Origin of the sequence: Spongiimicrobium salis (assembly GCF_043678055.1) — a bacterium.
Lineage (GTDB): Bacteria > Bacteroidota > Bacteroidia > Flavobacteriales > Flavobacteriaceae > Spongiimicrobium > Spongiimicrobium salis.
Map to the genome: position 1 here is coordinate 163,208 of NZ_JBHEQA010000003.1, position 57,671 is coordinate 220,878.

Below are 57,671 nucleotides of genomic sequence, written 5' to 3' on the forward strand. Positions count from 1 at the left end.
AAATAACCAAACCAAACTTACAAAATTATGAAACTCTAGTATTCTAAAGTGTTCCCTCTTATAGTCGAACGTTTTTTGGATTACTTACAAAAAATCTTTTTTAAAACGAAGAAAGTCTGGGAACCACCCCAGACTTTAAATTTTATTCCCGGGAACCACCCCGGAAAAATAACCAAACCAAACTTACAAAATTATGAAACTCTAGTATTCTAAAGTGTTCCCTCTTATAGTCGAACGTTTTTTGATTACTTACAAAAAATCTTTTTTAAACGAAGAAAGTCTGGGAACCACCCCAGACTTTAAAATTTATATTCCGACGAGCAATCGGAATTACAAACATAAAACTCAAATAATCACAGCAATTTTTTATTCGAACTAACTCAATCAAATTAAATAAAGCCTGGTAACCACCCCAGGCTTTAAAATAAAATCAATTAAACCAAACACATAAACTTATTAAAATTTTTCATAGCGATTTATTCCCTAAGTCTAATTTCTCAATCAATTTATTATAAAACAATTCAAAGGAAGAATACCCTACCTGAATTCTAAAAATATTTTCAAAAATGTATAAAAAGAATGCTAAAATTCGATTCAAAAAACAATAAAACACTGATAAACAATTAACTAAAAGATAATTAAAGAACACTTTTTCTTTAAAAAAAATTAATTTTTATGCAAGCTGTTAACGCGTATAAAGAAATGTCATAAGAATATAGTACTCATGATCATAACGCTTTACTGAAGTTTTAAAATAGTAAATTGACCCGCTAGCGGTTTTAAAGACGATAGTAGTTGGGGAATTAAATTTTCGCCATATTCTAAATAAAGTTCAGAAAAATTTTGGTTCCTTTCCTGCAAAGATTGCCCGGGAAAAAGTTCATTTTGTAAATCCGTAATACGAACAACCTGATCCTTTAGTTTCCGCTTTTGTGCTTTAAGCAAGCGTTTTTCTAAATGGTCCAATCCCTTTTTTTGTTTCACCTCTTGTGCTTTTACAGCGCCGAGAAAGGAAGCATCTGTTTGTTCTGCCAATTCATGAAGAGCAGCAAACTGTTCTTCCAATACTTTTTTCTGGGGTGCGAAATCAATATTGATATTGGAAATTTGCCTAATCTTTTTATTGATAAAACTGTTTTGTTTTAAAAAAAGATCGGCAGGAGTGATATGGAGTTTCTCTAATTTTTGAAATTGCTTTTCACTAATCGCCAAGACCGAATTCCGGAGCAATAGCATTGGAAACGGAACTCCCATGAGTTCAAAAGATGCCTTTAATTCCAACCAATAAGCCAATTCTCCACCACCCCCAATATAACATAGGTTGGGCAATATGACTTCTTGATACAAAGGCCTTGCAATTACATTGGGGGAAAAACGTTCCGGATAGCGCTCCAATTCTTCCAACAATGCCTTTTCGGTAAAACGAATGTCCGTACCATTGATATAAAATCCATTTTCGTCGGCAACAATACGCTCCCTGATATCTCCCGTTCCCAAATAGAAATAATTAATTTCCCTGGGGTTTACCTGTATATTGTATTTTTCCGGAAGTGCTGCAATCTTATGTATCGTGTTGGATACCGCCTTAAAAGAGGAATTTTCCAGAATATCTCTTTTGGCATAGGGAATCAACTGTTTTTTCAAAGCATGATCATCTCCATCTACAATCACCAAACCATGGGTTCCAAATAGCGCATTGGCCAAATACCTAGTAGCAGCAGTAAGATTGTCGTGCTCTAAATAGGCTTTGCCAAACCATTCTTTTAAGGTATTCGCGTTAATGCTACCCCCTAATTCTTGCGCAAAAGCTGTATACACGATATCAAGACCCTTAGTATCTAAATGACCAACAGCCCCTGTTGCCTCTTTATTCCATTGAATCTTCTTTCCTGTGTAATTAAAATAATTAATCTCTTCAAAGTCGTGATCCTCGGTGGCCATCCAATATATCGGCACAAAATTATACGCGGGATAAGCTTCTTTTAATTCCTTGGTAAGATTAATGGTAGATATGATTTTATATAAGAAATATAGCGGACCTGTAAATAAATTCAATTGATGCCCTGTAACCACTGTAAAGGTCTTCTCTTCTTTCAAGGAATTGATATGAGCTGCGGTTGCTTTAGAGATGACGGTGTCCTTATATTGCGCTTCTAAGCAGTCATGGAGTACTTTTCTACTTTCTTTGGAAAAAGAAGCCCCCTTTTCTTCTAATTGTTCCTTAAAATTCTCAAGATTCGGATACCTATTATAAAAGGAGCGGAGATGTGTTTTCTCTTCAACATAATCACATATAAGTTTCGAAAAATAACCAGTTTCCTGAAAAGGGATATATTTAATGCTCATGCTTTTTCTAAAAATACGGGTAAAGATAAAACTCTAGTGACTGCCAATTCCTAAAAATACGTTAAGAAGTTGGAAATAGCACGAAATCAATCCATCAAATTCATCTGGTAAAACACCTAAAAGCCGATGCAATATAATGATCTGTAATTTCATGAATTATTGTTAGCTTTGGCACATTCGATTTAAATACCCATTTATGAAAAAAATTCTACTTCCGTTTTTCGTATTGTATTCCTTTTCTTTAGTCGCTCAAAATATAAAATCTCCCTCGGAATTTTTGGGATATGAATTGGGTACTGAATTTACAAGGCATCATCAGGTCGTGGACTACTATGAATATCTCGCCGAAGTAGCATCGGATCGTCTTCATCTTCAAGAATATGGAAAAACCAACGAAAGAAGAACGCTAATGCTGGCCTTTCTAAGTTCAGCTCAGAATATGCAGAACCTGGAAGAAATTCGCAAGGATCATTTTAAAAATACAAAAGGTGAAGGAAGTGCTACTAAAGCCATTGTGTGGTTAAGCTATAATGTACATGGGAATGAAAGTGTAAGTACCGAAGCTTCCATGAGAACCGTTTATGAATTATTGACCAGTAAAAGTAAGTATTTAGACAATACGGTAGTCATTATAGACCCCTGTATTAATCCAGATGGTCGGGATAGGTATGTGAATTGGTACAACCAGTACAAGAACACTCCAAATACTCTAGACCCCAACAGCAAGGAACACCATGAAGGTTGGTGGACGGGACGATCTAACCATTATATGTTTGATCTGAATCGTGATTGGGCCTGGTTGACACAAGTAGAAAGTCAACAACGCCTAAGACAATACAATAAATGGTTACCCCATGTACATGTCGATTTCCATGAACAAGGCGTAGATAACCCCTACTTCTTTGCCCCTGCTGCAGAGCCTTATCATGAGGTGGTAAGTAGTTTTCAACGCGATTTTCAAAACACCATAGGTAAAAACCATGCAAAATATTTTGACCGCAATGGATGGTTGTACTTTACGAAAGAAGTATTTGATCTTTTTTACCCAAGTTATGGAGATACCTACCCCACTTATAACGGGGCTATAGGAATGACCTATGAGCAAGGAGGAAGTGGCCGAGCGGGATTGGCCATTACCACAAGCCTAGGGGATACTTTGACTTTAAACGATCGGTTGTTGCACCATCATACAACGGGACTATCCACTATTGAAGTTGCCTCCAACAATGCCGTAAAACTCAATGAGGAGTTTAAAAAATTTCACGCCACAAAAAATTATAAATACAAGAGTTATGTCCTTAACGGCAACGCCGATCGTATTAGCGCTTTGACTGCATTATTGGATCAGCATGAAATCGAATACGGCAATGCAAAAAATGGAACCGTAAAAGGTTACCGTTATAGTACGGGAAAATATGGAAGTACCAAAACAAGCTCCTCGAGTTTGGTTGTATCTACCAATCAAATCAAAGGAACTTTAGTGAAGGTCTTATTTGAACCCAGTGCCAAATTAAGTGATTCCCTCACCTATGATATCACGGCTTGGTCTTTACCGTATGCGTATGGTTTGGATGCCACGGCCTCCGAAAACTTGGTCAATACTGAAGCTTATACTGCTCCGGCCTCTATAAATTCCTCAAGCTTGAAAGGAGATGCCTATGCCTATATAACAGATTGGAACAGTATGGAAGATGCTCGCTTTCTTTCCGATTTGCTTAAAGAAAAAATAAGGGTGCGCTATGCCCAAAAACCATTCACTTTAGAGGGTAAAAATCATGAAAGAGGGAGTTTGATCATTACGAAAATCGACAATAAAAACCATTCGGACTTTCTAGGCACTTTAACCAAAGTGGTTTCAAAACATCCATTGAAAAAGTTATATCCTACAAATACTGGTTTTGTTGAAAAGGGAAAGGATTTTGGTTCTGGATCTGTAAATGTTATTCCGCAAGTCAAGGTGGCCGTGCTTTCTGCCAACGCTGCCTCTACACTGCGATTTGGGGAAGTCTGGCACTTTTTTGAGAAACAACTACATTATCCGGTGACCATTTTGGACAGTTCTTATTTCTCATGGGTAGATCTATCCAAATATGATGTTCTTATACTGCCGGACGGCCGATACAATCGTTTTTTAGATGCTTCCCGCTTAAAAGAATTAAAAGCCTGGGTTAGAAAAGGAGGAAAACTTATTGCTATGGGAGGGGCTATTAAAGGACTTGATGGCGATAAAGGCTTTGGAATCAAAGAAAAAACACAAGAAAAAAATGCCGCAAAAAATAAAGTATTGCCCCATCAAAATACGCAAAGAGAACGTGTGAAGAATTTTATTACCGGCGCAATCTTTAAAACAAAAGTAGACCATACCCATCCTTTGGCCTTCGGATATAAGGATACTTATTTTAGCTTAAAATTAGGAAGTGACGCCTATGACTATCTGAATCGTGGTACTGTGGCCTTTATTGAAAATACTACAGATCCCATTACAGGTTTTGCCGGTAGTGAAGCTAAAAAGAAAATGAAAAACACTTTAGTATTTGGTGTTGAAGACTACGGCAGTGGTAGTGTTATCTATATGGTGGACAATCCGCTCTTTCGAGGTTTTTGGGAAAATGGAAAGTTATTTTTTGCCAACGCCCTCTTTATGGTGAATTAAGGAGTATACTTGCCTTAAAATGTTGCTACGACGATGTATTTGATGCGAACATCGATTATTTCGGTCGAAACAGGCCGGCATGGTAGCTTCCTTCTATATTTGTAGATGGCCCCTAAATCATGACATTGGTGCAGGAACACTACTCATGTGATGAACACTTTATTTTTGGTCTTGATATTAACGGAAAGTTGAAGCTATGAAAATGTATCTCAAATTGGGTATTGTACTCTGTTTTTTTTCACAAATTGTACACGCCCAAGAAAAACCCATCAAAGTAATTGAAGAAAAGATTCCCAATAGGATCGCCTTATATGCGCTGAATGAAACCGATACCGACTATGATGTTAAAATAGAAATTAAAGGCGTAAATATTAGACAGAGTAAGGCTAAGCCCCGTTTTATCAGAGTCCCGGCTACTTCCAAGGTACATCTCAAAACCATTATCCCAATTCGGGGCAAAAAGCATTCCTATACCTATACCCTTAATGTTAATGATAGCCTCTCTAGACGAGCTCTGAGAAAACCCTTTACTATTGTTAAAGTGCCACCGAGAAAAATAAAACCGAAAAGACCAATTACTTTATATGTAACGGAAAATTGTATGGGCTGTGATAGTATTATTGCACCTCTAACACGGAATAATTATATTTTCATAGCCCATTATCTTAAGGAAAAACCAGAAATACGCAAACAGTTGAGCAGGTCTTTTCCAAACACTCCTTTGGATTCCATTAAAAAGCCCATTGTTAATTTGGGCGGACGTTTGTATACCTGGATAGCCAATTACGAGGAATTGTTAGAGGAACTCAACAAAGAGTAGTCCAGGCCTCCTTTTCCCAATTTTAAATGTGTATTCCTCTTGAAGGAATATACCTTCTATTTTGTACATTGCCGATTGAAAATTCAGGAGATAAATGAAAGCAGGACCATCTACTAGAATCAATAAATATTTAAGTGAAGTAGGTTATTGTTCCCGAAGGGCAGCGGACAAACTCATTGAACAAGGCAGAGTGACCATTAATGGAAAAGTACCGGAAATGGGGACTAAAATTGTAGCCGGAGATGAAGTTTGCGTAGATGGAAAGCGTATTTCCAAAAGTCATGAAAAGTTGGTTTACCTAGCCTTTCACAAACCTGTGGGAATTGTTTGTACTACAGATACCAGAGTGGAAAAGGATAATATTATTGATTTTATCAATTACCCTAAACGAATATTTCCTATTGGCCGCCTGGATAAACCCAGTGAAGGACTTATTTTTTTAACGAATGATGGGGATATCGTCAACAAGATCTTAAGGGCAAGAAACAATCATGAAAAGGAATATATCGTAACCGTCAATAGACCAATTACCCCCTCTTTCATCCAACGTATGGGCAATGGTATTCCTATTCTGGATACTGTTACCCGAAAATGTAAAGTTACTCAACTGGGCAAATATCAATTCAAAATTATACTCACACAGGGGTTAAATCGACAGATTCGAAGAATGTGTGAGTATCTAGAATATAAAGTCACCAAATTAAAACGCGTACGGATCATGAACGTTGCACTGGATATTCCTGTAGGAAAGTGGCGCGACCTTAGTACTGAGGAACTCCAAGAAATCAACCGTTTGGTGGATACTTCTTCCAAAACCCATGATGGCGGCATTTAACTGGACCGAAGACTATAAAATAAGGGATAAGTAGCAATTTATAAACATATTTTTAACGTTTCATTGCTTAAAAAAGCGTTAATTTTGCTAAATTAAGCTATAAAAGAAAATTTAAAATTTATTCAACTACTCATCATGATACAAAAAATCATATCATATCGTAAAAAATTTCTTACTACCGCTCTTGTTCTAGTGACCTTTCTGAGCGCCTCTCCGGAGAGTTTTGCCGCAGTGGCATTCCAGGATATCCAACAAGCGGAAAACAACTTTAATCAGTACGACGGTAAAGTTGTGGATAGTCAATCCAAGAAGGCTTTGGTTTTTGCCTCTATTTCTATTGATGGCACCAATATCAGTACAGTAACCAATACGGAAGGGGATTTTACCTTAAAAGTTCCTAAAAATATTACTACGGGTACGGTGTCCGTATCTTTCTTAGGATACAAGAGCAAATCTATTTCCCTTTCGGATTTAAAGAATAAAAAGAATCGTATTTCATTGGATATTTCCGTAACCGAATTGTCGGAAGTGAATATTTCTATTCCAAGAAGTGCAGAGGCCCTAGTAATGGAAACCTTGGCAAAGAAAGGGGATAACTATTTTGATGATCATACGGTAATGACAGCCTTCTACCGAGAAACGATAAAAAGAAGAAGAAGAAATGTATCGTTATCCGAGGCTGTGGTCAATATCTACAAAACACCTTACACCTCTAAGAGGAGAGATGCGGTAAAACTATACAAAGCAAGAAAGAGTACGGACTATAGCAGATTGGATACCGTTGCCTTAAAATTGCAAGGAGGCCCTTTCAACGCACTGTTTGTAGACATCATTAAATATCCACAATATATTTTTGCCAAAGAAACTATTGGCGACTATTCCTTTACTTTTGACCGTTCCACGCAAATTGATGGAAAACTGATCTATGTAATCAATTTTAAACAAAAGAAAGGTGTTTTCTATCCACTATATCATGGGAAATTATATATTGATGCCGATAAGAAAATATTGACCAGTGCCATTTATTCCTTGAATGTCACAGATAGAGATGAAGCTAGTAAACTCTTCGTACGCAAAAAACCGAGCAATGCCTCTGTTTATCCTACTGAAGTGGCCTATCGTGTGGATTATCGCGAAAAGGATGGCAGATGGTATTACAGTTATAGCAATGTACAATTGGAGTTCAAAATCAATTGGGATAAAAAATTATTCAATTCGGTCTATCGCATGACCTGTGAAATGGCGGTAACAGATTGGGAAAAGAATTTAGATCAAGAGCGCTTGAAATCCAAAGAACGTATAAGGTCCTCTATTATCCTTAGCGATGAAGCCATTGGTTTTGCCGATCCAAATTTTTGGGGAGAGTACAATATCATTGAGCCAGAAAAGTCTATCGAATCTGCCATCAAGAAAATACAGCGTCAGATGCGAAGAGCCAATAGAGCAAGTGGCAATTCAAAACCTTAAGAAAGGTATAGTAATCTCATGTAAATCGGCTGGTCTTCAGCCGATTTTTTTTTGCTTTATGTTTTTTCACTATTCCTCTTGCTCCCTTTAGTGGCATATCCCCCCATTTTCAGGGACAGAAGCTTTCGCTGAAAGCAGGCGTTCCCCATATCTTCAATACTAAGATATTTGTGGTGTACAACTTTTTAGGGTAAAGCGAAACTATTCGAAAATAAATGCTACGAATACCCGTTGTAAATTATATTTTTATGCTATAAATTAAGCCCTTGGATATAGAAACACAAACAAAAAACAATAGATGAAAAATGTATTGCCAAAATTTCAACGACCATTAAAGAGCACTCATGAGCCTATGACCAACGTCGTACATTGGGACAAAGCCATGGATGCCTATGACAATAAAGCGTATAGAACGGCCCTAATAGAGACCATAAATTATATGAATCCAACGCTTTTATCTGGAATAGATACCAGCGGAAATATTTCTATTGTACAGTCCCAGGGATCTGCAGAAATTCAGGTAGACATTTCGGACACCACTTTTTCGGTAAAAGCTCCTTTTTTGAAAGTTACGGATGCGACCAACAAGGTGGCCCTATTTCGGAAAATTACCGAAGTAAACTTTAATCCGTTGACACTGGCCCAAATACATTTAAAAGAAGATACCCTTTGGTTTGGTTATGATACGCCCATTAGCATGTGTCAACCCTATAAGGTATATGATGTTCTGCGTGAAATTTGTGTTTATGCCGATGATTATGATGATGAATTCGTTGAAAAATACAAGGCGGATTTCTTCAAGGAATCCGGGGCTACTCCCTTAACAAATGAAGAAAGTGAGAAAGTTTGGCAACAAATAGACAGCATACGCAATGAATATAAAGCATACAGTGCCTTTTTTAAGGAGAAACGTTGGGATGCCTTTCAATGGGACATTATTGTGATTTCCATTCTTAAAATTGTAAATATGCCTTATGTGCATGGCACCTTAAGAACAGACATTCAGGAATATGTACACAATATGTTCAATGGCAATATTGATTTTAATCACAGGATCGATAAAGGCACCAATTTTATGCAAAAATTATGTGCTAAAAGCAAAGAGGACATCATGAAGGATATTTATCATGCAGAGGCATTTATTTCCCTGAAATGGCGAAGTTCCGTTAAGATTCTTCAAGATGATGCAAAAAATAGAGAAAACACTGTAAATAAGTACCTTAACGATGGAGACAATTTCTCTCTTTGTTATTTTTTACAATATTCGTTCCTATATACGCTCTATAACTATAATGTGGAAGATGTGCACCAAAATGCCATCTACGATGTTCTCGAAGAGGTATCGGGTATGGAGACTCCTGCAGCCGCAAGAAAATTGACCAAAGTATATCATGATTTCTTAAACGGTACCACAAAAACAACAGGCAGTAAAGGAAAAAAGGGACTCTTCGCTAAACTCTTCGGTTAATCTAAAGACAAACATCATGGAAAACATACAGAAATCAGTATTTAAAATTATTACGGCATCGGGCACAGGAAGTGGATTTACCATTAGTGGTCACGATCATATTATCACCAATTATCACGTTATTAAAGGCGAAAAAATAGTTGCCGTTGAAGATTATAAGAAAGACCGATATGTAGCCCAAGTAGTCATGGTAAATCCTACTGTTGATTTGGCATTCTTGCATATTGATGGGTTTAAGAATACTGAAAATCATATTACCGTAGATAGGGATTTGGTAGTAACCAATACCCAAAAAGTCTATATTAACGGTTATCCATTTGGTATGCCCTATACCATAACCGAAGGTATTGTTTCTGCCACTAGTCAACCTATGGGCGGCAGACACTATATTCAGACTGATGCCGCTGTGAACCCTGGAAACTCTGGAGGGCCAATGCTCAATGAAGCTGGTGTTGTGGTTGGGGTAACAACTTCAAAGTTTACGGAAGCCGACAATGTTGGTTTTGGAATAAAACATTCCGATCTGATCAAAGAAATAGCAGACTATAGTTTTACAGATACTATGTATCGCGTAAAATGTAATTCTTGTGACAGTTATATGGAACAAGAAACAGAATTCTGTACCAACTGTGGTAATGATATCGATATTTCGGTGTTTGAAGAGTTTGAAAAATCGCATTTTGCGAATTTTGTAGAAGGTGCTTTGACCGAATTGGGCATGAATCCAGTTTTGGGGAGAGCCGGTAGGGATTTCTGGGAATTCCACCAAGGTAGTGCGTTGATCCGCATATTTGTTTTTAAACGAGACTATCTTGTAGCCACCTCCCCTATGAACAAACTACCCAAACAAAATTTACAAGAATTAATGCAGTATCTGTTGCAAGATAATGTAAACCCTTATTACTTGGGTGTTCATGAAAATAAAATTTTCCTGTCTTATCGTACGCACCTATCCGATATTTTCACAGATCATGCGGATGCTATAAAAGAACACATCAAAAATTTAGCTTTAAAAGCGGATGACTTGGATAATTTTTTCATGGATACTTATGGATGCGAAATGTCCATAGAAGCTAAAGCGGAGTCTTAACAGGCTCCTAGATAGTACAAAAAAAGCGGGACCGAAGTATTCAGTCCTGCTTTTCTTTTCTATGCTGTTTCTTTAATTTGCCACCTCACTAATGAATTTTAAGCGATACAGGCGCAGTTCTTCATCTTCATAATCTCCATCAAATTCCTTAAGCGCCTCTTCTACATCGTCTGTTTCCGCTTCTAAAAAATATTCATGTATTTCTTCTTGTTGGTCTTCATCCAATACTTCATCAATCCAATATCCTAAATTTAGTCGAGTACCACTATAAACGATCTGCTCCATTTCTTTAATCAATGCCGGAAGCTCTATTCCCTTTGCAGCGGCAATATCGTCCAATGGAAGTTTTCTATCCACATTTTGAATAATATATAATTTTAAGGCAGAATTTGCTCCGGTACTTTTTACCACCAAATCATCTGGTCTAATAATTTCATTTTCCTCTACATAAGCGGCAATCATATCTACAAAAGATTTCCCGTATTTCCTAGCCTTGCCATCACCTACTCCATGAATATTCACTAACTCTGGCATAGAAATTGGGTATTTCAACGCCATATCATGCAAAGAGGGGTCTTGGAAAACCACAAAAGGCGGCACGCCAAGTTTATTGGCTTCGGCCTTCCGAAGATCCTTAAGAAGGCGCAGCAACTTTTCATCCGCTACCCCTCCATTTGCTTTTGCAGCACTTACAATGGCATCATCAGTAGCCTTGTTATATACATGATCTTTGGTCATCATAAACGAGGCGGGAGCTTCTAAAAAGGCTTTTCCTTGCGCTGTGACCCGTAAAATGCCATACTGCTCTATTTCTTTGCGCAATAAGCCTGCCACCAACGTCTGTCGTACTAAGGCCATCCAAAAACTTTCATCCTGGTCCGAGCCAATTCCAAAAAAGGGTTTCTCGTCAGTTTTATGCGAAGATATCAAAGCGTTCACCTGACCGGTAAGGGTTTTTACAATCTCCTTGGATTTAAATTTCTCCTTGGTTCCCTGAACAACTTGAATCAATTTTATGACACTATCCTTGGCTTCCCGTTTTTCTTTAGGGTTTCTGGTATTATCATCCATATCGGCCCCTGCTCCGTTGACCTCATCGAAATCCTCCCCAAAATAATGCAGAATAAATTTTCTTCTGGAAATAGAGGTTTCCGCAAAGGCTACGATCTCCTGCAACAGCGCATTGCCAATTTCCTGCTCTGCAACAGGTTTACCAGACATAAATTTTTCTAATTTCTCTACATCCTTATAAGAGTAAAAGGCTAAGCAATGTCCTTCTCCTCCATCCCTTCCCGCACGTCCGGTCTCTTGGTAATAGCTTTCGATGCTCTTAGGAATATCATGGTGGATTACATAGCGTACATCGGGCTTATCTATACCCATACCAAAAGCAATGGTCGCCACAACCACATCCACATCTTCCATAAGGAACATATCTTGATATTTGGACCTGGTCTTGGCGTCAAAACCTGCGTGATAGGGCACCGCACTTACACCATTGACCTGAAGTACTTGAGCTAATTCTTCTACACGTTTTCTGCTCAAACAATAAATGATTCCAGATTTGTTTTGATTTTGTTTTACAAAACGAATGATATCCGCATCCACATTTTGAGTCTTGGGCCGCACTTCATAAAACAAATTGGGCCTATTAAAAGAAGCTTTGAATAATTTGGCATCCGTTATGCCCAAATTCTTTACAATATCTTCCTGTACTTTTGGAGTTGCCGTGGCAGTAAGACCTATGATACAGATGTCTTGGCCCAAACGCCCTACTATTGATTTTAAGTTGCGGTATTCAGGTCTAAAATCATGTCCCCATTCCGAAATACAATGCGCTTCGTCCACAGCCACAAAAGAAATTTTAACGGTCTGTAAAAAATCCACATACTCTTCTTTAGTCAAGGATTCAGGAGCTACATATAACAATTTGGTAATCCCTGCGGTAATATCACTTTTTACTTGTTTGATTTCGGTTTTTGTAAGAGAGGAATTCAATACATGGGCGACCCCGGTTTCTGAAGAAATACCCCTTATGGCGTCTACCTGATTCTTCATCAAAGCAATTAAAGGGGAGACTACTATTGCCGTTCCCTCCTGCATCAGCGCTGGAAGTTGATAACAGAGGGATTTTCCCCCTCCGGTCGGCATGATCACAAATGTATTTTTCTTTTGCAGGATGTTTTTGATGACTCCCTCTTGAAGTCCTTTGAATTTAGAAAACCCAAAATACTTCTTAAGAGAAGCATGTAAATCAGTCTCGCTCAAACCCATAATGCTCTTTTATTGTTTTTATTTTTCACTTCTCCATCTTAATCAAAAACTAAAAACGGCACGCTGTGTATTATAGTGTTTCAATCTAAAAATATTTTATTCGGTTTAAAATACGCTATAAAATAAGTTTACGTAATTTTGTAGTATTAAATATAATACATTCTTTTAGGAAAACAATCAGATAATTTTTTAATATTACCTTGAGCGATACGAAAGCTATTCTGGATATAGCAAAAAAAACCATTGAAATACAGAGTGATGCCATTCAGCAGCTCTCTTCTTTTTTGACACCTGCATTCGCCAATGCTGTAGATCACATCCTAAATTCCAAAGGTCGTGTTGTTATTTCAGGGATTGGGAAAAGTGCCATTATTGCATCAAAAATAGTGGCCACACTGAACTCAACCGGAACACCAGCCATTTTTATGCATGCCGCGGATGCCATTCATGGTGATCTGGGAACCATCCAGGATGACGATGTGGTGATCTGTATCTCGAAAAGCGGAAATACCCCTGAAATAAAAATGTTGGTCCCTTTAATTCAACGAGGTTCCAATAAATTGATAGGCATGACCGCAAATATGGATTCCTTCTTGGCGAAACAAGCAGATTTTGTATTGAATACCTATGTAGACAAGGAAGCCTGCCCCAATAACTTGGCTCCTACTACTAGTACTACTGCCCAATTGGTCATGGGAGATGCGCTGGCCATCTGCCTCTTAAAACTCAAAGGATTCAGCAGTAGTGATTTTGCAAAATACCATCCCGGGGGGGCATTGGGTAAAAAGTTGTATTTACGCGTTGCTGACATTGCCCAGAACAATGCCAAACCCCAGGTAAGCGTTGATACCAGGGTTAAGGATGTCATTGTAGAGATTTCGGAAAAAATGCTGGGTGCTACGGCTGTAATGGAAGATGATAGCATTGTAGGCATCATTACTGATGGCGATATTAGAAGAATGCTCAACACCCATGAAAATATCGGTAAATTGACAGCAAAAGATATCATGACTGCCAATCCCAAAACCATTGCTACAGAGGTACTTGCCGTAAAAGCTTTGGATGTCATGCAAGAAAAGGGTATTTCGCAACTATTGGCCGTTGAAGGGAAACAATACAAGGGCGTGGTACATTTACATAATTTAATCAATGAAGGCATATTGTAATGGCAAGAACAGCAAAATCTCCCAATGAAATGTCCTTTTTGGACCACCTCGAAGAATTGCGTTGGCATTTAATCCGTTCCACAGTAGCTATTCTTATTATTGCCTGTGCAGCTTTTTTAATGAAAGAATTTGTTTTTGACACCATTTTGTTTGGTCCTAAAAAGCTGAGTTTCCCTACCTATCGTCTTTTTTGTGATATCGCTACTTTTTTTGGTTTTGAGTCCAAGTTTTGTGGGGATGTATTGCCTTTTACCATTCAAAGCAGGCAAATGTCAGGCCAGTTTTCTGCACATATCTGGACTTCTATTTGGGCCGGATTCATAGTAGGCTTCCCCTATGTGCTTTATGAATTATGGAAATTTATCAGTCCCGGGCTTTATGAAAAGGAGCGCAAAAATTCAAGAGGTTTTATCCTCATCGCATCATTTTTGTTTTTCTTGGGCGTATTGTTCGGATATTATGTGGTGGCGCCATTATCCATTACATTTCTAGGAACGTATCAGGTCAGTGAAGAAGTATTGAATGAATTTGATATCAGTTCCTTTATCGCAACGGTACGTTCTTCTGTAATTGCCTGTGGTATTTTGTTTGAACTGCCCATTATTATTTTCTTTTTAACAAAAATTGGATTAGTTACTCCACAGATTCTAAAAAAATACCGAAAAATAGCTCTTGTGGTCGTGCTCATTCTATCTGCTGTAATCACACCTCCAGATGTGGCGAGTCAAGTAATCGTGGCAGTGCCGGTATTGGTGCTCTATCAAGTCAGTATTTACATTTCTGCGTTTGTATTGCGGAAAGAAGCGCGTAAACAAGCTAAAAAATTAAAGAAAAATGCATAATCAAGTCGAAGAATTTAATGCGTATCGTTCTAAAATGAACGAGAAGATTTTAGGGGACAATAATAAAATCATCAAAAGAATTTTCAATTTAGATACCAATGCCTATACTGCCGGTGCTCTAGATGTAAAGACCAAAGAACTTTTAGGTCTGGTAGCTTCTGCAGTGCTGCGCTGTGATGATTGCATTAAATATCATTTGGAAAATTCCTATAAGGAAGGGGTGACCAAAGAAGAAACTATGGAAGCCTTGGGTATTGCTACGCTTGTAGGCGGCACCATTGTGGTCCCCCATTTGAGACGAGCTTATGAGTATTGGGAGGCCTTGGAAGAACAGGAAGGTTAAATATTCCATAATTCTTTCTAACTTCCCCCCAATAAAGTTTAGATTTGAACGCATAGCGTATTACAATTTCGGATAGTATGAAGCTTAGAGCAGAAAATATAATGAAGTCGTATAGAGGGCGACAAGTGGTCAAAGGAATTTCCCTTGAAGTAAATCAAGGAGAAATTGTTGGCCTTTTAGGGCCTAATGGTGCCGGAAAGACCACTTCTTTTTATATGATTGTAGGGCTGATTAAACCCAACGGAGGACGCATTCATTTGGACGATATGGAAATCACCCATTTTCCAATGTACAAAAGGGCCCAAAATGGCATTGGTTATCTAGCCCAAGAGGCTTCCGTATTCCGCAAATTAAGCATTGAGAAGAATATTTTAAGTGTCTTGCAATTGACAAAACTCAGCAAGAAGGAGCAGGAAATGAAAATGGAATCTCTTATTGAAGAGTTCAGTCTAGGGCATATTCGGAAAAACCGCGGAGATCTACTCTCCGGTGGAGAACGCAGACGTACCGAAATTGCACGTGCCTTGGCCACAGATCCCAAATTTATTTTGTTGGATGAGCCTTTTGCGGGGGTAGATCCTGTTGCCGTGGAGGATATTCAACGTATTGTGGCCCAATTGAAAGAAAAAAATATAGGCATCTTAATTACGGATCACAATGTACAAGAAACACTGGCCATTACGGAAAGATCCTATTTAATGTTTGAAGGAGGTATTTTAAAATCGGGCATTCCGGAGGATTTGGCAGCAGATGAAATGGTGCGAAAAGTATATCTCGGCCAGAATTTTGAATTGCGCAAAAAGAAACTGGATTTTTAACGGCCCATAGGGTTGAGCACCCTTAAGCCTGCCCCTTCTTTTCCCATAAAATAAAAGCAGCGTATTTCCGTTCTCTTTGGAGGTTTTTACAAATAAAACTGTTAACCAAACCTTACTAAAATGAACTGGAAAAAGACCTACGCGCTCATACTCTCTTTTCTAATCTTAGATCTTATCATAGGATTTACCATGTATTCTTCTGAGGGTTTCACTCTTACTTTTAGAAGTTTTCAAATACTTCCCACCCTATTGATAGGGTTGCATATTTTTTTCATCGTGGTATTAAATAAGGCCATTACGGTAGAAAAAAGAGCACATCAACGTCTTAAAGTATTGGAATATATCAATTATGTGGTCGTGGGTTTCTACATTTTTTGGTTCTTGTCCAAAACCTATCATTTTATTTCTTGGGGGTATCGCACCTATGGAACCGATACACCGCTGCTCATTTATGTCATTGTGACTTGGATCATCAACGGAATCATTATCTTCTTAACTTTCAAAACCTATCAATTAAGGAAACAATCTTTAGGAAAATATAGCGAAATGGGCGCATTGTCCGAAATACAGAGCAACCCACAGGAAGCGCTTATAAATCATAGTTTTACGACCAACGAAGAGCGTTTGGCATTGTGCAAAGTATGTACAAATCGGCAATTCAATATGGAGAAAGGATTACTTTGCAGCTTAAACCAGGAAAAACCCAGTTTTTCTTCTTTCTGCATTGACTACTATGTAGACGAAAAAGAACAGCAAAGGCAGATAGCGTTAAACCCTCCTAAATCCAAGAAAGGATTCTTTGGGAGTTGGAAGGCTGCATTACTCATGTCGATCTTAGGTTTTGCTAGAGCTGCAATGCGAGGTTTTACAGAACCCATGGGTCTTATCTTTTTAGCCTTAGGTATTGGATGGCTTCTCTTGGCCGCCTTTGGCAGCAACAAACAAGAATAACATAGCGAAAAATAAAAAGGGAGCAATCAATGGTCGCTCCCTTTTTACGGCTACGGCCTCTATATCAGGCTTAGTTATTGGATTCTAACTGTATGGTTTTAATCGTAGAGAACAGACTCCCATCTTCTGCCATACCTTCTATAAAGAAGGTCATTTCCTTTAAGCCGGTATTATATATATTGAAGGTAGCTCTTCCACTGTTATTTGTAAGCACTTCCGGTTCCCAATGAATGACCCCGTATTTTTTAAACGTATTATCAAAGAAAGTAGGGTATTTGGGGGTATAAAATTGTTTTTGGGACTCAAAACCTTTTTCAATTAAAAAAGTATATGAATTGCCTATCTTCTCTTCACCCAAGTCCAATTCTCTTCCTCCACGACGTGAATACAGATAGATAACTTCACCTAAACCTGTTCTAACCCCTTCACGAGATCCTATTTTATCAAAAAAGAAACTTTCTAATTCCGTTATCGGTGAATTCAATATAAATCGTAAATCGGGCAAACGATTGCCATCGAGTAGAACCAATGGAGACCTACCATCTCTTCTAGAACGAATTGAAATACCTCCAAATACGCGTATTACGTCATAGCCCCTTCCACGAATGAGATCTTCTACATTAGGAAAACTACGTGCAATGTCCTTATCTACTTCTGTTACCCATTTTTTGAGATAGTCCCGAATGTTTCCATTATCGTCCGCCAGAGGCTTCTTCTTTTTCTCGGTCACTACAACTTCATTTAAGCGTATCGTTTCTTTTTTCAATACGAACTGCGGAACGTCATTATTTTCAGCACTCCAGGCGTTTTCCTCAAATAGCTTATCCTTCCAAACATTCTCTACAGTATCCGCTGTATTGCTGTTCACAGCGTTTACATATATTTTGGGTTTCACTAAGCGCTTATTATTGGTCAACAATGAAATATTTAACTCCTCTCCTTGCTCCAAAAAGTAGTTTACAATCTTAAACTTGGTTTTATCCGGAGATACTTCGATGATTTCAGAATCATTGTTTTTTGACGGGTAGACAAAGATTTTATCAGAGGCTCCCAAATTGGTTTCATTGAGTGTTCCGTTCAGAGTAATACCGCGTTCAAATACATGTAGAGGTTTAGGAGCTTTATTCAATACCGTATTCCAATTGTACTTACTCCATCCTTGGGTAAGTAAAAGTACATCGAGTTCTGCTCTTTTTTTGGCATTTACATTTCTAAAGTAGTAGGACGGGTTTTCAACAAAACCTTTAATATAAGGTTTCAAGTAAAAAGTACTCAAAATATTATCCTTATGCGCATAAGAAACTGTTCCTTGGGGCAATACAGAAATACTTAAATTGCTTTTGATTTTGTCTTTTACCAAGACCGAAATTTGTAGAGAATCCTTTTCGCGTCCAGCATAGGCCACATCTACTGCCTCCGAAGACATTCTCTCTGCATTAAAAAGTAAACGCTCCAATACGGGTTTTGCATTTTCATCGAACAAGGTCACAATATTGATTCCCTTATTCAGGAGGTCTCGTTCTATTGAAAAAGAAGTTGTCTTCTTAGCACCATCAAATTCCAAATCAATTTTTTGTGCAATACCATCCCTATGTATTAAAAGATAGAAACGCTTGCCTTTGATTCTTTTTTGCGTCCTCTTATTAGCGCCTAATGTAATAATGACCTTATCGGCCAAATCATTGTTCAAGCTAATATTGATTCCTTGACCCAATACTAGAGGTAATGCCGTGGTTATTTTCTTTCCATTGGTAAAGGTTACCTCGGCTGTATACTTCTCATTTGCCTTTGGTTGCATACTGAATTTATCCAATCCAAATGCGGCATCTCCAAATTGCGTCACTTCCTTTCCCTGTTCATCCTTGATTACGCCTTTTTTTATAGCCACTCCATATCCCTGCTCATCAATAGCCTTTACACCAATAGTATTGGGAATATCTGCAATTAAATTTCCTCCCTCTGGTAGGAATTGCACGTCGTACTGTTGTTCTTTCAACAGTGCCAACTTCAATGGCTTTTTGTATAAAATTTTTATTTTCTGGGCATAGGCATCTTTTTCCTTAAAATTCTTCATCCAATTCGTGGAGGCCTTGATATAATACGAACCACTTACAAATGTGGAATCCACAGGAATATTTCCTTGCAAATAACCATCTTTGGCCAGATATAATTTTTTATCGATTTGCTTTCCTATACTATCATAGATGCCTACATAGACATTGGAAGTCTCCTTGAAAGGCAAGTCCTCTTCCTTATCATAGATATAACCTTTAAACCAAATTTCTTCTCCAGCGATATAGGTATCTTTATTAAGATGTAAAAAAATGGCCTCTCTAGGCAATTCAAAATACGCATCAAAAGCTTCTTCTGCTTTTTGTTCTTTGTAATTTTCTTGTGCGATCAGACTGTGGTAAGAAAGCATCAAAAGTGTAATAGCAAGTAATGGTTTGTTCATTTTTCAAGTGTTTAAGAAGTTATACTACGGTTTAAAGATATCTTTCTATGCATCAACAAGAATCATGCCGATTATCTTAAAATTATAGTAAAACTACCCTTACACCAGAAGCGTTCCAAGAAATATACCGACCATCTTGTATTCTTGTATACAAATGTACGTTTAGATACGTGGGCTCCTGGTCGGCGGTTATTAATTATCTGGATTTAAATGTATGGTTTCTACCGTGGAGAACAAGCTTCCGTCTTCTCCCATTCCTTCAATAAATAAGGTTATTTTCTCCAAACCTGTATCCACGATATTGAAAAACGCTCTACCTCTTTTATCGGTAATCACTTCAGGAGCCCAATGGATAACTCCATATTTTTGAAAGGTACTATCAAAATAAGAAGGATATTTGGGCGTATAAAACTGTTTCTTGGGTTCAAAACCATTGTCCACTACTAGAGAAAAGGAATTGGGCACCTTACCATTGTCATAATCCAATTCTTTGCCTCCACGACGCGAATACAGGTAAATAACCTCACTCAAGCCGGATCTTACGCCTTCCCGTGATCCTATTTTATCAAAGAGGAAGCTTTCTATTCGTGAAATCGGTAAATTCAATATAAATCGCAAATCCGGTAAACGTCTTCCATCAAGAATAACCACGGGAGATCTCCCATCCCTTCTGGAGGATATGATAAGGTCTCCAAATATTCTCATCACATCATAGCCCCTAGAACGTATAAGATCTTCAATATTGGGAAAATTACGCGCCAATTGCTCATCCACCTCGGTAACCTTATTTTTGAGATAATCAGGAATAAAACCATTGTCCTCTGCCAAGGGTCTTTTAACTTCTTCTGTAACCACTACTTCATTTAAACGGATGGTCTCCTTGGTCAAAGTATATTCAGGAGTTGCATTGTTTTCTATATTCCACAATTGTTTTTCGGAAAAATTATCCTCCCAGATACGGGAAATATTATCATTGGTATTTCTATTGATCGAATTCATATACATTTTAGGTCGCACCAATTTCTTATTATTCGTTAGTAAAGAAACTTTTAATTCCTCCCCTTGTTCCAAAAAGTAATTCACGATACTGAATTTCTTTTTGTCCGGACCTACCTTAATCACCTCAGAATCATGGTTTTTTGTGGGATAGACAAAAATTTTGTCCCTAGCACCCAAATCAGGCTCGTTCAGCGTTCCATTTAGGCTAATTCCACGTTCAAACACATATAGTTGTTCTGGAGCTCTATTCAAAATAGCATTCCAATTGTATTTACTCCAACCCTGGGTAAGCAAAAGCACATCCAATTGCCCTCTTTTTTTGGCGTTCATATCCTTAAAATAATAGGCTGGGTTTTCTACAAAACCATGAAGGTATGGTTTCAGGTAAAAAGTACTCAAAATATTATCTTTATGCATATAAGAAATCGTTTCCTCGGGCAATACAGAAATACTTAAATTATGTTTTCCCTTAGCCTGTAGTTGCACTGATAGTCGTAGCGAATCATGCACTTGGGCAGTATGGGCAACATCTACATTTTGGGGTACAATCCCTCTTGCATTGAACAAGAGTCGTTCTAGGATAGGTTTTGCATTTTCGTCGAATAAGGTGACAATATTAATGCCTGTATTCAGCAATTTGCGTTCTATGGTAAAAGAGTTCGTCAACTTAGAATCATCGAAAGTCAAGTCAATTTTTCGTGCAATACCATCGCGATGCACCAAAAGGTAAAATCGTTTGCCCTTAATGGCTCTTCTTGTGGCCTTATTGGCCCCCAAGGTAATGATCACCTTATCCCTTAAATCATTGTTCAACCGTATGTTGATTCCTCTTGCCAGGGCTGCGGGCAACGGAACAGTCAACTCTTTTTTATTCGCAAAAGTTACCGTCGCCTTATAGCGTTTCCCGAAGCCGGGTATCATGGTAAATTTGTCCAATCCCAATATGGAATTGTCAAATCGGGCCACCTCATTTCCACTTTCATCCCGGACCACTCCACTTTCTATAGCCACTCCATATCCTTGTTCGTCAATAGCTTTGACTCCAATGCTATTGGGGACATCTGCAATAAGATTTCCTCCTTCGGGGAGAAATTGCAAATCATATTGCGGCGCTTCCGGAGCAATCATTGCCAATGGTTGCTTGTACAAAATCTTTATTTTCTGTACATAGGCATCATCTTCTTTAAAGTTTTTCATCCAATTGGTCGCCGCCTTGATATAATACGACCCACTAACAAAGCTAGAATCTACGGGAATATTGCCTTGTAAATACCCTCCTTTGGCCAGATATAACTTTTTATTGATCTGTTTGCCGATACTATCATAGATTCCCACATAAACATTGGAAGTCTCCTTAAAGGGGGTATTTTTCTGCCTGTCGTAGACATAGCCTTTGAACCAGATTTCCTCACCGGCCACATAAGTGTCTTTATTGAGATGCAAAAAAATAGCCTCCCTAGGCAATTCAAAATAAGCGTCAAAAGCTTTTTCTGCTTTTCTTTCTTTACGGCTTTCCTGTGCGGTTAGCTTACCATAAGATATGGAAAGCACGATGATTGTAAGTAGTACTTTTTTCATTTTCAAGCATTTGATATATTTCTGTCCAAGTGTAAAGATACATTTCCGTAAATTGAATAAAATTAGAGATCTCAATTCTTTTTTCTCAACACTTCCTTTGGGTTTATTTTACTAATTGTTGGGGTTTACCTGTATTGTTTTTACCATAGAGAATACACTTCCATCTTCCCCCATTCCCTCAATAAATAGGGTCATTTTCTCCAAGCCTGTATTTACGATATTGAAAAAGGCCTTGCCTTCATTATTCGTAATCACCTCCGGTGCCCAATGGATAACTCCGTATTTTTGGAAACTACTATCAAAATAGGAAGGGTATTTGGGCGTATAAAACTGTTTCTTGGGTTCAAAACCATTGTCCACTACTAAAGAAAAGGAATTTGGCACGCTACCGTTGTCATAATCCAATTCTTTGCCTCCACGACGGGAATACAGATAAATGACCTCACTTCGCCCATTTTGAACCCCTTCTCTTGATCCAATTTTATCAAATAAAAAACTCTCTATTTTATCGGTTCTTAGGTTTACCAAAATATTTAACTCCGGAAGGGGAACACCATCTAAAATTATTCGCGCTGGTCTTCCATCTCTCCTAGAAGCAATTCTTAACCTGTCTGTTGACCCAAAACTCAAGCTTTCCTGTACATCGTAACCTCTTGCTCTTATGATATCCAAAACCAAGGGAAACGTGCGTAACATACTTTCGTCTACCTCAGTCACCTTATTTTTTAGATAGTTGGGTATTAAGCTATTGTCATCTGCAAGGGATCTCTTCTTTTTTTCAGTGACCACCACTTCATTTAAACGAATGGTCTCCTTGGTCAAGTTAAATTTTGGAGCTGTATTATTTTCTTCATTCCATAACTGCTTTTCAGAAAATTTATCCTCCCAGATACGGACAATATTATCTTTGCTATTCCTGTTGACCGCATTCATAAACATTTTAGGTCGTACCAATTTCTTGTTATTCGTTAACAAAGAGACTTTTAATTCTTCGCCTTGTTCCAAAAAGTAATTCACGATACTGAATTTCTTTTTGTCCGGAGCAACTTCAAGAACCTGGGAATCATGATTTTTTGTAGGATATACAAAGACCTTGTCCGTAGTACTCAAATTAGGTTCATTCAGCGTTCCATTTAGCGTAATGCCGCGTTCAAACTCATACAATGCTTCCGGAGTGTTATTCAAAATAGTATTCCAATGGTATTTGCTCCAGCCTTGGGTAAGCAATAGCACATCTAATTGTGCCTTTTTTTTGGCATTCATCTCCTGAAAATAATAAGCCGGGTTTTCAACAAAACCTTTGAGGTAAGGTTTCAAGTAAAACGTACTCAAAATCGTTTGTTTGCTGCCATAGGAAACCGTTTCCTCTGGCAATACCGAAATACTCAGGTTGTGTTTCCCCTTGGCTTTCATGTTCACTGATAATCTTAGCGAGTCGAACACTTGGGCGGCATAAACCACCTCTATTTCCTGATTTGCAATTCCTTGAGCATTGAACAAAATTCGTTCTAGGACAGGCTTTGCATTTTCGTCAAAAAGCGTTATTATATTAATGCCTTTGTGCAATACTTCACGCTTTAAAGTAAAGGAGTTTGTCAACTTTGCCTCATCAAAAGTCAGTTCAATTTTCCGGGCAATCCCATCGCGATGTACCAAAAGATAAAAACGTTTGCCTTTGATTCTTTTTCTAGTAGCATTATTAGCTCCCAAAGTAATAATAACTTTATCTTCAAAATCATTGTTCACGGTGACATTGATGCCCTGTGTCAAGGCTAAAGGAAGAGAAAGTTTAAGTTCTTTTTGATTGCTGAGTTTTACGGTCGCACTGTAACGTTGCCCCAAAGCGGGTTGCATGGTAAATTTATTCAACCCCAGTACAGAATTCCCAAACCGAGCCACTTCTTTTCCATTTTCATCTGTGATTACTCCACTTGCTATGGCCACTCCATATCCCTGCTCATCAATAGCCTTTACACCAATCGTATTAGGGATTTCTGCAATAAGATTTCCTCCTTCCGGTAAAAACTGCACATCGTATTGCTGTTCATCCTGGGCACTCATCGCCAAAGGTTTTTTGTTCAGGATTTTTACTTTTTGTACATAGGTATCATCCTCTTTGAAATTTTTCATCCAATTGGTAGCCGCCTTGATATAATAGGATCCAGTAACAAAAGTGGAATCCACAGGGATATTGCCTTGAAGATAACCTTCTTTGGCCAGATAGAGTTTTTTGCTGATTTGTCGGCCAATACTATCATAGATGCCTACGTAGACATTGGAAGTTTCCTTAAAGGGAATACTTTCTTGTCGGTCGTAGACATATCCTTTGAACCAGATTTCTTCTCCAGCGATATAGGTATCCTTATTGAGATGTAAAAAAATTGCCTCCCGAGGCAACTCAAAATAGGCATCAAAAGCCTCTTCGGCTTGCTGTTCATTCTGATTTCCTTGCGCATATAAAGCTCCAAAAGAAATGAAGAGAAGCGTAATTGCGAGCCATTGTTTTTTCATGTTTACAATACTTATATCAATTATATACCTTTAAAATACATCAACTTTTTGTAACATTTGTTATTTAGTCTCCATTTATTTCAATCATTTCATTTCTATTCAAAAAGAAATTACCCTTTTTGTTTATCTGATTATACTTAGGTTTTTCGTCTTGGATATCAAGCTTCCCTTTTGCCCCATTCCTTCTATAAAAAGGGAGAGTTCACGGAGATCCGTATCCAAGATCTTAAAGCTGGCCTCACCCTTTGTGTTGGTCACCACCTTGGGCGCCCAGTGCACCACCCCAAAATTCTCGAAGGCCTTGTCCTGGTACGTTTTATATTTGGGCGTGTAGAACTCCTTTGTTTTTTCAAATCCATGTTTCGCCCTATATTCATAATATTTCCCTGACGGTGCTCCTTGCAATGAACCCCATTTCTTGGCAATGTCATCCTGGGCAAAAACAGAGGTCACTTCACTATCCCTTCTGGTATAAATCCGGATAACGCCACCGGCACCACGAGATCCTTCAGAAGCTCCCGAACGTTCAAAATAATAGCTTTCGATCTGGGAGGTGGGAAAACGGTACAATACATCAAAAAAGGTCAAACGTACATCGTTCAAATAAATAATGGGTTCCAGAAATTTAGGCGCAGGAAAAAGAGTTAATGGAATTCTAGTAAAAATCTGTACCCGACTATTCCCTCGAGCATCTCCAGTACCTGAACTCAATTCTTCCCGAACCGTATAGCCTCTGGTCCGGATAATATCACTAAACAAAGGATAGTTCCAGGCAATCTCCGGGGTGACCTCCGTGACTTTATCTTTTAGGAATTTGGGCACGAATACATTGGTCTGTGAGAGCTCGTTCTTCTTTTTCTTCTCCACCAGGGTCACCTCATCCAAGGAAATCGTATTGTCCTCGATCACAAGTCCATTCGTATTCGACAAAAATTCCATCGCATCCAACTGAAAGGCCACATTGTCTGCCCAAAGCGTCTTCAGGGTATCGATCTGTGTATTCACCCGGAGGTCCAGATCCAAATCAGGTTTGCGGTATCCCCCATATTTTCGTACCAAGGCCACCTTGATCTGCTCCTCCCGCTCCGGGAAGTAGTTCACCACCGTGAACTTGTTCTCAAAAATATTCACGAATTGGGGGCTGTGGTGCTTTGACTCCTCCAATCGGATCTTCTCCCCGTTCCGTATTTTCGACTTCACCACCGCATCGAAACGCAGGCCTTGTTCAAATTCAAATTCGTCCTCTGGAGGTCTATTTAAGATGTTCGTCCATTGGTATCTGCTCCACCCTTGGGTCAAGAGCAACAGGTCCAGTTCCGATTCCTTCTTCGCATTGAGGTCGTTAAAATAATACCCCGGGTTCTCCACAAAGCCGCGGATATAAGGCTTTAGGTGAAAGGTGCTCAAAATATTGTCCCGATGAGCATAGGACAAGGTATTTTTGGGTAGTACCGAGATGCTCAGGTTCTTTAGGTCGCCCAACTCGTCCTTCACCTTTAGTTGGATCCGTAGGGAGTCGTTCTTCAATTTCTGATAGGATAAGGATACTTCCGGACTATCCATCCCGTAGGTATTGAAGAACAGGCGTTCGAGTACGGGCTGGCCCATATCGTCCAAAAGTGTCAGGATGTTCATCCCTTTTTGCAGCAGCTCTTTTTTCAACAAGAGCGATACATTGGTCCGATCCTTGGCAAAGGCTATCGGCAGTTTCTTTACGGCTCCGTCCCGGTGGATCAACAGATCGAACCCCCGCTCCCCGATCTTCTCCCTGGTTTTCGTATTGGTGTTCAAGATCAAGGTCAACCTGTCCTTGCTGGTATTCTGCACATGGATATTGATTCCCTCGGGATAGATCTTGGGAAGTGCATAGGTCTCCCGTTTCCCGTTTGCAAAAGTGACCTGTACCCTATAGTCTTGGTCATGGTAGGGCACCATCTCAAATTTGCCCAGGCCAAGGACCGAGTTTTTAAAACGCTTTACCACTATTTCTTTCTCGTCCAGGACAACGCCCTCTACGATCTTCTTGCCGTAACCATGCTGATCGGTCACCTTTACCCCTATGGTGTTCGGTATACCAGAGATCAGGTTCCCGCCCTCAGGAAGGAACTGTACATCATAACTTATCTTTTCCGTCGTGGGAACAATATCCTGGGAAGTGATGTACACATGCACTTTCTGTACATAGGAATCGTCCTCGTTGAAGTTCTTCATCCAGTTCGTGGAGGCCCTGATGTAGTAGGCGCCATTGGAAAAGGTGGAGTCCACCGCAATATTTCCTTGTACAAAGCCTTCGCGGGCACGGAACAGTTTCTTCTGCAAGGGTCTCCCCAAGCTATCGTAGATCCCGATATAGACATTGGAGGTTTGCTTAAAAGGCTGCTCTTTTTGCCTGTTGTACACATAGCCCTTGAACCACATATCCTCGCCCAGTACATAAGTGCTCTTGTTCAAATGCAGGTAGACCGATTCCCGGGGAAGCTCAAAATAGGTCTTGAAATCTTCGAAATAATCACTTTCCTGCGCTTCCATGGTCCAGGGAAAGGAATACAAAAGGGAAATTAGAATATATATTTTTTTCATGGCATATGCGTGTTCATTTTTACATTGTAAATTTTCAAACTATGTATAGCTTCATCGTTAACCAACAATCCTTGATCCGGTTCATTATGGAATAATCTTTAGATTCTTCGTTGTTGATATCAAGCTCCCTTTTTGTCCCATTCCTTCGATAAAAAAGGAGAGTTCACGGAGGTCCGTATCCAAAATCTTAAAGCTGGCCTCGCCTCTTTCGTTGGTCACCACCTTGGGTGCCCAATGCACTACTCCAAAATTCTCGAAGGCCTTATCCAGATACGTTCTATATTTGGGCGTGTAGAACTCCTTTGTTTTTTCAAATCCATGTTTTGCCCTATATTCATAATATTTCCCGGACGGTGCCCCTTGTAACGAACTCCATTTCTTTGCAATGTCATCTTTGGCAAAAACGGATTGCACTTCACTATCTCTTCTGGTATAGATGCGGATGACCCCTCCTGCGCCACGAGAACCTTCCGAAGCTCCGGACCGCTCAAAATAATAGCTTTCTACTTGGGAAGTAGGAAACTTGTAAAGGACATCAAAAAATCTCAAACGCACATCGTTCAGATACACTATAGGTCTAGGAAATTGACCAAAATTCAAAGGAATTCTAGTCCGAATATCTACAATTTTATCTGCTCTAGGATCTCTAGTGAGGGTTAATTCTTCTCTAACTTGATATCCTTTCGTTCTAATGATATCCGTAAAAAAAGGGTAGTTCCAGGCAATCTCCGGGGTGACCTCCGTGACTTTGTTTTTCAAAAATTTAGGTATGAATACGTTGGTCTGAGAGAGCTCGTTCTTCTTTTTCTTCTCCACTAAGGTCACCTCATCCAAGGAAATCGTATTGTCCTCGATTACAAGGCCATTCGTATTCGACAAAAACTCCATCGCATCCAACTGAAAGGCCACATTGTCTGCCCAAAGCGTCTTCAGAGTATCGATCTGTGCATTCACTCGGAGGTCTACGTCCAGTTCAGGTTTGCGATACCCTCCATATTTTCGTACCAAGGCCACCTTGATCTGCTCCTCCCGTTCCGGGAAGTAGTTCACCACCGTGAACTTGTTCTCAAAAATATTCACGAATTGGGGGGTGTGGTGCTTTGATCCCTCCAATCGGATCTTCTCCCCGTTCCGTATTTTTGACTTCACCACCGCATCGAAACGCAGCCCTTGTTCAAACTCGAACTTGTTCTTCGGTGGCCTATTTAGGATGTCCGTCCATTGGTATCTGCTCCACCCTTGGGTCAAGAGCAACAGGTCCAGTTCCGATTCCTTCTTCGCATTAAAATCATTGAAATAATAGCCCGGGTTCTCCACAAAGCCACGTATATAAGGCTTTAGGTGAAAGGTGCTCAAAATATTGTCCCGATGGGCATAGGACAAGGTATTTTTGGGCAGTACCGAGATGCTCAGGTTCTTTAGGTCACCCAAGCCGTCCTTGACCTTCAGTTGGATCCGCAGGGAGTCGTTCTTTAATTTCTGATAGGACAGGGATACTTCCGGGCTATCCATCCCATAGGTATTGAAGAACAGGCGTTCGAGTACGGGCTGGCCCATATCGTCCAAGAGCGTCAGGATGTTCATCCCTTTTTGCAGCAGTTCTTTTTTGAGCAAGAGTGATACCTTAGTGCTATCCTTGGCAAAAGCTATCGGCAGTTTCTTTACCGCTCCATCACGATGGATCAACAGATCGAATCTCCGCTCCCCGATCTTCTCCCTGGTTTCCGTATTGGTGTTCAAGATCAAGGTCAATCTGTCCTTGCTGGTATTCCGCACATGGATATTGATTCCCTCAGGGTAGATCTTGGGAAGTGCGTAGGTCTCCCGTTTCCCGTTCGCAAAAGTGACCTGTATCCTATACTCTTGACCATGGTAGGGCACCATCTCAAATTTGCCCAGGCCAAGGGCCGAGTTCTGAAAGCGCTTTACCACCACATCATTTTCATCTAAGACGATGCCCTGCACGATCTTCTTGCCATAACCGTGCTGATCGGTCACCTTTACCCCTATGGTGTTCGGTATACCAGAGATCAGGTTCCCGCCCTCAGGAAGGAACTGTACGTCATAAGCTACTTTTTCGCTTCTAGGGGTAAGATCTTGTGAGTTCGTATATACATGGACTTTCTGTACATAGGAATCGTCCTCTTTGAAGTTCTTCATCCAGTTCGTGGAGGCCCTGATGTAGTAGGCACCATTGGAAAAGGTGGAGTCCACCGCAATATTTCCCTGTACAAAGCCTTCGCGGGCACGGAATAATTTCTTCTGCAAGGGTTTCCCCAAGCTATCATAGATACCGATATAGACATTGGAGGTTTGCTTAAAAGGTTGCTCTTTTTGCCTGTTGTACACATAGCCCTTGAACCACATATCCTCGCCCAGTACATAAGTGCTCTTGTTCAAATGCAGGTAGACCGATTCCCGGGGAAGCTCAAAATAAGTCTTGAAATCTTCGAAATAATCACTTCTTTGAGCCTCTAGTGCAGCAGGCTCCAAACACAAAAAGATGACAAGAACATATATTTTTTTCATGGCATGCGGGTATTTTTGTACAACAGTAAAGTTCCAACCTATATTACCTATAGTTAGTTCATTACCGTCACTTGCCCGCACATTTCCTTAAGGAACAACTTTTATGTGCTTCGCCACAGATAACAAACTGCCGTCTTTGCCCATTCCTTCAATAAAAAAGGAGAGCTCTTTTATTCCTGTATTCACTATTTTGAAACTTGCTTCGCCTTTTTCATTGGTCACTAATTTAGGCGTCCAATGTACTACTCCAAAATTTTCAAAAGCGTCGTTCTTGTATGTGCTATATTTAGGAGCATAAAACTCCTTTTCAGTTTCAAATCCTTCTGTAATTTTATATTCAAAATACTTTCCTTCCGCCACATCTCCAAATCTCCTGGCTGCGTCATCTTGAGCAAAAACAGATTCCACCTCACTATCCCGTCTTGTGAAAATCCGTATCACTCCACCGGCACCACGAGATCCTTCAGAGGCTCCAGATTTTTCGATATAATAGCTTTCAATTTTGGAGGTAGGAAAGCGGTAAAGTTCATCAAACAGGGTTAAACGGACCCCATTGATATAAATGATGGGTTGGGGAGATTTGGCGTTTGTAAAAGATTGCTTTGTTCTTAGTCGTATATCAACACGACTGTTTGCCGAACTTCCACTTTGGGGATCCTGGGGGTCAAAAGCGCTAAACTGCAATGATTCCCGCACCTGATACCCATTTGCTCTGAGTATATCACTGAATAGAGGGCGGTTCCAAGCAATCTCAGGCGTAATTTCGGTTACCTTATTTTTTAGAAACTTGGGTACGAAGACATTGGTCTGTGACAGCTCATTCTTCTTTTTCTTTTCAACAACAGTTACTTCATTGAGTTCAATAGTATTGTCCTCTAAAACAAAGCTAAAAGAACTTGGAATATCATATTCTTCCACTTTTAAAGCCTTATCGTCTGCCCAAATATAGGAAAGGGTATCCATCTCCATAGCAATGTTCATAGCCATTTCTATATCAGGTTTTCGATATCCGCCATATTTTTTGTTCAGTGCAATACGAATACTTTCCCCTTTTTCCGGGAAATAGTTGACTACAGCAAACTTGCTGTTTTCAATATTTAAGTGCTGTGAAGTATGATTTCTTGTGCCTTTTAGAAATACTTTCTCCCCTTTGCGCACTTTGGATCGTATGATTCCGTCAAAACGCACGCCCTGTTCAAAGCTATGCGTTTCTTGTACAGGGGTATTAAGAATATCTGTCCATTGATACTTACTCCATCCCTGCGTCAACAGCAAAAGATCTAATTTAAGCTCTTTTTTTGCATTAAAATCCTGAAAATAGTGCATTGGCTTTTCCACAAACCCTCGTAAATACGGTTTCAAGTAAAAGGTGCTTAAAATATTATCTGGATGTCTATAGGATAGCGTGTTCCTTGGAAGTACGGAAACACTCAAATTTTTCAAGTCTTGTGTTTTACCGTTGATTTTTAACTTCAGCTCCAACGAATCACTGTTTACTTCTGTTGCAGCTATGGCAACATCCGGAAAGTCTACTCCGTGGGCGTTGAAAAAAAGGCGTTCCAATACAGGAACTCCCAAATCATCGAATAAGGTAATCACGTTCATTCCCTTATGTAGCAGCTCCTTCTTCAGCAGGAGCGATACGTTGGTCCTGTCTTGGGCAAAGTCTATGGGTATTTTCTTGTATGCACCATCTCTGTGGACAAGCAAGTCAAAGCTTCTATTCCCAATTTTATCCCTGGTCTCAGCATTGGTGTTTATAATCAAGGTGAGCATATCCTTACTCGTATTCTGTAAAGTGATATTAATTCCCTCTTTATAAATTTTAGGGAGAGCATATGTCCCTTCACTTCCATCTAAAAAGGTAATTCTTACTTTGTATTGCTCTCCGGGATATGGAGTTATCTTAAATTTCCCTAGGCCAAGTTCATTGTTTTTAAACTGTTTGACGATAATTTCTTCTTGAGTTAAAATAACTCCTTCTTTGATCTTTTTGCCATACCCATATTGATCAGTAACTTTTACCCCTATGGTATTGGGAATTCCTAGGATGACATTGCCTCCTTCCGGTAAAAATTGTACATCATATACAATATCTTCGGATGCGCTGGTCTGTATCTGGGATTTGTTATAGATCCGTATTTTTTGAACATAGGCATCATCTTCTTTAAAGTTTTTCATCCAATTCGTATATGCCTTCACATAGTATGCGCCATTGACATAGGTAGAATCTATTTTGATATTTCCTTTAAAGAATCCCTCTTTGCTTCGGAATAATTTTTTATGAAGGGGTTGCCCTAAGCTATCGTAGATGCCGATATAGATATTGGAAGTTTCTTTAAAAGGTTTTGCTTTTTGTCTGTTGTATACATAGCCCTTGAACCAGATATCTTCGCCCACTACATATGCGCTTTTATTCGAATGAAGAAAAACGGTTTCCCTAGGGAGCTCAAAGTACGCTTTAAAGGCCTTAGTGTAGCTACCTACATCTCCGTTTTGCCCCTGTATGCTTGAAATACCAATACCTGCAAAAAATAAAAGTGAAAGTATTTTTTTAGCCATATAAGCTAATATATGGATTTATAGAATATTTTAAAACAACATTAACATTATATACAATATACTACATGATCTAAGAAAATATTACAGTCCAACAGGCTCTAAAGGGGTACATAGATCACCATTAAGATCTGGAGGATAAAATACAATAAAAAAGGAATGACCAAATAACCCATTACATCCCTGGCCTGTATCTTGATACCCTTGGCCATTACCGGCATCAGCAACAGTAGGAAAAAAGGTTGAAGCAAATTGGTAAGTCCTTCGCCATAGGCAATGGCCATGGACGCCCGGGAGGTCATGGCCTGCAGGGTTTCAGGCGAAGAACCGGCACCTATATTATTTACGGCCTCTATAACGCTTGGTCCTACAACCGCATACTCCCCTCCTCCAGACGGAATAGCAAAATTCACTATGCCTCCGAGCAGGTAGGCAAAAAACGGATAAGAATCTACGGTTGCCACCGAAGCGATCAATTTTCCCAATTCCGCTCCCAATCCCGTGAATTGCATAATTCCCATAATACCGGCATAAAAAGGAAATTGAAACAGAATGGAAGAAACATTACTGCTGGCCCTTTTCATGGAAATACTATAACGCATTGGGGTCTTGTGTAAAAAAAGACCGAACATTAGGAATACAAAAATCATGATATTCAAATTCAAATCTAACCCCTTGGTCCAAAAATGATGTACTATATAACTACCTCCTAGGAGCGCAATACTATATTGTAAAAGGACACTATTGTTTAAACTATCTGAAATTGCCCTAAAAGGCAGTTTTAATCTTTTTGCTTCTTCTTTTATGGTTACAGCATCCAATTCCTTATCCACTTCCAACATATCGTTCAGCGCATCGCCTTTCTTGGTTTTTGGTGCTAACAGTAGCATTAAGAATGGGCCGATCAACACCAATACAACAATCATTAGAATATTCAGGGTAGAACCTAAGGTCAAGGAAGTGGGAATAACGGTTGGCAACACCCCATTGGTGATCATATAATTTTTTTCGGTATTCAGCAGCAACGGAATTGAACTGGATAAACCCGTGACCCAGCTAATACTGGAAAAGTAGACACAGGCAATAAGATAATTATAATGTACGCCATGCACGCGCAACGCCAACTCCCTTCCCAAAACCGCTGCTATGACCATCCAGCCCCAACTGACCATGGACAACAAAAAACCAAAAAAGACCACAAAATAATACACTTGCTTTGGTGTCTTAATATACTTCGCCAAAACATCTATTCCCTTTTCCACGGGGGTAGAAAGTGCTATGCTATATCCTGTTATAACCAAAAGAACCATTTGCATCCCAAATTCCAAAAGGCTCCAGAATCCATTATACCAGGAGGTAACAATTTCCAAAGGGCTTGATCCCAACCATAAAAATGCGGAAAGGCCTATAATTAAGGTTAATACCAATGCAAAAACAAAAGCATCTGGCATATTTCTTTTGAAAACATCGGTGAATTTTTCACCCAATTTGGCCATCATATGCCGTTCTTTTTTACGGCCATATTGCTGAAAATAGAGCTTATGACATAGAAACCAATGATTGCCGGGATGGCCAAAAACTTCAGGGTTATCAGAAGTACGACACTTACTACTATAAAAACATAACGCAGCGCATTCTCCTTAAAACCCCAGGTTTTAAACTTCAGGGCAAACAAAGGAATTTTTGCATTCAGTAAAAAGGCGCTTACTATGGTAGTGCCGATCAGGAACCAGGAATTGAGAAGAATGTTATTCAAAAATACGTTGTTATGATTCAGAAGAATGAGTGGAAAAGAAATGATCAATAGTGCATTTGCGGGTGTAGGCAATCCTATAAAAGAACTCGTCTGATTTTCATCAATATTAAACTTGGCCAAGCGGTAACCCGAGGCTATGGTAATGATAAAACCGGCGAAGGGAAGCAAAGGGATTTCTGCATATGGCCTGTTAAAAACATCGAGCGATGCTCCCTCGGAAAGCATCAATAATTGAAACATTACAATACCTGGAACCAAACCACTGGTTATCATATCTGCCAAAGAATCCAACTGTACCCCTAAGTCGCTTTGAACACGGAGCAATCGTGCCGCCAGACCATCAAAAAAGTCAAAGAAAATACCCAATCCAACAAATAGTGCTGCAACTTCCAATTGATTCAAAACACCAAATACCACAGCCACACAACCAGAAAAGAGATTCAGCATGGTAATTAAATTTGGAATATGTTTTTTCATGTACCCTATATTTTGGAAAGATATTTACTTGCTTGCTGTAAAAATAAGACAAAAAGAGGAAGCTTCTTCTACTTTTAATTTTCATCAAAACAAAAAAGAAGTCGTATCAATAAATGAAGAACTCAATGATTTTATTCAGATATTTGCTGAACCATACTAGTTTCCTATGAAGAAAATACTACTCGGTTTCCTTTTTTGTTATTTCAGTTTTGGGTATTCCCAGGAAATTAATTTATCTCCACAGTCAACAATTAGTGTGCTTACTTGCGGGCCGGGAGCTGATCTGTATACGGCTTTTGGACATAGCGCATTTCGGGTACAAGATCCCGTATTGGGAATCGATGTGGTATACAACTATGGAACTTTTAATTTTAATCGTCCTGGTTTCTATACCGACTTTGTAAAAGGAAAACTTATTTTTTCCTTAAGCAGACAACGTACCACAAACTTTTTGAATGTGTATGAATTTGAAAAACGATGGGTTAAAGAGCAAGAATTACAACTTACTCTAGCCGAGAAGAATACTTTACTTAAATACCTGGAAAACAATAACAGGCCTGAAAACAAAACCTATACCTATGACTATCTTTACGACAATTGTTCTTCTAAGATCAGGGATGTACTAGATGACAATCTAGGCAAGCAAATAGTTTATGATACCAACTTTGTTCCCTCTCCTTTCACCTTCAGGGAACTCATACATCAAAAATTGCCGACCAATAGTTGGGGTAGTTTTGGCATTGACCTTGCGCTTAGTTCCGTTATCGATGTAAAGGCAAGTGTTCAGGAACATCATTTTTTGCCCGATTATATGTTTCAACAATTGGTGCATACCACAAAAAACAATGCCCCATTTGTCACCAAAGAACGTACGCTACTAAAAGCACCTTTGAAACAACAGGAAAGCAGTTTTCTAAGCACGCCACTTTTCTGGTTTTGCCTATTTCTGCTTCTCGTGGGTTTCTTCACCTATTTGGATTATAAAAGGAATACAAGACGTCGATGGCTGGATTTTTTCATATTCCTGGTTTCAGGAGCTCCAGGGCTATTGTTGTTTTTCCTGTGGTTCTTTACCGATCATGGTGCCACTGCAGGTAATTTTAATATGCTATGGGCTTTTCCATTAAATACAATCGTAGCATTTTTTGTGCTTCGAAAAAATATGCCTAAGTGGATATCGTCATATCTCATTCTGTCATTGCTATTGCTCCTATTGACTTTAGTTTCCGGAGTATTGGGCTTACAGGTATTTTCTCCTTTAATTATTCCCTTATGCTTAACTTTGGGGCTTCGCTACGCTTTTCTTTTTGTTTTCCATAAAAAAGCGCGGCAATTGTCGTAAGGCATTCAAGATTATTTTTCAATAGCAATAACACCTTCCGTTTCATGAACCTTCTTACCGCTGAAAATATTTCCAAATCCTATGGGGAACGTGTTCTTTTCTCCGGACTTTCTTTCGGGGTCAATAAAGATCAAAAAATTGCCTTGATTGCAAAAAATGGTACTGGCAAGACTTCTATTTTAAATATTCTTGCAGATTTAGACGTTCCCGATACAGGACAGGTGAACTACAGAAAGGGTATTCGCCGTTCTTTTCTTCCTCAGGAACCCGACCTCAACCCCAACCTAACCATAGAAGAAACTATTTTTGCGTCGGATAACGAGGTGCTAACCGTTATTGCCAATTACGAAAAAGCTTTGGCAAATCCTGAAGATGGCGATGCATATCAAAAGGCTTTTGAAGCTATGGAACGCCACAATGCTTGGGATTTTGAAACCTTGTATAAACAGATTTTATTTAAACTGAAGTTGGATAAACTGCATCTCAAGGTAAACTTGCTTTCCGGCGGGCAAAAAAAACGTTTGGCCCTTGCCAACGCCCTTATCAACAAACCTGACCTTCTAATTCTAGATGAACCCACAAACCATTTGGATCTTGAGATGATCGAATGGTTGGAACAGTATTTCGCCAAAGAAAATATGACTTTGTTCATGGTGACGCACGACCGTTATTTTTTAGAGCGTGTCTGTAATGAAATCATTGAACTGGATCAAGGGAAATTGTATCCCTATAAAGGAAATTATTCCTATTATTTGGATAAGAAGGAGGCCCGCATGGAACAGGAGGCTGTGGAACATCACAAATCCAAAATTCTTTTTAAAAAAGAGCTCGATTGGATGCGTAGACAACCCAAAGCCAGAACCACAAAATCCAAATCAAGAATTGATGATTTTCATGCAATCAAGGAAAAAGCGCATCAGAGACGTATTGCCCATGAAGTGCAATTGGAAATAAATATGGAACGCTTGGGTAGCAAAATCCTGGAGTTTCACAAGGTGTCCAAAGCCTATCCGGAGAAACAAATCCTAAACAAGTTCGATTATAATTTTCTCAAAGGGGAACGTGTTGGAATCATTGGTAAAAATGGTTCCGGAAAGTCTACTTTCCTGAATATATTAACGGGTCGGGACAAAGCCGATAGTGGGAAGGTCGTAGTTGGAGATACTATTAAATTTGGGTATTATACCCAGAAAGGCATCGAAATCAAGGAAGGGCAAAAAGTGATCGATGTCATTCGGGAGTTTGGAGATTTCATCCCTTTAAAAAAGGGGCGTCAAATATCGGCCCAACAGCTGTTGGAGCGTTTTCTGTTTGACCGTAAGAAACAATATGACTATGTAGAAAAATTAAGTGGTGGGGAGCGAAAACGATTGTATTTATGTACGGTCTTAATCCAAAATCCAAATTTCCTGATTCTGGATGAACCTACCAACGATCTGGATATTGTGACGCTCAACGTGCTCGAAAATTTCTTGATGGATTTTCCTGGTTGCCTCTTGGTGGTTTCTCATGATCGCTATTTTATGGATAAAATAGTGGACCATTTATTTGTATTCCGTGGAGATGGCCTTATTGAAGATTTCCCTGGAAACTACTCCGATTTCCGCGCCTATGAAGACAGCAATATTGCAGAAAACAGAGCAAACAAAGAAACTGAAAACACACCAAAAGTTACTAAGAGTCATTGGAAAGACAATGACAACAACAATAAGCTATCTTACGCTCAACAGAAAGAATACAAACAATTGGAAAAGGACATTCAAAAATTGGAATTGGAAAAAGAGGCCTTTCAACAGAAATTTGCCGATTCCTCTTTATCAGGGGAAGAAATCAATACACTCTCTATCGAGCTCAAGGAGATTATAGACCGTATTGATCAAAAAACAGAGCGTTGGTTTGAGCTTTCCGCAATCATGGAGGGTTAGGGAAGCTGTTCGCTTGCGAAGTTCCATTGATTCATTCAAAATTTTACTATGTATCGCGCTATTGCATACCTCAAATTTTTGATTACTGCTACAAACCAACATGGTGTGCACTCTCCTTTTGTTTACCGTTTTATTACTCAAGGGATATATCGGCCAAAGAAAAGTGTCTTTAAAAGCGGGGATGTTCTTCTAAAAAGTATTGATTTTTTCAAGGTCGATACGGTTAAAATTGCGGCTCGACATTCCACGCTAAGGGCATGTATTCAAGAACACTATCCTTCCGTTCGTATGCAAGAGGAGGATGGCCCTATTATTCAGTATTATGAAAATCCTGGAGCTTTGGACGCTATAGATATGACTTTGGCGAATCGGCATAATGACACTATGATCATCATTGATGCCATTCATAAAAATAGGGAAAACAGTACTTTTTGGAAGCAGTTAACGGAGCATTCCAAAATTACGGTCAGTATAGATTTCTTTTATTGCGGAGCGCTATTTTTTAGAAAAGAGCAGGTCAAAGAACATTTTAAGATCCGGATATAATAGTTATTTTTGGTATTAATTTAAACGGCCATGGGAGATTATTCAATATTTATCATATTTGGTGTGCTGTGCATTATTTTTTTCGCCACCTTCTTCAGCAATAAAAGAAGATCCAAGCAAAGAAAATCCAGAAAATTCATGGAAGATTATGGAAAAGACAAAAATAAATCCTGAGGCCCATTTCGTTTTTAATAGCAATACATGAAAATATATACCAAAACAGGAGATAAGGGCACTACCGCTTTGTTTGGCGGTACAAGGGTCGCCAAGCACCATATACGAATAGAGAGCTATGGAACCATTGATGAATTGAACTCCTGGATGGGTTTGATCAGAGATCAACAATTGGACCCTAGATCAAAAGAAATCATCATTCATATTCAAAACAAGTTGTTCACCGTTGGTGCCATTTTGGCCACAGATCCTGAAAAAGCCATTTTAAAGAGCGGGAAAGAACGTTTGAATATTCCTAGAATAGAAGATTCCGATATTCATCTGTTGGAAACGGAAATGGATCAGATGAATGATGCGCTACCTCCCATGACCCATTTTATTTTACCTGGAGGGCATACAAGTGTGTCATACTGTCATATTGCCCGTACGGTTTGTAGAAGAGCGGAACGGTTGGCGTCCTTGTTGCACGAAGAATCCCCTATAGAGGAAAATGTGCTTTCCTATATCAATAGATTATCCGATTACATCTTCGTACTATCCCGAAAATTGTCCAAGCAACTCCATGCGGATGAAATAAAATGGATTCCCGAAAAAAAAGGGGAATAAATTTCATTTTTGCACGTTAAGAGACTAGCATTAATAGGTTTATCATTAAAATAATTGAAATAATGATAAAATAATTTGGCTGTTAACGTTTAAAAATTATTTTTGCAAAAAATTAAAATTAAAATAGTACAATGTATTGGACATTAGAATTAGCATCTTATTTAAGTGATGCGCCGTGGCCAGCCACCAAAGACGAGTTAATCGATTATGCTATTAGAACGGGAGCTCCTTTGGAAGTTGTTGAAAACCTTCAATCTATGGAAGAAGAAGGTGGAGAAATCTATGAATCTATAGAAGAAATTTGGCCCGATTACCCTACTGATGAAGACTACCTCTGGAACGAGGATGAATATTAATAATATTAACGCAATTACAACAAAAAAGTCTCATTCGAGGCTTTTTTTTTATGTAATTTTGTCAGTCTTAGGTTTCTTTTTCAAAGAAACTAGAAACTGGAATACCTTTTGCGTTGGGATAGGCATTTCCAATTAGTGTGTTTATACGAATGAATCTTGTGAACACCTCATTGTTCTAAAGACGATATATCCCAAAGCGGATTTCATATAAAATAAAATAGCATTATGAGTTTTTTTAATTCAGTACTAAAAGCGTTTGTAGGTGACAAGGCCAAGAAAGATGTCAAAGAACTACAACCTTTAGTAAAAAAAATACATTCCTTTGAACAAGAATTAAAAGCATTGGATCACGATGCCCTTCGGAATAAAACTTTGGCGTTCAAAGCAAAAATCAAAGAAGATTGCAAAAGCGTCAATGATCAGATAGAAGCCCTCCAAAAAGAAGTGGATGCCTCAACGGACATTGACAAAAACGAGGATATCTATGCCGAAATCGATAAACTCCGAGAGGAAGCTTATACGATTTCAGAAAAAACCTTAAATGACATCCTTCCTGAGGCATTTGCCGTGGTAAAGGAAACCGCAAGTCGTTTTGCCCATAATGAGACCATTACGGTTACTGCCTCAGAGTACGATCGTTCTTTATCCGGTTCAAAAGATTATGTTAGCCTGGAAGGAGATCAGGCCATTTGGAAAAATTCTTGGGACGCCGCCGGTAAACAAGTCACTTGGGACATGATCCACTATGATGTACAGCTGATCGGAGGGATATGTCTTCATCAAGGAAAAATTGCCGAAATGCAGACAGGAGAGGGGAAAACGCTTGTAGCTACCTTGCCCCTCTATCTTAATGCCCTGACCGGAAATGGAGCGCATTTGGTTACTGTTAACGACTATCTGGCAAAACGTGATAGTGCCTGGATGGCACCAATCTTTCAATTTCATGGTCTTACCATTGATTGTATCGATAATCACCAACCGAATTCCGATGGTCGAAGAGCTGCCTATAACGCGGATATCACCTATGGCACCAATAATGAATTTGGCTTTGATTACCTAAGAGACAATATGGCCCATGTTCCTGGAGATTTGGTGCAACGCCCACATAACTATTCCATTGTGGATGAAGTAGATTCCGTATTGGTCGATGATGCCCGAACTCCCTTGATCATTTCAGGGCCGGTACCTGAAGGAGATCGTCACGAATTCAATGAACTGAAACCCCGTGTAAGCGATATTGTACAGAAACAACGTCAGTACCTTATTGGAGTACTTGCCGAAGCTAAAAAGGCCATTGCTGAAGGAGACACCAAAGAAGGTGGTTTTTTACTGCTGCGCGTACATAGAGGTTTACCTAAGAATAAAGCTCTTATCAAGTTCTTAAGTGAAGAAGGTGTTAAGCAATTACTGCAAAAGACCGAAAATTTTTATATGCAGGACAACAATCGGGAAATGCCCAAAGTGGATGCCGAATTATTGTTTGTCATTGAAGAAAAAAACAATCAGATTGAATTGACCGATAAGGGAGTTGATTATATTTCCGGGGACAAAGACAAAGACTTCTTTGTAATGCCCGATATTGGTGGAGAAATTGCAAAAATTGAAAATCAGAATCTCGACATCGAAAAAGAGGCCGAATTGAAAGAGGCGCTTTTTAAGGATTTTACGGTTAAAAGCGAACGTATCCATACCATGAGCCAGTTATTAAAGGCCTATACCCTCTTTGAAAAAGATGTGGAATATGTGGTGATGGACAATAAAGTGATGATCGTAGATGAGCAAACGGGACGTATTATGGACGGTCGCCGCTATTCTGACGGCTTACACCAAGCCATTGAAGCTAAAGAAAATGTAAAGATAGAAGCCCTTACCCAGACCTTTGCCACTGTTACCCTACAGAATTACTTTAGGATGTATCGGAAGTTGTCTGGTATGACGGGTACGGCAATTACCGAAGCTGGAGAATTCTGGGAAATCTATAAGTTGGATGTCATGGAGATTCCAACCAATAGACCTATTGCTAGAGATGATCGCAATGATTTGATCTACAAAACAAAACGCGAAAAGTACAATGCCATTATTGAGGAAGTCACCAAGCTTTCACAACAGGGCAGACCTGTACTTATTGGTACCACCTCTGTTGAAATATCCGAATTGCTCTCTCGAATGCTTACCATTCGGAAAGTCCCACATAATGTCTTAAATGCAAAATTACATAAGAAAGAGGCCGATGTAGTTGCCGAAGCCGGTAATGCCGGAGTAGTAACCATAGCAACGAATATGGCAGGTCGTGGTACGGATATTAAATTGTCCAACGAAGTGAAAGAAGCCGGTGGTCTAGCCATTGTAGGTACAGAGCGGCATGATTCCCGACGGGTAGACAGACAGTTAAGAGGTCGTTCTGGACGTCAGGGGGACCCAGGAAGTTCTCAGTTCTATGTCTCCTTGGAAGATAACCTAATGCGTTTATTTGGTTCGGACCGTGTGGCTAAAATGATGGATCGCATGGGCTTGGAAGAAGGAGAGGTCATTCAGCACTCCATGATGACAAAATCCATTGAAAGAGCTCAGAAAAAAGTAGAGGAAAACAACTTTGGTGTCCGTAAGCGTCTTTTGGAATATGATGACGTCATGAACGCCCAACGTGAAGTAGTTTATAAAAGAAGAAGACATGCTTTACAAGGGGAACGACTCAAAGTTGATATCGCCAATATGGTTTACGATACCTGTGAAGTAATTGCAGATACCAATAAAGCAGCCAATGATTTCAAAAACTTTGAATTTGAATTGATCAAGTATTTTTCCATTACCTCTCCCATATCCGAGGAAGAGTTTGGCAGAATGGGCGTTCAGGAAATCGCTGGAAAACTGTATAAAACGGGTTACGATCACTATCAAAGTAAAATGGAGCGCAGTGCATCTACCGCATTTCCCATTATTAAACAAGTCTATGAGGATACGGCCAACAATTTTGAAAGAATTGTTGTTCCCTTTACCGATGGAACAAAGTCTTTGAATGTGGTTACCGACTTAAAAAGTGCTTATGAAAGTAATGGTACCCAATTGATCAATGATTTTGAAAAAAATATATCATTGGCCATTATTGATGACGCCTGGAAGACCCATTTGCGAAAAATGGATGAATTAAAACAATCTGTACAGTTGGCTGTTCATGAACAAAAAGATCCTTTGCTCATCTATAAATTTGAGGCTTTTGAACTTTTTAAAAGTATGATTGAAAAGGTAAACAAAGAAGTGGTATCCTTTCTTTTCAAAGGAGAGTTGCCCAATGAGAACACCAATACTATTCAGGAGGCCAGAACCGTTCGTAGACCGAAAGAAAAATTACAAACTACCAAGGAAGAAATTCCCAATAGTGATGAATTGGCCGCACAAAATAGAGCTGTGGGTCAAAATCAAGGAAATAGGCCTCAAGTCACGGAAACTATTGTGCGTGAGCGCCCAAAAATTGGAAGAAACGAGCGGGTTACCATTAAAAATGTAATGTCCGGCGAAAGCAAGGTGGTAAAATACAAACAAGCCGAGCCCCTTATCGATAAAGGAGAATGGGTGCTTATCGAAGAATAGGTCCTTAAACACGCTCTTAGAACAAACAAAAAACAGTTATCAACAGATAGCTGTTTTTTTGTTTTCAGATGCCTATTTCTTCATCTCGTGAATCATTATTTTTATTTCGTTTTCCATGTTTTAATTGTATTTTATACGTTAAACGCTTTCTTTTTATTGTATTTTCAACATTTAATAGGTCAATTCCTCATTTCTAAAGAACGGACCTCTCCCCTAATCCCAACATGAACAATGATTGAAACAACTCAAAAATCGAATAGAATAAGCGATAAAACACAGTTGCTTATACGTTTCAATTATGTTTCCTCATTGTTGAGTTTTCTGCTGGGCCTTGCCTGTTATTTTGGACTCCATATCAAGGAGGTGGTGCCCCATGTTTTCTTCGCCTACCCTATCATCAATCTGGCCAATGTCTTTGCTTTTAAAAAGCATCGGAACCTCACGGTAATGGCATTGGTTACTTCTTCTTTGTCATTTTTTAGCACCTTATTCATTTCTATGTATAGTGGAGGAATAGAAAGCCCCTTTATTTTTGTATTTGCACTTATTGTTTTGGCCGGTTATGTTTCTACCAGTTGGTTCGGCAAAATATATCTGTTCATTATCATGTCTGTTTTAGGCTTGATCTTTATACTGAGCCTAGGTGATTATCCCTTTATTTTCGATGCTGTACCTATAGCCTCGAAAAAGATATTCAGTTTTGCCTGTATTCTTTTTTCCGTCTATTTGCTTGGAGGCGTCTTTGGAAAAGATCTTTTAAAGGCGCACCATAAATTATACAAATCCAAAACTGAAATTGAAAAACGCATCAACGAAAAAGAAATGCTCCTGCGCGAAGTGCACCATAGGGTTAAAAATAATTTACAGACCGTCTCCAGTTTGCTCAACTTACAATCGCGAAATACAGAGGACGTTCAAATAAAAACAGTGATAAAAAGCAGTCAGAATAGGGTTATTTCAATGGCCATGATTCATGAGATGCTCTATATGCGCGATAATCTATCCAAAATTGAATTTCGTTCCTACGTTAAAGAACTGGGAGAATACCTGATCAGTTCCTTAAATACTTCCAAAAATACTATTGGTCTTCATATTGATATTCCGCAGGTAAAATTGGGTATCGATACCGCCATACCTTTAGGCTTGTTGATCAATGAAGTCATCACCAATTCTATGAAATATGGCTTCAAGGAAGGTATGGAGGGCCATATACACATCAGTCTCAAGGAAGAACAAGAAGGTTCCTATGAATTGCGCATCCGCGACACCGGCGTGGGATTCTCCGATACTGTTGACCTTAAAACATCAAAATCCCTAGGGTTAAAATTAATCCATAATTTGGCCCGGCAACTCAAAGGCTCTATTCAAAGGGATTCTTCTGACCAAGGGACAAGTTACATTATTAATTTTCAAGATATTGGAAAGCACTTTAATACGTTGCGCCAATAAGGCATCCTTGGTTTCTTCTGTAAGTTAAAGTTCATTGCGTGATATATAAAAAAAAGGAAAGAAATATTGATAATATCATAAAACATATTTAGATTTATCCTAAATATTGCTTGCATTTCAGGTATTTAATCGCAAAAGCGTAAAAGCTTTATCATGTTAATGCAAGTAATTTAAAACAGCATAATGCAGGAAAAGGTCAAAAGCAAAGAACGATTAAAAGATCGGGTACGCTTAGTACTTAAAGTAAATTACTACACCTCTTTTTTCTCCATTATCTTCTTTTTTCTTTGCATTTTTCTTTTAAAGATAGAAAAAGTAATTCCTTATGTTTTCTTGAGTTTTGCTCTTTTGAACTTATTGAACAACTACCTTTATCGCGTTCATAGGAATATTACCATTACCTATAATATTGTATCTGTAATGACATTGGCGGGGGCCACCACCATCACCTTGTATAGTGGCGGAATCAATAGTCCCTTTATTTTTGTACTGGCCTTAATTGTTTTCGCCGGTTATATTTCCACGAGAGTCTATGGGGCCGTTTATTTAAACTTAAATCTGCTCATTGTCGTTTTAATCTATTCCCAAAGTGTTTCCGATTTCAGTTTTACCGATAATATTGTGCCAGAGCAATCCCGAGATCTATTTGCCTTTTTCAGTATTCTATTTTCGGTATATCTCTTGGGGGGCGTTTTTGGAAAAAATCTCTTAAACGCACATCATAATCTGTATAAGACCAAAGGTGAAATTGAAGAACGTATCAAAGAAAAAGAAAACCTTTTAAAAGAGGTACACCACAGGGTAAAGAACAATTTACAAACCGTGTCCAGTCTTTTGAGTCTGCAATCCAGAAGTATCGATGATCAAGAGGTGAAGACATTGATCAAAAGCAGTCAGAATAGGGTGATATCCATGGCCATGATTCATGAGATGCTCTATATGCGCGAAGATTTATCTAAAATTGAATACAAATCTTATGTGGAGGAATTAACGGCCTATTTGGCGCGTTCCTTAAAAGGTTCTGAAAATAATATCACCTTCAATATTGACATCAATAATATTGCACTGGGCATTGATACAGCCATTCCGCTAGGGTTATTAATCAATGAAGCCATAACCAATTCATTGAAATACGGGATCTTGGCAGATAATGCCGGAGAAATCCATATTGAGTTAAAACAGGAAGAACCCAAGCATTATGTCTTAAATATAGGGGATAATGGTATTGGCTTTTCAGATAAAGTCGACTTTAAAAATACCAAGACGCTTGGGCTCAAGTTAATCCATAATCTTACACGCCAGTTAAAAGGTTCTATCAGTAAAGATGCTTCTTTGAAGGGAACAAATTATACCGTTCGATTTCAGGAAATTGGGCAAATGGCCCACTGAATTTTATGCAAACAAAGGAAAGCTCCATGCATTCTTTTTCCGCATACATTTTCAACATTTCCTTCCCTAATTTATTGTTATATTTAGATGACAATTTCTAAGAACTTCATACCATGTCCAAAAGATTACTCCTGTTATTTCTATGTCTAGGTTCCACCCTTTATTCCCAAGATTATTTTTTAAAAAAGTTTCAGCCTTTTGAAGCCGACATCCCCTCTCCCGAGACCTTTTTAGGATATGGTATTGGAGAACACCATACGCGACATGACCGTATTGTTTCGTATTTGGAAAAGCTTGCAGAGCTGTCGGATCGCGCTACAATACATCAATATGGGAGTACCCATGAAGGACGGAAACTTGTGATGCTTACGGTAAGCAGTCCTAAGAATCTTTCCAATATCGAAACGCTTAAGGAACAACATTTGGCGTTTACGGACCCCTCCAAATCCGTATCCAATTATGATGATGTTCCCATTTTTATCAATTTAGCCTATAATGTTCATGGTAACGAACCTTCAAGTTCCGAGGCGGCCTTATTGACGGCCTATACCATGGTAGCCTCTAAACATCCAGAAATTCTATCGTATCTTAACGATGCGGTGATGTTCATAGACCCAACAATCAATCCAGATGGAAGAGATAGACATACGCAATGGGCCAACAGTTATCAGGGCAACCCTTTGGTTTCCGATCCACAAGATGCTGAACACAATGAATATTGGCCAGGGGGAAGAACCAATCATTATTGGTTTGACCTAAATAGAGATTGGTTATTAGGCATTCATCCGGAGAGTCGTGGAAAACTAACTTGGTATCATCAATGGTATCCCAATGTAGTCACGGATTTTCACGAAATGGGTACCAATAGCACCTATTTCTTTGAACCCGCAAAAATAAACGGTTCCTTAAACCCCATCATGCCCAAAGAGAATGCCGAAGACCTCAATAATCTTTTTGGCGCGTATTTTGCACAAGCCTTGGATAGTCTTGGCTCTTTTTATTTTACCAAAGAGGTCTTTGACGGTACCTATCCGGGCTATGGTTCGTCTTATCCAGACCTTCAGGGCGGATTAGGACTCTTGTTTGAACAAGCCAGTTCCAGGGGACACAAACAAACTACCGCTTTTGGAGAAATTACTTTTCCCTTTACAATTCGCAATCAGTATACCTCCAGTATTACTACCGTAAAAGCCGCTGTAGAGAATAAAGCATACCTAAGAAGGTATCAACAAGAGTTTTTTAAAAAGGCTTTGACTTTGGCATCAAAAAGTAAAATTAAAGGCTATAGATTTCGGGAAGATTACGATAAAAACAGAACCAAAGCATTTATTGACAAATTGTTACTGCATAAAATTGATGTCTATACATCTGGTCAAAACTCGTATACGGTACCCACAAAACAGCCTCAATATCGCATGGTGCAAACCATGTTTGAGACCTATGAAAAATACAGAGATAGTGTGTATTATGATGCTTCTGCCTGGTCTGTGGCCAATTTCTATAATATGAAGTATAAAGCGGTGAATAATCTTTCCCTAGGCAAGAAGGTTATTAGTACAACCGAACTCAACGAAGATAGGAAATTGACTTTATCCGATTATGCCTACCTCATCGATTGGGACGATTACAATGCCCCTGCTCTGTTGTATGAGCTTCAATCCAAAGGTCTGGTAGTTTCTTCTGCCTTTAAACCCTTCACGACCAAGGTGAACACAGGAACAAAATCGTTTAATTACGGTACTTTAGTCATACCGGTATCCCTTCAAAAGAAAACCTCAAAAGAAATCTTCGATCTAGTTCAAAAAGCTAGCGAAACCTATCAAGTTCCGGCCTATTCTGTGAGCACTGGATATAACATTAAAGGAATCGATTTAGGAAGTAGGTCCGTACAACCCCTTAGTACCCCTAAAGTGGCAATGTTGATCGGAGACGGAGTGCGTTCCTACGAAGCTGGAGAAATTTGGCATTTATTGGATACTCGAATGAACATGCCGGTAACAAAAATCCCCATGCGCAATTTCGGCAGGGCCAATTTAGAGGGGTACAATACTCTTGTTCTCGTTTCCGGACGTTATAATCTAAGTAAAGCGCAATTAGAGAAAATCAAGGGCTGGACCGCTAAAGGCAATACACTCATTACCATAGGTTCAGCTTCCAAATGGGCTATCGATAGGAAATTAGTGCAAGAAAAACTCACCGAAGCCAAGAAAGATTCCGGTAAAACCGTAGTTCGAAAACCTTATGTAGATGCGGGTGAAAATATTGGAAAGGAAAGCCTTGGGGGCGTCATTCTAAAAGTAGATTTAGACCTTACCCATCCCCTAGCTTTTGGATATAGGGATACCGCTATCCCAGTATATAAAAACAATACCATATGGTTGGCGCCAAGCAAGAACGCCTATGCCACTGTAGGCAAATATGACAAGGATCCGCACATTGACGGGTTTATAACAAAAAAGAACCTCAACGAATTTTTGAAACCATCTGCCTCCTTAATTGTGAGCCCCATAGGTCGCGGAAAGGCAATTTTATTTGCGGATAATCCAAATTTCAGAGGGTCTTGGTACGGCACAAATAAGTTGTTTTTAAATGCCCTCTTTTTAGGAGATAAAATTCAAATCCCAGAATAAAGACAATACCATCATTCTTTACGGGGATTCAAATCGGAGGGACAACATATGGTGATTATACGCTAGTTCTAGGCCTTGTTCTTTAACTCAACAGGATAAGGGCTATTGTAACAAGCGCAGGAATGGCCTGCACGAACAAAATCTTTTTTGAAGCCGTCAAAAAACCATATATACCGGCGACACCAACACAAGCTAGAAAAAACAAAGCAACATTTTTGCTCCAGTTCGTGTCACTTATCACTAAGGACCAAATTAGGCCCGCAGCCAAGAAACCATTATACAATCCTTGATTGCCTGCTAAGGTCTTTGTCTTTGGGAATAACTCTTTTGGAAAATTACGAAATATCTTAGGGCCTCGTCTTTCCCAGGCATACATCTCAAACCACATAATATAAAGGTGTAATAGGGCAATAAAAGCAATGCATATTTTTGCTGCTATACTCATGTTCTCGTTTTTTTAGGTAGGGTTCTTCCTTGTTCTTTTACCCTACAAGATACAGTTTTGCGTTGTAAAAGACATCCTATTGAGGAAATCCAGTGATTTGACTTTCTCCATCATTTAAAAATTAAGCATAAAAAAGCAGCAAGTAAACTTGCTGCTTTTCCAATTCTATTAAGAAATTTTCTTTTCCTAGTTTTTGATAATCTTGGTTTGTGACACCAATTTTCCACTGGCATCGCTAAGTCTCAAGAAGTAGATACCTCTTGGCACATTTGCCATATCCAAGGTACCACTTCCCTGTGCATTCATATCAAAATCGAACTCAGGATATACGACTTGTCCAGCAAGGTTGAAAACGATTCCTTTCAAGGTTTGTTTCTTCTCCCCTTCTAAAGTTACCGTCGCCGTTTCTACAACAGGATTAGGGTACAATACCGCTGCATTGGTTTCCTCTGTTTCTTCACCCACACTAGTATCTACCACTTCAAAACTTATTGTAAAGTCTGCGATACGCTCTCCACGTCCACGCTCTTCACTGTAAAGAATGGCTGTAACCGTATTTGTTCCCAATGGGAAGTTCACCGGAAAGAAATCTCCTTCGATATCTCCATCCAAAGCATATGGTGCAAAATTCTCTATATTAAACCTAGAAGCACCATTGAAATCAAAGACTACACTTCCCACAGGAGTTCCAGAAACACGTGCTTCAATACTCAATCCAATGGGGAAACTCGCTAAGTCTAAAGTAAAGTTGGCAGGAATTGCTCCAAGAACCGTATTGGCATCCGCATCTACCAATAAGAAATCAACGGCAGGTGCAAGTACCTCAAAGTTAATCGTTACCGGAGCTCCATTTCTTCCTTCACCGCCTTCATTATTAAAAGGAGTAGCCGTTACCGTATTTATTCCTTCTACAAAGTCTACTGCAGTAAAAACACCTTCAAAATCACCACCTAAAGAGTAAGGTGCTACATTCTCCGTACGGAAACCTGCTTCACCGTTAAAATCAAATACCACACTACCAGCTTCATTGGTTCCAATGTTCGCGGTAATACTCAAGTTATCTATATCTACGACAGCAGGATCAATCGTTCCTCCATCGGCAATAGTGCCTATTACCGTATTGGTATTGGTATCGATCAAGAAGAAATCTGCAATCTGAGGAAGTCCTGTATCGATGACCTCAAACGTAACTCCAACAGAAGCTCCTTGCTCACCAGTTCCTCTAGGTCCGGTAAAGGAAGTTGCAATAACCTGATTCTGCCCCAAAGGCAATTCAATAGCGTTGAAATCTCCAGTGATATCTCCTCCCAATGCATATGGAGCAAAGTTTTCCGTTTGGAAGTTTGCTTCCCCATTTAAAGAGAATACCACACTACCTTCGCCAATATTATCGGCATTGGCTACAATATTGATATTGGAAGTTCCCAATAGGTTATAATCAATAACATCTCCCTCGTTCAACGTACCTAAAACTTCATCCGTATCGGCATTGATCAAACTAAAGCTACGTACACCCACCTGACCTGTAACCTCAAAAGTAGTTGCTACGATAGTGGTTGGGTTTACAGGGTCATTACTTGTGATGGTAATATCTCTGTTATAAACTCCATTTGGTAATAAAGTAGCATCAAAAGTAGCTTGAAGTTCTACCGTTTGTCCTGGATCTACACTAGCTGTAGTTGGACTTAAGGTAATAAAATCGTCACTCAAAGCTCTGGTTAAGAATGTGAATCCTGTTGTATTGATGTAGTTTGCACCGCCATCCAAACTAAAGAAATAGGTATTTGCTCTAGCTGGCGTAGGCACATTGGGATCATGTCCTTGTTGATTAGGTGAACCTGTATTTGGATAAACATGCAATACCCAGAAAAACTCACCAGCGCCAAAGGTCAACGGTGTATCCAAGACTTCTCTTCTTAATTCCCCATCAGGGTTTAAATCCGTAATGGATTGTACTGCTAAAAGTTCTCCGTCATTCGGCGTTGCTCCACCTCTTATAATAGCTAAAGTTATATTTACCTGCTGCAAAGGCCCTGTATTATAAGAATTTTGAATAGTATTTAAAGTAAAATCACTACTCGTTTCAAATCGAGTCGCAATAATTATAGGAGCTCCAGCTACACCGACGAAATTGTTGGTAGCTGAAATACCTGAGTCATAACTGATCTCATCTACCAAAGCAAATACATCGGCATTGAAATCCAATGCACTGGCACCGCTATTACTAATACTTATAGTTTCTGTTCTCGTTAGTTCATCATCGGAAGCCGTATTGATGCTTACTTCCAAACTTGCTGGATCTATAGCAATTGTTGGAGGTACAGTAACCGTTAAACTTACTGGAATCTCTATGGTAGGTGTTTCCGGATCATCACTATTTACATTAATAGTTGCCGTGTATTCTCCAGCTTCCAAGGATCTTGTATCAAAACGAACGCCAACCCGAGTAGTGTTTCCTCCAAAAGCTACCGTTCCTTCTGCAGGCAAGACCGATACAAAAGGAGCATTTTCATCTCCATCTATAATCTCCAGGTTATCTACATCTAAAATTGAGCCTTCTGTTTCCATTAAAGATAAGAAAACCACTTGCTCAATGATAGGTGTAAATGCAGTACCCGCGAATATTTGTGTATCATCTATAAAAATAGTCAAGGTAGCATCATCTCTATCTACGGCAAGACGTAAGTTAAAAAATCCTTCTGGAGCTGTTACTCCAGTGGCAATTAGATTTCCTCCTTGTTGAATAACCACAGAACGATCTGGGTTGAATCGAACCCGTGTCACTATTGTTCCCGCTGTTGGAGAGTTAGGAATCACATCCCAAGTAGTACCAGTTCCTTCAATACTCATTCGCATAGAAACCACCGAAAACGGTTCAGCACCAGCTGCAATTACCGGCGAAAATGCCAACGGCAGGCCTCCTCCAGTACCAAGACCATTGGAAACGCTTCTAAGATTCAAAGCACCTTCTGCAGGGTTTGCATCTGAAATCACCCAGTTATTGGCCAACTGCGCGACCCATCCCATTTGTCCATTAATATCTCCCGGCGTAAAATCCTCAAAATCGGTCGCAAACAAACTTGTAACCATAGTATTTAAGGCTGGAACCGGTAATGTTGTAGTCAATGCGGAAAAATCATTTTCTTCTTCCACTAAACTTGCAAAGTTCATGGTCTTCAGACCATTTCCACGAATAGCGGCCAAAGTACCTGCCACTCTTGATTCAAAAGTAGTTGCCTGTGCACCATCAACGGTAATACTAAAATTAAGATCTCCATCTCCAGTGTTGGTAATATTCAAATCTCTGGTCACCACCTGAAATTGATCTAGCGTTTCGTCATATTCCGTAGGGTCCACGCTGATAATTGGAACCTCGGTACCGTCCAATACACGAATAATGATTGGAATTTCAGAAACAATGTCCGTACCTACAACGGTTAATACCACGCTTTCTTCATATACGCCGCCAGGAACATCAGCGGAATCAATATCTACGGTGATCGAACCACTTTCTCCAGAAGCAATCGTTAATTCCTCTGGGGCTATGGAAGCGATTAATAAGGAACCTTCGCTCGGAGTAACAGCGAGTATTATTTCATTTTCTGAAAGGTTTCTAATAGAGAATTCCTGAGTTCTAGTATCACCCACAAACAATTCATCTCTAAAATTCCTAGGAGTAGCGGAGATTGTAGATCCAGAAGATAATTGCCATCCCATATCCCTAAAATGACCTCTCGTAATATCTCCAATATTAAAGTTGGATTCTGATTGCCCTATCGCTGGTGTCATTAATGAATTTACATCACCTGCAGGAAAAGTAGCTTCGTCCCAGTGGGCTAAACTAGAGCCGCCAGCAAAAGTAGTTGGCGCAAAAATTCTTGGATTTACTCCATTTAAGGCCGCAACGGCAAAGTTACCATCCACAAAAACATCATTACTTGTGATAGCATCTCCTAAGGCTACTGAAGGGTCTGGTAAATCGGAAAGTCGGTTCCCTTCTCCATCTACAAGAAATACACCAAAAATGGAAAGATCTCCTCCTCTTCGTATCGTTCCACTTCCTGTATTTGTGTCAAATCCTCTTATAGCACTAAATCCAAGTCCATGTCCGATTTCATGCAACGCTACAGAAACAAAATCAGTTTGACCTGCAGGAGTATTTCCATCCAAACCGAAATAAAAATTAATTCCTGTTCCCAAAGTTACTTGCAAGTCATTTCTATTGGGTATCAAATCCGTTCCAGCCAAGGAATTTGCCAAGGCAATTGGATACAATACATCTGGCTCGGGAGCCCCTGGAAAGTTAGCAACATCATTTAGAGCTCCAGCTTGGGCTAAAACTCCGGGAGCCAATCCTCCAAATTCAGCTGAAATTCGAATAGGTACTGAAGAGACTATTTCTTGTGCCCAAATGTCTATAGCAAACTGGAAGGCGGCCATGGCCTCAGGGTTTGCCTGTGCACCAGGACCAAATTCTACAAGGATTTCAGCAGTAGGATTTCCTCTTCCCGTTAAGTTCAATTGTTTACTTCTGGCAGCAAGTTGCTCCATCCCTAGTCTAGAGTTCATCTCCTCATGCTTGACAGGACACGAAATTACTTCACCAGGAAATACCTCCATTTGCTGCGCCTGCAGCCCTTGCATACTTCCAAAAAGGAAAACAGTAAAAACTAGGAATAAGTGAATGGGATTTACGAAAGAATTTCGCATAGCATTCCCATCACTTACGTGGTAATTTTTTTTCATAGGTTCTTTTTTTAGATTAATTAAGGGCGGAATGTACAGTATTTAACAAGTTCTTACCAAAATTTTAACAGGGGCTATTTTTATGATTTCTTGCTTACAATCTGGAAGTAACGATTAGACTACTGGTTGTTAGTTTGTTATGATTTGAAAGTACACGAATAACTTTTTCGGAATATTTGTTACATTTAAAACAATTTGCATTTCATCGATAAAAAACGCTTTTCATCGATACTTCATTCTTTGAATTAAAATTGTATTTTTAAGCAAAATTCGTTATTTCGCATTATCCAACACTTTAAATCGATATTTTTTATCAATTCCATATTTTTTTGAGCACTTATCCGCATATTATGAAAAATCTATATATTGTATCTCTCCTTTTCTTTTTATCAATTTCTAACGGTCTGGGGCAAACGGTCAGTGAAGGTCCTTTTCCACAACTTATTATTCGTGGCGTAATGCTGATCAATGGAAACGGAGCTCCTCCACGGGGTCCTGTAGACATCGTTGTTGAAAACAATAAAATTGCCCAAATCCAAGTAGTAGGTTATCCTGGAGTAACTATTAATGAGAGCAAAAGGCCCAAACTCAAAAAGGGGGGCAAAGAACTACAATGTGAAGGTATGTATCTCATGCCTGGTTTTATAGATATGCACGGACATATTGGTGGTATAGCCCAAGGAGCTGAACCCGATTATGTTTTTAAATTGTGGATGGCTCATGGAGTGACTACCGTAAGGGAACCTAGTGGACGTGGGGTGGACTTTGCATTGGCACTTAAAAAGAAAAGCGAAAAAAACGAAATCGTTGCTCCCAGAATTTTCGCCTATACTGGCTTTGGACAAGTGAGCAATACATTTAACCCTTTAAACGACGCTCCGATTTCCACACCTGAAATGGCAAGACAATGGATTCGGGCCAACGCCAAAAAAGGGGCAGATGGAGTGAAGTTTTTTGGAGCGGCTCCCGACATCATGGCGGCAGCATTGGATGAAAATAAAAAACTAGGTTTGCGTTCTGCTTGCCATCATGCCCAATTGGATGTTGCACAATGGAACGTGCTGCATTCGGCAAGAGCGGGTTTAACCTCTATGGAGCATTGGTATGGGCTACCCGAAGCCTTATTTGAGGATCGTACCGTGCAAGACTACCCCTTGGATTATAATTATCAAAATGAACAGAATCGTTTTGAAGAGGCCGGAAAGTTATGGAAACAAGCCGCTAAACCTTTTTCCGACCATTGGAATAGTGTCATGAATGAATTAATTGATCTGGACTTCACCTTAGATCCCACCTTTAATATTTATGAAGCCAGCAGGGATTTACAGCGAGCGCGAAGGGCGGAATGGCATGAGACCTATACCTTGCCCTCCCTATGGGATTTTTATCAACCCAGTAAAATATCCCATGGATCGTATTGGCACGATTGGGGTACAGAACAGGAAGTTGCCTGGAAGGAAAATTTCAAGCTGTGGATGACTTTTATCAATGAATATAAAAATAGAGGAGGCCGGGTTACCACAGGTTCAGATTCCGGGTTTATATTTCAATTGTATGGTTTTGCGTATATCCGGGAACTGGAATTGTTGCGCGAAGCTGGCTTTCACCCCCTAGAAGTCATTAGATCTGCTACACTGAATGGTGCAGAAGCCTTGGGCATGGAAGATAAAATAGGAAGCGTAAGTGTAGGCAAATTGGCCGATTTTGTCATCGTGGCCGAAAATCCGCTTAAAAATTTAAAAGTGCTCTACGGAACCGGAGCTGTTAAACTAACGGAAGATAATGAAGTAGTCCGTGTAGGAGGAGTAAAGTATACTATTAAAGATGGTATTGTATATGACGCAAAACAACTTTTAGCTGATGTTAAACGTATGGTAGATCTTGAAAAGCAAAAATCAAATTATAAGATCTTACAACCAGGAATCAAACAATAATATCCCAAACATGCTATGGGTTATCTACGCTTTACGCGAACGGGAATAGGGCGCATTTGCTCTTTTTCTTTTCTTGGTTTTATGGTTAAAATAGTATATGCTGTGAATAGGATGATTAAACTACCAATGATTATCATAATTATGCCAATTTAGATTTGCTTCTTTTTGTTTTGAAAGACAAGGCTTTCTTTACTCTTGAGTTTTTGAACATATATAAACGAGCTACGCTATTGTCATTTTTCTTTGTAGCAGGGGTAAAAGTATTCAACGTATTTTCCAAGGTTGTGGTTGTAGTTACCACAGTAGTAGTAATTGTGTTTACTTTAGTCTCAGTTTTACGGTTGGTATCTTGAGCCTGAGTTGAAAAAATTCCTAAGAAGATAACGAAAAGTAAAGTGATAATTGCTTTCATAATATGCGATTTGGGTTACGTAAATTTAACTCCAAGATGGCCTTGACCCCCTTTAAAAATCGCTCAAACCCTATTATCTTTCGGTAAATGACAAAAAGTTAGATGTAGTGTAAAAAAAGTCCGATAAACGTTTTTGGTGTGAAAAACACTTTATCGAAACAATATGATTTTAATCGAGATTTAAATCCCCACTGAAAAGAAAAAAATATGTTGGGATTGTAGTTTTTGAAGCATCTAAAATGGTTCCAACCCCAAAACCTTATATGTTATTGGATACACTAGCCTTCCCTTCGCAATACGGCTAAGGGAGGGCTTTTAAGTACGCCACTACTATTGGTTAAACCAATTGCCAATACCAGAGCTGTAATACCTGGTATCAATACAAGAAAGGGAACCCAGGAAGGAACAAAGGAAGCTTCGAATACGAAACTTGCCAATAATTGACTACTGATCAAGGACAATACCACTCCCATGCCACTACCCAAAATACCAAGGTAGAAATATTCCAGGGCAGTTATTTTGAGTATTTGCTTTCCTTTGGCCCCTAAAGTTCTAAGCAGCACACTTTCCCGTATACGTTGATATTTACTTGTACGTACCGACCCTATCAACACAATAATCCCTGTTAGAATACTGAAAAAGGCCATAAAATTAATGACCCATGAAATTTTGGTCAAGACACTTTGCACCAAGCTAAGTATTTGACGTAGGTCCAAAATAGAAACATTGGGAAACTTCTTCACCAATTCACGTTGTAAGGAAGCCGAGGCCTCTGCTGTAGGCACATTGGTAGTCAACACATGAAATTGGGGCGCCTTCTCTAAAACTCCCGTAGGAAATAATATGGAAAAATTCAATTGCATTCGTCCCCAATCTACTGCGCGGATACTGCCCACTACCGTTTCCATTAATACCCCTTGTACATTAAAGGTTATTGGATCTCCAATCTTTACTTGGGCATCTCTTGCTATATTGTCCGATATGGATATTGCTATTGGTCCATCCCCCACTCTTTTTGAGGTCCATTCACCTTCCACTAATTTTTCAGAAGCGATCAAGGAGTCCCTATAAGTGACTCGAAACTCATGATTCAGAATCCATTCATTGACATTCGCTGTAGAATCGCTACGTATTTCATTAATAGGTCGTTCCTTAATGCTATGCACGCGCATGGTGATGATAGGAATATTGTTAATGATAGGCAATCCCTTAGGTGTTATGCTATTTACAAGGGCTTCCTTTTGCTCGGATTGAATGTCCAGTAAAATCATATTAGGACTTTGCGCACTATCTTCCAGCTCTGCCTTGGCCAACAACATATCTTTGGTAAAATATAAAGTACTGATCAAAAAAGTTCCCAGACCAATGGCCAGTAACAATACCATGGTTTGATTGTTTGGCCTAAAGAGATTTAGCATGCTTTGTCTGCTGGTAAACCCCCAAGAAGTCGGAAAATATTTCTTTAAAAGGCGCATAAAGGCAATAGCTATTCCTGCCAAAATAGAAAAAGTGAACAAAATGGTACCTACAAACCCTAAGGCACTTACCCAATTCTCCAACAACCAATAGGAAAACAAAAAGATAAAAAATAGGATGCCCAATAGCATAAGTA

General features: G+C 39.3%; 35 protein-coding genes (1 of these 35 cut by a window edge). 21 read left to right on the plus strand and 14 right to left on the minus strand.

Annotated features, from left to right (window positions below; translation table 11 throughout):
* Positions 1–738: 738 nt before the first annotated feature.
* A complete protein-coding gene (gene bshC / locus ACEXOE_RS15600; protein WP_394749767.1) occupies positions 739–2,346 on the minus strand; it encodes a bacillithiol biosynthesis cysteine-adding enzyme BshC in 1,608 nt (535 codons plus the stop codon).
* 196 nt (positions 2,347–2,542) lie between these two features.
* On the opposite strand from bshC, the gene ACEXOE_RS15605 reads away from it, so the two are divergent.
* From ACEXOE_RS15605 to ACEXOE_RS15630, 6 genes are all read left to right on the plus strand, one after another.
* Positions 2,543–4,999, plus strand: a complete 2,457-nt coding sequence (locus ACEXOE_RS15605; protein ID WP_394749768.1) for a M14 family metallopeptidase — start codon at positions 2,543–2,545, stop codon at positions 4,997–4,999.
* 196 nt (positions 5,000–5,195) lie between these two features.
* Positions 5,196–5,819: a hypothetical protein gene (locus ACEXOE_RS15610; protein ID WP_394749769.1), complete on the plus strand. Its 624-nt coding sequence runs from the start codon at positions 5,196–5,198 to the stop codon at positions 5,817–5,819.
* Between the two features lie 94 nt (positions 5,820–5,913).
* Positions 5,914–6,654 carry a 23S rRNA pseudouridine(2604) synthase RluF gene (rluF, locus tag ACEXOE_RS15615; RefSeq protein ID WP_394749770.1) on the plus strand — a complete coding sequence of 247 codons (741 nt, stop codon included), beginning with the start codon at positions 5,914–5,916 and terminating at the stop codon, positions 6,652–6,654.
* 135 nt (positions 6,655–6,789) lie between these two features.
* The gene (locus ACEXOE_RS15620; RefSeq protein WP_394749771.1) at positions 6,790–8,121 is read left to right on the plus strand and encodes a carboxypeptidase-like regulatory domain-containing protein; all 1,332 of its coding nucleotides are present in this window, start codon (positions 6,790–6,792) and stop codon (positions 8,119–8,121) included.
* Between the two features lie 298 nt (positions 8,122–8,419).
* Positions 8,420–9,589 carry a type III secretion system chaperone family protein gene (locus ACEXOE_RS15625; RefSeq protein WP_394749772.1) on the plus strand — a complete coding sequence of 390 codons (1,170 nt, stop codon included), beginning with the start codon at positions 8,420–8,422 and terminating at the stop codon, positions 9,587–9,589.
* Between the two features lie 16 nt (positions 9,590–9,605).
* On the plus strand, positions 9,606–10,679 hold the full coding sequence (locus ACEXOE_RS15630; RefSeq protein ID WP_394749773.1) for a trypsin-like peptidase domain-containing protein: 1,074 nt from the start codon (positions 9,606–9,608) through the stop codon (positions 10,677–10,679).
* 72 nt (positions 10,680–10,751) lie between these two features.
* Here the strand turns inward: ACEXOE_RS15630 and ACEXOE_RS15635 are convergent, their stop codons facing one another.
* On the minus strand, positions 10,752–12,953 hold the full coding sequence (locus tag ACEXOE_RS15635; RefSeq protein ID WP_394749774.1) for a RecQ family ATP-dependent DNA helicase: 2,202 nt from the start codon (positions 12,951–12,953) through the stop codon (positions 10,752–10,754).
* Positions 12,954–13,153: 200 nt separating this feature from the next.
* Here ACEXOE_RS15635 and ACEXOE_RS15640 point away from each other — a divergent pair, with 200 nt between their 5' ends.
* The 5 genes from ACEXOE_RS15640 to ACEXOE_RS15660 all read left to right on the plus strand — a co-directional run bounded on the left by ACEXOE_RS15640 (position 13,154) and on the right by ACEXOE_RS15660 (position 17,073).
* Positions 13,154–14,119 carry a KpsF/GutQ family sugar-phosphate isomerase gene (locus ACEXOE_RS15640; RefSeq protein WP_394749775.1) on the plus strand — a complete coding sequence of 322 codons (966 nt, stop codon included), beginning with the start codon at positions 13,154–13,156 and terminating at the stop codon, positions 14,117–14,119.
* Positions 14,119–14,961 carry a twin-arginine translocase subunit TatC gene (tatC, locus tag ACEXOE_RS15645; protein WP_394749776.1) on the plus strand — a complete coding sequence of 281 codons (843 nt, stop codon included), beginning with the start codon at positions 14,119–14,121 and terminating at the stop codon, positions 14,959–14,961. Before ACEXOE_RS15640 ends, tatC begins: the two co-directional genes overlap by 1 nt.
* Positions 14,954–15,304 carry a carboxymuconolactone decarboxylase family protein gene (locus ACEXOE_RS15650; protein ID WP_394749777.1) on the plus strand — a complete coding sequence of 117 codons (351 nt, stop codon included), beginning with the start codon at positions 14,954–14,956 and terminating at the stop codon, positions 15,302–15,304. Before tatC ends, ACEXOE_RS15650 begins: the two co-directional genes overlap by 8 nt.
* 77 nt (positions 15,305–15,381) lie before the next feature.
* Positions 15,382–16,122, plus strand: a complete 741-nt coding sequence (lptB, locus tag ACEXOE_RS15655; RefSeq protein ID WP_394749778.1) for an LPS export ABC transporter ATP-binding protein — start codon at positions 15,382–15,384, stop codon at positions 16,120–16,122.
* Between the two features lie 120 nt (positions 16,123–16,242).
* Positions 16,243–17,073 (plus strand): hypothetical protein, encoded by an 831-nt coding sequence (locus ACEXOE_RS15660; RefSeq protein WP_394749779.1) that lies wholly within the window; start codon positions 16,243–16,245, stop codon positions 17,071–17,073.
* Between the two features lie 70 nt (positions 17,074–17,143).
* Here the strand turns inward: ACEXOE_RS15660 and ACEXOE_RS15665 are convergent, their stop codons facing one another.
* From ACEXOE_RS15665 to ACEXOE_RS15700, 8 genes are all read right to left on the minus strand, one after another.
* A complete protein-coding gene (locus ACEXOE_RS15665) occupies positions 17,144–19,528 on the minus strand; it encodes a hypothetical protein (protein ID WP_394749780.1) in 2,385 nt (794 codons plus the stop codon).
* A gap of 192 nt (positions 19,529–19,720) precedes the next feature.
* On the minus strand, positions 19,721–22,105 hold the full coding sequence (locus tag ACEXOE_RS15670) for a hypothetical protein (RefSeq protein WP_394749781.1): 2,385 nt from the start codon (positions 22,103–22,105) through the stop codon (positions 19,721–19,723).
* Positions 22,106–22,216: 111 nt separating this feature from the next.
* Positions 22,217–24,616, minus strand: a complete 2,400-nt coding sequence (locus ACEXOE_RS15675) for a hypothetical protein (protein ID WP_394749782.1) — start codon at positions 24,614–24,616, stop codon at positions 22,217–22,219.
* Positions 24,617–24,739: 123 nt separating this feature from the next.
* Positions 24,740–27,196 carry a hypothetical protein gene (locus ACEXOE_RS15680; protein ID WP_394749783.1) on the minus strand — a complete coding sequence of 819 codons (2,457 nt, stop codon included), beginning with the start codon at positions 27,194–27,196 and terminating at the stop codon, positions 24,740–24,742.
* Positions 27,197–27,280: 84 nt separating this feature from the next.
* Positions 27,281–29,725, minus strand: a complete 2,445-nt coding sequence (locus ACEXOE_RS15685; RefSeq protein ID WP_394749784.1) for a hypothetical protein — start codon at positions 29,723–29,725, stop codon at positions 27,281–27,283.
* An 87-nt stretch (positions 29,726–29,812) separates the two neighbouring features.
* Positions 29,813–32,287 (minus strand): hypothetical protein, encoded by a 2,475-nt coding sequence (locus ACEXOE_RS15690; protein ID WP_394749785.1) that lies wholly within the window; start codon positions 32,285–32,287, stop codon positions 29,813–29,815.
* Between the two features lie 98 nt (positions 32,288–32,385).
* Positions 32,386–33,783 (minus strand): short-chain fatty acid transporter, encoded by a 1,398-nt coding sequence (locus tag ACEXOE_RS15695; protein WP_394749786.1) that lies wholly within the window; start codon positions 33,781–33,783, stop codon positions 32,386–32,388.
* Positions 33,780–34,517 (minus strand): CDP-alcohol phosphatidyltransferase family protein, encoded by a 738-nt coding sequence (locus ACEXOE_RS15700; protein WP_394749787.1) that lies wholly within the window; start codon positions 34,515–34,517, stop codon positions 33,780–33,782. The genes ACEXOE_RS15695 and ACEXOE_RS15700 overlap by 4 nt, the downstream gene beginning before the upstream one ends.
* 166 nt (positions 34,518–34,683) lie before the next feature.
* On the opposite strand from ACEXOE_RS15700, the gene ACEXOE_RS15705 reads away from it, so the two are divergent.
* From ACEXOE_RS15705 to ACEXOE_RS15745, 9 genes are all read left to right on the plus strand, one after another.
* Positions 34,684–35,859: a lipoprotein N-acyltransferase Lnb domain-containing protein gene (locus tag ACEXOE_RS15705; protein WP_394749788.1), complete on the plus strand. Its 1,176-nt coding sequence runs from the start codon at positions 34,684–34,686 to the stop codon at positions 35,857–35,859.
* Positions 35,860–35,903: 44 nt separating this feature from the next.
* Complete coding sequence (locus tag ACEXOE_RS15710) at positions 35,904–37,784, plus strand: ABC-F family ATP-binding cassette domain-containing protein (RefSeq protein ID WP_394749789.1); 1,881 nt, start codon at positions 35,904–35,906, stop codon at positions 37,782–37,784.
* A 48-nt stretch (positions 37,785–37,832) separates the two neighbouring features.
* Positions 37,833–38,330 carry a hypothetical protein gene (locus ACEXOE_RS15715; protein WP_394749790.1) on the plus strand — a complete coding sequence of 166 codons (498 nt, stop codon included), beginning with the start codon at positions 37,833–37,835 and terminating at the stop codon, positions 38,328–38,330.
* 201 nt (positions 38,331–38,531) lie between these two features.
* Positions 38,532–39,110, plus strand: a complete 579-nt coding sequence (locus ACEXOE_RS15720; protein WP_394749791.1) for a cob(I)yrinic acid a,c-diamide adenosyltransferase — start codon at positions 38,532–38,534, stop codon at positions 39,108–39,110.
* 131 nt (positions 39,111–39,241) lie between these two features.
* Positions 39,242–39,466 (plus strand): DUF2795 domain-containing protein, encoded by a 225-nt coding sequence (locus ACEXOE_RS15725; RefSeq protein ID WP_311386218.1) that lies wholly within the window; start codon positions 39,242–39,244, stop codon positions 39,464–39,466.
* 225 nt (positions 39,467–39,691) lie between these two features.
* A complete protein-coding gene (gene secA / locus ACEXOE_RS15730; protein ID WP_394749792.1) occupies positions 39,692–43,054 on the plus strand; it encodes a preprotein translocase subunit SecA in 3,363 nt (1,120 codons plus the stop codon).
* Positions 43,055–43,285: 231 nt separating this feature from the next.
* Positions 43,286–44,503 carry a sensor histidine kinase gene (locus ACEXOE_RS15735; protein WP_394749793.1) on the plus strand — a complete coding sequence of 406 codons (1,218 nt, stop codon included), beginning with the start codon at positions 43,286–43,288 and terminating at the stop codon, positions 44,501–44,503.
* A 183-nt stretch (positions 44,504–44,686) separates the two neighbouring features.
* The gene (locus tag ACEXOE_RS15740) at positions 44,687–45,892 is read left to right on the plus strand and encodes a sensor histidine kinase (RefSeq protein ID WP_394749794.1); all 1,206 of its coding nucleotides are present in this window, start codon (positions 44,687–44,689) and stop codon (positions 45,890–45,892) included.
* 113 nt (positions 45,893–46,005) lie between these two features.
* On the plus strand, positions 46,006–48,522 hold the full coding sequence (locus ACEXOE_RS15745) for a M14 metallopeptidase family protein (protein WP_394749795.1): 2,517 nt from the start codon (positions 46,006–46,008) through the stop codon (positions 48,520–48,522).
* An 82-nt stretch (positions 48,523–48,604) separates the two neighbouring features.
* Here ACEXOE_RS15745 and ACEXOE_RS15750 read toward each other — a convergent pair whose 3' ends face one another.
* Both ACEXOE_RS15750 and ACEXOE_RS15755 read right to left on the minus strand, forming a co-directional pair.
* On the minus strand, positions 48,605–48,967 hold the full coding sequence (locus tag ACEXOE_RS15750) for a DUF1304 domain-containing protein (RefSeq protein WP_394749796.1): 363 nt from the start codon (positions 48,965–48,967) through the stop codon (positions 48,605–48,607).
* 186 nt (positions 48,968–49,153) lie between these two features.
* Positions 49,154–53,713 (minus strand): T9SS type A sorting domain-containing protein, encoded by a 4,560-nt coding sequence (locus ACEXOE_RS15755; protein ID WP_394749797.1) that lies wholly within the window; start codon positions 53,711–53,713, stop codon positions 49,154–49,156.
* A 350-nt stretch (positions 53,714–54,063) separates the two neighbouring features.
* Here ACEXOE_RS15755 and ACEXOE_RS15760 point away from each other — a divergent pair, with 350 nt between their 5' ends.
* Positions 54,064–55,647, plus strand: coding sequence for an amidohydrolase family protein (locus ACEXOE_RS15760; protein WP_394749798.1), 1,584 nt, complete (start codon positions 54,064–54,066; stop codon positions 55,645–55,647).
* A gap of 139 nt (positions 55,648–55,786) precedes the next feature.
* Here the strand turns inward: ACEXOE_RS15760 and ACEXOE_RS15765 are convergent, their stop codons facing one another.
* Positions 55,787–56,059, minus strand: coding sequence for a hypothetical protein (locus ACEXOE_RS15765; protein ID WP_394749799.1), 273 nt, complete (start codon positions 56,057–56,059; stop codon positions 55,787–55,789).
* A gap of 278 nt (positions 56,060–56,337) precedes the next feature.
* A protein-coding gene (locus ACEXOE_RS15770) for an ABC transporter permease (protein WP_394750088.1) crosses the window boundary here: on the minus strand, positions 56,338–57,671 show its 3' portion. It continues 1,165 nt past the right edge of the window; the window shows 1,334 of its 2,499 coding nt (coding positions 1,166–2,499); its start codon lies beyond the right edge, outside the window; it ends in the stop codon at positions 56,338–56,340.

Excerpts from the sequence above, each read along its gene's own strand:
- ACEXOE_RS15715 (WP_394749790.1), top strand. The coding sequence starts at position 37,833 with ATGTATCGCGCTATTGCATACCTCAAATTTTTGATTACTGCTACAAAC.
- ACEXOE_RS15695 (WP_394749786.1), bottom strand. The coding sequence starts at position 33,783 with ATGATGGCCAAATTGGGTGAAAAATTCACCGATGTTTTCAAAAGAAAT.
- ACEXOE_RS15625 (WP_394749772.1), top strand. The coding sequence starts at position 8,420 with ATGAAAAATGTATTGCCAAAATTTCAACGACCATTAAAGAGCACTCAT.
- ACEXOE_RS15685 (WP_394749784.1), bottom strand. The coding sequence starts at position 29,725 with ATGAAAAAAATATATGTTCTTGTCATCTTTTTGTGTTTGGAGCCTGCT.
- ACEXOE_RS15630 (WP_394749773.1), top strand. The coding sequence starts at position 9,606 with ATGGAAAACATACAGAAATCAGTATTTAAAATTATTACGGCATCGGGC.
- rluF (WP_394749770.1), top strand. The coding sequence starts at position 5,914 with ATGAAAGCAGGACCATCTACTAGAATCAATAAATATTTAAGTGAAGTA.
- ACEXOE_RS15635 (WP_394749774.1), bottom strand. The coding sequence starts at position 12,953 with ATGGGTTTGAGCGAGACTGATTTACATGCTTCTCTTAAGAAGTATTTT.
- ACEXOE_RS15765 (WP_394749799.1), bottom strand. The coding sequence starts at position 56,059 with ATGAAAGCAATTATCACTTTACTTTTCGTTATCTTCTTAGGAATTTTT.
- ACEXOE_RS15710 (WP_394749789.1), top strand. The coding sequence starts at position 35,904 with ATGAACCTTCTTACCGCTGAAAATATTTCCAAATCCTATGGGGAACGT.
- ACEXOE_RS15610 (WP_394749769.1), top strand. The coding sequence starts at position 5,196 with ATGAAAATGTATCTCAAATTGGGTATTGTACTCTGTTTTTTTTCACAA.
- ACEXOE_RS15605 (WP_394749768.1), top strand. The coding sequence starts at position 2,543 with ATGAAAAAAATTCTACTTCCGTTTTTCGTATTGTATTCCTTTTCTTTA.
- ACEXOE_RS15665 (WP_394749780.1), bottom strand. The coding sequence starts at position 19,528 with ATGAACAAACCATTACTTGCTATTACACTTTTGATGCTTTCTTACCAC.
- ACEXOE_RS15755 (WP_394749797.1), bottom strand. The coding sequence starts at position 53,713 with ATGAAAAAAAATTACCACGTAAGTGATGGGAATGCTATGCGAAATTCT.
- ACEXOE_RS15620 (WP_394749771.1), top strand. The coding sequence starts at position 6,790 with ATGATACAAAAAATCATATCATATCGTAAAAAATTTCTTACTACCGCT.
- ACEXOE_RS15735 (WP_394749793.1), top strand. The coding sequence starts at position 43,286 with ATGATTGAAACAACTCAAAAATCGAATAGAATAAGCGATAAAACACAG.
- ACEXOE_RS15690 (WP_394749785.1), bottom strand. The coding sequence starts at position 32,287 with ATGGCTAAAAAAATACTTTCACTTTTATTTTTTGCAGGTATTGGTATT.
- ACEXOE_RS15675 (WP_394749782.1), bottom strand. The coding sequence starts at position 24,616 with ATGAAAAAACAATGGCTCGCAATTACGCTTCTCTTCATTTCTTTTGGA.
- ACEXOE_RS15680 (WP_394749783.1), bottom strand. The coding sequence starts at position 27,196 with ATGAAAAAAATATATATTCTAATTTCCCTTTTGTATTCCTTTCCCTGG.
- ACEXOE_RS15750 (WP_394749796.1), bottom strand. The coding sequence starts at position 48,967 with ATGAGTATAGCAGCAAAAATATGCATTGCTTTTATTGCCCTATTACAC.
- ACEXOE_RS15720 (WP_394749791.1), top strand. The coding sequence starts at position 38,532 with ATGAAAATATATACCAAAACAGGAGATAAGGGCACTACCGCTTTGTTT.
- tatC (WP_394749776.1), top strand. The coding sequence starts at position 14,119 with ATGGCAAGAACAGCAAAATCTCCCAATGAAATGTCCTTTTTGGACCAC.
- ACEXOE_RS15705 (WP_394749788.1), top strand. The coding sequence starts at position 34,684 with ATGAAGAAAATACTACTCGGTTTCCTTTTTTGTTATTTCAGTTTTGGG.
- ACEXOE_RS15670 (WP_394749781.1), bottom strand. The coding sequence starts at position 22,105 with ATGAAAAAAGTACTACTTACAATCATCGTGCTTTCCATATCTTATGGT.
- bshC (WP_394749767.1), bottom strand. The coding sequence starts at position 2,346 with ATGAGCATTAAATATATCCCTTTTCAGGAAACTGGTTATTTTTCGAAA.
- ACEXOE_RS15700 (WP_394749787.1), bottom strand. The coding sequence starts at position 34,517 with ATGAAAAAACATATTCCAAATTTAATTACCATGCTGAATCTCTTTTCT.
- ACEXOE_RS15650 (WP_394749777.1), top strand. The coding sequence starts at position 14,954 with ATGCATAATCAAGTCGAAGAATTTAATGCGTATCGTTCTAAAATGAAC.
- ACEXOE_RS15660 (WP_394749779.1), top strand. The coding sequence starts at position 16,243 with ATGAACTGGAAAAAGACCTACGCGCTCATACTCTCTTTTCTAATCTTA.
- ACEXOE_RS15725 (WP_311386218.1), top strand. The coding sequence starts at position 39,242 with ATGTATTGGACATTAGAATTAGCATCTTATTTAAGTGATGCGCCGTGG.
- ACEXOE_RS15760 (WP_394749798.1), top strand. The coding sequence starts at position 54,064 with ATGAAAAATCTATATATTGTATCTCTCCTTTTCTTTTTATCAATTTCT.
- ACEXOE_RS15745 (WP_394749795.1), top strand. The coding sequence starts at position 46,006 with ATGTCCAAAAGATTACTCCTGTTATTTCTATGTCTAGGTTCCACCCTT.
- secA (WP_394749792.1), top strand. The coding sequence starts at position 39,692 with ATGAGTTTTTTTAATTCAGTACTAAAAGCGTTTGTAGGTGACAAGGCC.
- ACEXOE_RS15740 (WP_394749794.1), top strand. The coding sequence starts at position 44,687 with ATGCAGGAAAAGGTCAAAAGCAAAGAACGATTAAAAGATCGGGTACGC.
- lptB (WP_394749778.1), top strand. The coding sequence starts at position 15,382 with ATGAAGCTTAGAGCAGAAAATATAATGAAGTCGTATAGAGGGCGACAA.